Here is a 55,462-nt window from a genome sequence, read left to right as displayed (position 1 = left end):
TTTGGCCAAACGCCACGGAATCTTCAAACACCAGTCGCAAAAAGACGGCGTTGTTTTTCAGGGCACCGATGCAAGGGAGTTCTGGCAGAGAGCCGAAGACAGAAACCGAGAAACGGCAGCTTTATACCAGCAAATGGGACTTGCAAGTTACGCAGCTATGGAGGCTTTTGTAAAGTGGGAATATTAGTCTCAGTTTTCAGTCTCAGTTTTTAGTGAACAGGTTTTAGACATCTAAAAAAAAAGTATTTAGGTTGTAAACTTTGATCAATACTGTTAACTGAAAACCGCGACTGAAAACTTAAAAATAACAATAAATAAAATGGCATTAATAAAATCAATTTCAGGAATACGAGGTACAATTGGCGGGATTGTCAATGAAAATTTAACTCCGGTAAATGCAGTCAAATTTGCAGCAGCATACGGAATGTGGCTTAAAAGTGAGAATTCAAACGAATCTTTGACAGTAATTATAGGCAGAGACGCCCGAATTTCCGGAGAAATGATCAGCAATCTGGTTTCAAATACACTTACAGGTTTAGGAATTAATGTTGTCGATATAGGTTTATCGACAACGCCAACTGTTGAAATTGCCGTAACATTAGATCATGCAGATGGCGGAATCATAATTACGGCAAGTCATAATCCGAAACAATGGAACGCTTTAAAATTACTAAACCATAAAGGCGAGTTTTTAAATGCTGAAGCAGGTGAAAAAATCCTGAAAATCGCAGAAAACGAGAATTTTATTTTTGCGGAAGTGGACTATTTAGGAAAATACGAAAAGAAAGAAGGTTATATCGAAAGACATATCGACGAAGTTTTAAAATTAGATTTAGTTGATGTTGAAGCAATTAAAAGCGCCAACTTCAAAGTAGTTGTGGATGCAGTTAATTCTACGGGCGGAATTGCGATTCCAAGTTTATTGGAAAAATTAGGAGTGGAATACATCAAATTGTATTGTGAGCCAAACGGACATTTTCCACATAACCCAGAACCTTTAAAAGAACATTTGACTGATATTTCGGAGTTGGTCGTAAAAGAAAAAGCTGATTTCGGAATTGTCGTTGATCCTGATGTAGACCGTCTGGCAATTATTTGCGAAGACGGTTCGATGTTTGGCGAAGAATACACTTTGGTCGCTTGCGCTGATTATGTTTTGAGTAAAACAAAAGGCGATACAGTTTCTAATTTATCATCTTCAAGAGCATTACGCGATATTACTTTAAAGCACGGCGGAAAATATCAGGCAAGTGCTGTTGGCGAAGTAAATGTTGTCGAATTAATGAAAAGTACAAATGCTATTATTGGTGGAGAAGGCAACGGAGGAATCATTTATCCGGCATCACATTACGGACGAGATTCGTTAGTTGGAACGGCATTGTTTTTATCGCATCTGGCAAATGAAAAAGTTTCTTGCAAAACGCTCCGCGAAAGTTATCCGGAATATTATATGAGTAAAAGCAAAATTGAACTTACACCAGAAATTAATGTTGATGAAGTTTTAGAAAAAATCATTCAAAAGTTCGAAAACGAAAAGCCGAATTGTATCGATGGAGTTAAAATTGATTTTGAAAAAGAATGGGTGCATTTGAGAAAATCAAATACAGAACCCATCATTAGAATTTATACTGAAAGTAATACGCAGAAAACTGCTGATGAACTTGCAGAAAAATTCATCTCAATAATTGAAAATGTATTGTAATAATAAACTATAAATCAGAATGAGAATTTTATTGTAATTCTAATAAAGTGCTGATTTTAAAATAATAAAATATTCATTTGGCTTTATATTTTAATTAAATGAATATCCAATTAAATGATATATTTTTTAAACGATAATAATTTTTTTTTGACAATTTTTTAAATTCTTACAACTCAAATAATTAAAAATGATAAGAATTTAATAATACTTTTTCTAAAAAATGTGCTCGAAAACACTTTTTTTATGTGCACGAACACATTTTTTTGGTTTTACCATTGTTTATTAAAAAATATTATTTAGTTTAGCCATAAGTAAGTTGAAAAACAGTCTTTTTTAGTTCAATTTTTTAAGTAGAAAAACCAATTTTAAAACTGAAAAAAAGCCTTCTGAAAAAAAATATACAGCTGATTATTAAAAGAAAAGAAAATATCAATTAAGAAAAATAACCAAACAAAACAAAAAACAAAAAACAGACAAAAATTATGAAATCAAAAAAAACATAACCGACCCATTTCTCTTTGCGTTTGAAAAAGCCTTAACCAATTTTTACTCACGCAAAGAATGCTTTTTACATTAACCATTAAACTAACCAGAATAATATGAAAAAAAGTAACAAGTTACTATACAGTAACTATCAGGAAATAAAATTTAATTTGAAGACATTACTCACGGTCTTATTTCTGATAGTTTCTGTTTTTAAAGTAAGCGCGGTTTCTTCAGAAGAAAACAGGAAGAAATCAGAAATTATAAATAAAGAGCCGGAAGCAGATATTACAATCAAAGGTATTGTTTTAGATGAACTGGGACAGCCTATGATTGGTGTTACCATTTTGCCGAAAGGATCATCAAGAGGAACAACAACAGATTTTGACGGAAGTTATACAATTGTAGTTCCTGCTGCTACAGAAGCCCTTTTATTTTCTTACGTAGGCTACGAAACAAAAGAAGTTGCAATTGCCGGACAAACCACAATTAAAGTCTCATTAGTACCATCATCAAAAAGCTTAAATGAGGTTATTATTGTAGGTTACGGAACGCAGAAAAAGAAAAATGTATTAGGAGCAATGTCTTCTGTAAAAGGCGAAACACTTACTTTATCTTCAGCACCTTCGGTTTTAACAGCACTTCAGGGAAAAGTTGCCGGTTTGCAGATTACTCAAAACAGTGCCCAGCCGGGAGGAGGATTTGATATCCAGATTCGTGGGGCGGGTTCTATTAATGCAAGCAATGATCCTTTGGTTGTTATTGATGGATTTCCGGTTACCAATTTACAGCAGCCCGGAACAGGAAACCGTTACGATGGCGGTACGCAGAGTATTTTAAACTCATTTAACCCAAATGATATTGAATCTATTGAGGTTTTAAAAGATGCCAGTGCATCTGCAATTTATGGTGCAAGAGCTGCAAATGGTGTGATTATGATTACCACCAAAAAAGGAAAAGAAGGAGATGTAAGAGTGGATTATTCCGGTTCTTATTCGTATCAAAAATACAATGATAGTTATGAGGTGCTGAATTTGCAGGAATGGATGCAGCTGCGAAATGACGCTGCCAGAGAAAACTGGGAATTTATTAATAAAGTATATCCCTATTCTCCAAAAACATTAGAAGAAGCAAATGCTGCTCCGGTTAACGGAATTCCGTTTAAAAGATTCTACTCTGACGAGCAGATTAGAAATGCAGGAAAAGGAACCGACTGGCTGGGATTAGTGACCAGAGACGGAATGGTTCAGCAAAATAACCTTTCTATACGAGGCGGGACAAAATCGACTAAATATTTTTTATCAGGAAACTTATTCAATCAGGAAGGAATTGTTAAAAATTCAGGATTAAAAAGAAGTACGGTTCATTTTAGTATTGATCAAAAAATTACAGATTATGTCACTTTTGGAATGAACATGACTAAAAGCCGAATCAAAAATCAAAACTCACAATTAGGCGGTGATCAATTTGAAAATTCAGGAATTATAAGATCAGCTATCCAGCAAAGTCCAAATATTGAAGCAATTGATGAATTTGGTAATTACCCTATTAACCCGGATAATGCTTTAGAACCAAATCCGTACTCATTGTTAACCATTACAGACGAAGGAGTAATAGACAGAACACTGACAAATTTTTATGCAGAAATAAAACCATTAAGCGGTCTTACTGCAAGAGTTCAGGCAGGTTTTGATCAGGGCGAGACAAGCAGAGGGAATTATCTGCCAAGAACTACACTATATGGGCAATTAGAAAATGGTAAAGCAACTTTTAATACACAAAAAAAGAATGATGATTTATTAGATGTTATATTAACGTATAATACAAAAATTGGAGACGATAACTCTTTTACTTTTATGGCAGGTTATTCTCAGTCAACCTACAGAAATGAAAGAGCATCATTAGGAAACAGTAATTTTATTACAGATGCTTTTTTATGGCATAATATGAATGCAGGAGCAGGAACAAAATTAACTACATCATCAAAAAATGAAGATAGTTATCGTTCCTATTTTTCAAGAGTAAACTATGCTTATAAAGACAAATACCTGTTAACTTCTACTATACGTCGTGATGGGGTAAGTTTCTTTGCAAAAAATAAAAAATATGCTTTGTTCCCATCTATTTCAGTAGGTTGGGATGTATCGCAGGAATCATTTATGAAAGGTATTACAGATTATGTATCACAACTTAAAATACGATTTGGTTATGGTTCTGTAGGTAATTCAGCCGGACTTTCTAAAGGCGCATTTTATGCACAGCCAGCATATTTAAACTCAGATGAATCAATTTGGACAGGGGTTTTTGCCAGCAGATTGGAAAATCCTGATTTGAAATGGGAAACAACGACAGAAAAGAATTTTGGTGTTGATTTTGAATTATTAAACAGAAGAATTTCAGGTTCGGTAGAGGTATACGAAAGAGTAGTTTCAGATTTATTAATGGAAAAACCTATCAATAGTTACCATGAAATAAATACCGTGTGGGCAAATATTGGCAGTACACAAACTAAAGGTGTTGAGGTTACTTTAACTACTAAAAATATCGATACTCAGGATTTAAAATGGAACACAACTTTTACGTACTCAAAATATAAAACCAATTGGAAAGAAAGAGCCCCAGACTGGAAACCTTCCGTATATATGAGCTACAATGATCCGGTACGTGCACAATACAGCCAGATTGCAGATGGTGTTATGCAGATTGGAGAAGTAGTTCCGGCACAGCCAGATTTATATCCGGGACAAATTAAAATAAAAGATCTTAACGGTTTCGTTAGAGATGCAGCAGGAAATCCGATTACGGATGAAAAAGGAGTGTTTTTAAGAACCGGAGCACCAGACGGAAAAATTGATGAAGCTGATACTGTTTTACTTGGCTCGGCAGATCCTGATTTTTCTGCAGGTTTAAGTAATACAATTATCTGGAAAAACTTCCAATTGAATTTTGTTTTTAATGGAATGTTTGGACGAAAAATTGTAGATCAGACAGACTTTACTTATGGCGTAACTGCAGTAGGTGTTGCACAAAACGGAAGAAATGCATTAAGAAGTGTTTACGACAGATGGACACCGGATAACCCAACAAATACGCGTCCAGGCTCACACTTTGGATATACACAATATGGTTCAGGCGATTTCTTTATGCAGGATGCTTCGTTTGTACGTTTACAAAGCGTATCGCTAAGCTATAATTTTCCAAAAAGATGGTTTGGTAAATATATACAGGGAGCAGCCGTTAGACTTGATGGACAAAACCTTTTTACTATTACAAAATATGATGGTATAGATCCTGAAACAGATGGTTATGCAGCAGCATATCCAAATGTAAAAACATACACAGTAGGAATTGATCTTAAGTTTTAATCAAAAAGACATGAAAAATTTAAAAAATTATACAATAGTTTTACTATTACTAGTTTTCTCAGGATGTAATGAAGATATTGAATCTGTCAATTACGATGAGATTAATCCGAGCATATTTCCTAAATCGGAGGCTGATGTTCAGGCAATAGTAGCTTCTGCCTATTATCCGTTAAGAGGATCTTACGGAAACGGAATTCATTCTACTTCAGAAAACGGATTAATGTTTATGCTTGATGCTACTACAGAAATTCTTCAGGGACCTTACGGAGTACAGCAGGAAGCATCATTGCACAGCTACAAAGCCAGTTCTACATCTTTTACAAGATTTTATGATGTGTTCTACAACAAAATAAGCAGTATGACTCTGAGTATCGACAGAATACAAAATGCCAATGTAAACGAGCTGGTTAAGAAAAATGCTATTGCGGAAATTAAATGTGCAAGGGGATTATTGGCCTATGAGCTTTTTGATCTTTACGGGCCGCTTGTTGTAGCTCCTCTTGAGATTCTTAAAAGTCCTTTGAACGAAGTGCCTTTGGCCAGACTTTCAAATGCAGAAATGGTAAGTTTTATTGAAAATGACCTTAAAGATGCTGCGGCAGATTTAAAAGCTCCGGGTGACACTCCATACGGAAGATTCAGCAGCGGAATGGCAAGAATGGTCCTGATAAGATTATATCTGCATGAAAAAAGATGGGCAGAAGTTGAAGAACAAGCTAATGCCATCATGGCAATGAACTACTATGGATTAGACGCAGATTATGTTGGATTATGGGATGTTAAACCTCCTGTTAACAGCAAAGAAGTAATTTGGGCAGTTCCGGCAGATTATGCAGGCACGAGTGAAAACCAATGGCAGTTAATGGTATTGCCGGCTAATTTTCCTGAGCGCGGTGGTTACGGAACTATTCAGAGTTCCTGGACATTTTATGATTCTTTTGAAGCAACTGATATTCGTAAAACGGCACTTATTGCCGAGTTTACAGGAACAGATGGTGTAACGTATAACAGGGCAAATCCTGCTAATTATATGCAGTTAGGGCCAATTCCGTTAAAAATTCATCCCGATGCCGCCAGAACAACAGCTTTAACAACAGTAGATATTGTGGTATATCGTTATGCAGATGTAATATTATCAAAAGCAGAAGCATTGGTTAATAAAACCGGAACACCAACAAAGGAAGCAATTGATTTGGTAAACATCGTGAGAAAGAGAGCTCAAATCAGCGAAATTCAATTAGCTAATTACAATACACTGGCGAAATTCAATGATATGATTCTTTTAGAAAGATCGCACGAATACTGGTGTGAAAACGGACAATACCGTTCGGATTTGATCAGACACGGAAAATTTACAGAACATGCTCTTGCCTTAAATGGTGCGGCAAGCCAAAGTGCTCCATACAAAGCGTTGTTCCCGTTTTCATTAGACAGAATTAGTGAAGGAAAAGGTAAATTTATTCAGAATCCTGGATATAATTAATTAGAAGACAAATATCACAATTTGTGAAAAATAAAATGAAACAGATAATTTAATTATACAAAATATGAAAAATTTACTAATGCTATTTTGCCTTTTCTTAAATATTGCCTCTAGCTGTCAAAGCGATGGAGGTGATAAAAATGAAGGGGGCGAACAAGTAAACGGAGTTGAAAAAGTAACTTACACAGCTTCTAACGAAGTTTTTACCAATCCGGAGCGTGGGTTTATGCATACCTGGCAGGTAAATTCTGAAGGAGCTGCGATGACAGCAGTTTCTTTAAACAATTTGAAAAAAGAAAATGTAAGCCTTATTCTGCGTTTGTATTATTTAGAGAAGTTTAAAACTTCGGCTTTAAGCCAGACTCAATTAGATCTTATCAAAACCGACTTTACCCGTTTAAGACAGGCAGGTTTAAAATGTGTTTTGCGTTTTGCTTATACGGATGCACAGGATGGTTCAGATGCTTCTGCGGCCGTAATTTCAGGACATTTAGATCAGCTGAAACCAATTCTGGAAGAAAACAAAGATGTGATTGCTTTTGTTCAGGCAGGTTTTGTTGGAGCGTGGGGAGAATGGTATTACACAACCAACCAGCTTACAACGCCGGCAAACAAAAAACTGATTTTAGACAAACTTCTGGAAACTTTCCCGAAAGAAGTAAAAATTCAGGTGAGAACTCCAAAAATCAAACAAGATTATGTTGCGACTACAACAGCAATGGATGCGACAGTTGGTTACGGAACTTCAAATACAGCCCGTTTAGGTTTTCATAATGACTGCTTTATGGCAAGTGTAGACGATTACGGTACTTATATCAACGTAACGGCCGAAAAAACATACATAAGCAATGAAGCTCTTTATGTGCCGACAGGGGGAGAAACTTGTCCGCCAACAGACGTGCCAATCGCGAGCTGCAGTATAGCAGAAAAAGAAATGACAATGCTGAAATGGACTTATTTAAATCTTGATTATTATGGTCCGGTTTTGCAGGAATGGAGAAACAATAACTGTTTTACAGATTTTGAAAGAAAACTGGGTTACAGACTTTCATTAGTTTCTTCAAGCCTAAAAAAAGAGGCAGCAGTAAATGGCAGTTTAGAGTTTCAGGCATTGCTGAACAATGGTGGTTTTGCACCGGTTTATAATCCGAAAAATGCTTATTTAATATTCAGATCCACTTCAGGAGGAACTATTTATAAGAAAAAATTAAGCTTCGATGTTCGAAAAGCGGTTCCAAGGGTTACTTACGATTTAAAAGAATCTGTAAGCTTATCCGGAATTCCTGCAGGCACTTACGAATTATTATTAAAGATAGAAGACAGCTCTGCTAAACTGGCTGAAAGACCAGATTATTGTATTCGTTTTGCTAATACAGGATTATGGGAAGCCTCAACAGGATTCAATAAATTATCACAAACGGTTATCATTAAATAGTTATTAAAACATTTAAATTAAAAACCATGAAAAAAATAAAACTAACCCAATACCTAACATTGCTTGCCGCTTTGTTATTGCTGACAGCTTGTTCCAGTGATGGTGCGTCATCAGAAGATTCAGCGACGAAACCAACTGCAGATTTCTCATTTACGAATGACGGAAGCACGTTTACATTTACTAATCTTTCTACAAATGGTACAAAGTACAGATGGGATTTTGGAGATTTATATTATACATCTGGAGAAAAAGATCCGGTTTATACCTATAAAATTGGAGGAGAAATCAGAGTTTCATTAACTGTAACCAACGATAAAGGAGAAGAAGCTTTTATCACCAAAACCATAACTGCCCCAAGAATTATAATTATTGACATTAAAATAGACGGAAAATTTACAGATTGGGATGACGTTGCCGTAACAGATCAGAATACATCAGGAAATGGTTCAATCCAGAAAATTAAAATCTGGGCGGGAGGTCCAAATGTAAATGTGTATTTAGAAGGAAACAAAAAAATGATGATGGAATTGGTAGACATGTACATCAATACAGATGGAAATACGCAGACAGGATTCCTGCACAGCAATTGGTCACAAGGTTCCGGAGCCGAATTTTTATTTGAAGGTCCGGTAGTAACCAACGGCTGGGGACAATTTTATAACCATACCGATCCGAATGGAGGCTGGGGATGGGCTGGAATTGCAGGCTCTGGGGCAAACTTAAAAGCATCATCGATTGTGAGTTTAAATGACACCACAAATGCGATCGAGTTCAGCATTCCTAAAACACAGTTAGGAACATTAACAGGTTCAATTGGTATTGCCATTACCGAAATGAATGGAGGATGGGGATTAGTTGCAAATTTCCCTGAAGCACCTAAGTTTTCTACATTACAATTGTAGTTTGTCATCGATAGCCGGTCAAAAATATGCCATTTGATGAAGTTTTTTGAAGATTAATTTTTAAGTCAAATGGCATAAGCTATCGAGTTTAGATAATTAAAATAATCCCAGTTGATTAAATATAAAACTGGGATTGTTTTTAAAAAAGAAATAGAAAATAATATGACTAAAACAATTGTCAATAACCGATTAATGTCTGTAGACGTACTGCGAGGATTTGATCTTTTGATGATTATAGTAGCAGACCGATTTTTCTATAATTTGAATACAGCGGCAGACACCCGTTTTACAAAAATGCTGGCAGATCAGTTTGAACATCCGGAATGGATTGGTTTTCATTTATATGATGTCATAATGCCATTATTCTTATTTGTTGTAGGTGTTGTTATTCCGTTTTCGTTAGGAAAAAGAAGTGAAGAAACTTCAGATTTTAAATTATACAGACACATTTTAAAGCGATTTGTAGTCCTCTTTATATTAGGATGGATCGTACAGGGAAATCTTCTTGCATTAGATATTTCAAAGTTTCATATCTTTAGTAATACACTTCAGGCTATTGCAGTTGGCTATTTATTTTCGTGCATTGCTTATTTGAATTTGTCAAGAAAGGGAAGGTACATTTTCTTTGCAGTTTGCCTTGTTCTGTATGCTGTCTTATTATCAATTCCGGGTTACTTTGGTCATACTTTTGAGTTATTGCCGGAAAAAAATCTGCCTATATTTATAGATCAGCAGGTTTTCGGAATGTTTTATGATCAGACACAGTATTCCTGGCTGTTGACTGGTTTAGGATTTACCGCTACAACATTGTCGGGATTGTTTGCAGGAGAATTGCTTTTATCTTCTTTTTCAAGAAAAAAAATCATACTTTACCTTTTCCTAATCGGGATAACCGCAATTATCCTGTCATTAATAATTGGTATCTGGCATCCTATCATTAAAAAAATATGGACAAGTTCATTTGTAATTTTCTCATCAGGAATCAGCTTTGTATTATTAGCTTTATTCTATTGGCTTGTTGATGTTCAGGGTTATACAAAATGGGCTTATCCGTTTAGAGTAATTGGGTTAAACGCCATTGCAGCTTATGTTGGTTCGCATGTTTTTAATTTCTCATTAATCGCTAAGCAAATTTTCTTTGGTTTTGAGCAATTTACAGGAGGTTATTATGATGCATTTTGCGATTTGGCCGGATTCGGAATTCTTTATTTCATACTTTGGTACATGCATAAAAACAAAACCTATATAAAAGTTTAATAACAGATTGTTACAAATAAAAAAGTTCAAACAAAATACCACTAAAATAAAAAAAATGAAAAGTTTAAGATTTTTACTAGTAGCATTTTTGCTATTCAAAGTCTGCGATACATCGGCGCAGCTTATTAAAACAAAAGCCCCGAAAAGAGACAAAGGACAAACAGATGTCCTGCGTTTGGCAGCTCCTGCAATTCCGCACGTTCGTGTAGCAGTTATTGGTCTTGGAATGCGCGGTACGGGCGCTGTAGAGCGTATTCCGCATATTCCCGGAGTAGAAATTGTGGCATTATGCGACATGATGCAAGAAAGAACAAAAGCAGCAAATGATACCTTAGTAAAACTTGGAGCACCAAAAGCGCAGGAATTCTTTGGTGAAGATGCCTGGAAGAAAGTAACAAAATTAGATAATGTTGATCTGATTTATATTGTTACCGATTGGAAACATCACGCTAACATTGCAGTTCAGGCCATGAAAGATGGAAAGCACGTTGCTGTAGAAGTTCCGGGTGCTTTAACCATGAAAGAAATCTGGGATATTATCGATACCTCAGAAAAAACACGTAAACATTGTATGATGCTGGAAAACTGCGTTTACGATTTTTTCGAATTAACCACATTAAATATGGCTCAGCAAGGTTTGTTTGGAGAAATTCTTCATGCAGAAGGTTCGTATATTCATGGGCTTCAGCCGTACTGGCAAAACTATTGGAACAACTGGAGAATGGATTACAACCGTAAGCACAGGGGAGATGTATATCCAACGCACGGAATGGGGCCGGCTTGTCTGGCATTAAATATTCACAGAGGCGATAAAATGAATTTTCTGGTTTCAATGGATACCAAAGCTGTTGGCAATCCGGCATTTATAAAAGAAAAAACAGGTGAAGTGGTAACCGATTTCAGAAACGGAGACCATACCATGACGATGATTCGTACCGAAATGGGAAAAACAATTCAAATTCAGCATGATGTAACGAGTCCAAGACCTTACAGCAGAATGTACCAATTGTCAGGCACAAAAGGATTTGCTAATAAATATCCGGTAGAAGGTTATGCTATTGACGCAAAAGAAGCCGGAGCAGAAATTTCTAAAAACTATCAAAATCTAAATGCTGAAGAATTTGTATCTGAAGATGTAAAAAAGATTTTAATGGAAAAGTATAAAAATCCAATTGTAAAAGATATTGAAGAAATGGCTAAAAAAGTAGGCGGCCACGGCGGTATGGATTTTATTATGGACTACAGAATGTTTTACTGCCTGCAGAAAGGACTTCCTTTGGATATGGATGTTTACGATTTGGCCGAATGGTCCTGTCTGAGTCCTCTTACTGAAATTTCTTTAGATCATAATTCAGCGCCGGTTGAAATACCTGATTTTACAAGAGGAAGCTGGCAAAAATTAAATACAGTTGAGTTTTCAAAATAAGAAAGAATGTTTTTATATTGATTAGTTTATTTTGTTGTTAGATAAAAGCTTCTGTTTTTTTATTAAAACAGAAGCTTTATAGTTTTATGTATTTCTTGTTTAATATTTTCTTTTCTGATTTTAGTTTGTTTTTAATTAATTAAAGTGAAATGTAACTATTCAATCAAAGATTTAATTTTCAGGAGTTTTTAAATATTAAATGTATATATTTAGATTGTATAGCAGTATGTTTTGTACTTCAATTTATTTAAAGCGATGAAAAATTTCAGCAGTTATAAAAAACTTGATATTTTAGACGGAACAGAAATATTGTTCGCCAGAAATCATACAGTAGATTTTCCAAAACATACACATGATACATTTAATATTGCTTTAGTTATAAATCAGACATTTTATTCCCGTTTGGACTCTAAATTTCTGCAGGCACCCATAGGAACTTTATGCATAACTAATCCTGATGAGGTGCATAAAACGCCTTGTGATAAAAATACAGGGAATACTTTTATTACCTTTTATATTGCGCCGGATATTTTAACCCGATTAAATAGAGGTATTAGTGTTTTCTTTAAGGATAAAGTTATTTATAATCCAATACTTTTTTCTTCATTTTATTCAATAGCTCAAAATATAGAAAATGAAACTTATGATGCAGAGACTGCTTTATTGCATGCCCTGAAGCAGTTAGTAGCGAATTATGCTGTAGAGATAGACTTTAAAAACAGCAGTTTAAATCTTTTTCAGGAATTTATAAATGGAGAGTCGTTTGATAAATTTTCGTTGGAAAAAACTGCCAGGAATTTTGGAATGGATAAGTTTAAGTTTTTAAGACTTTTTAAACAGGAAACAGGTTTAACTCCAAATACTTTTGTTACCCTTAAAAGAATTGCTTCTGCCAAAAAAGAACTATTAAAAAATGAAAACTTATTGGATGTAGCTGTTTCTTCTGGTTTTTATGATGCTTCTCATCTTACAAGAGAGTTTAAAAAATACACAGGCGTTACACCGGGCATATATAGAGAAGCATAATGCAATATTATACAATGGAGTATGCGATGCATTGATTAGCTTTGAAGAAAAAAAGATGTATAAAATAGTTATAATTTTTTTCGCTCTTTTTCTTGGACCAGTCGGGCGTGCACAGACTGGAAACATAAAATTAAAATTAAATGCTAAACAAGAATTTAATCTTACTAAAAACGAAGAGCATACATTTGAAATTAGTTTGAAAGAGCATGTCCAATATACTATTTCTTTAGATCAAAACGGAATAGATATTATTTTAATTCTTAAAGATCAAAACTTAAAAGTTATACAAGAAGCAGACTCGCCAACCGGCAGGTTCGGCTTAGAAAAAATAGCATTTTCTCCACCGCATACGGCTAAGTATGTAGTTGTTGTAAAGCCATTGGAAGAAAACGGAAATGCTGATCAAGGCAGTTATACGATAATATTTTCCAAAGTTTCAAAAAAAGTAAAAAGATTTACCAAGTCACAGCTTGAGCATGATTTTGATTTGCTGAAGAATGCCTATATTGAAACAAAAGTAGGGTTGTGGTACAATAATTATTTCGAATTTGACAGTATTTGCAATGTTCAGAGAAGTAAGATTGAAGAAAAAATGACAGCCTGGGATTTTTACAAACTTACTGCACCTATCGCTGCATATACCAAAGAAGGACATTCTTCAATTCGAATTTCAGAAGAAACGAGTAATCATTTGAAAAAGTTCGGAACTTATTTTCCTTTTTTTATTAAGATTATAAACAAGCAGATTTATGTACTGAATAACTATAAAAATCTGGATTCAAAAGGAAAGATTATCTCAAAAATAAACGGAATTCCTGCAGAAAAAATCCTCAATGATTTTACTCAGATTGAACCTTCAGACGGATATAATTTTACCAGTAAATATAAATGGATTGAGTCTTCCTTTTCGCGTTACCTTCTTCGGTTTTATGGTATTTCAGATATTTATACGGTAGAATTTACAGATCCGAAAAATGGTGAAAAATCAATTCAAAATGTGGCTGCAGTTAATGCTGAGCAATACCAGATCCTGCAGACTGCTCATAAAAATGAGTTTCCTGAGTTATATTTCAAAAAACCAATGGATTTTAAAACTGAAGAAAAGGATAACTATTGTTTATTAACAATTAACGACTTTAATTCTAATTTGTACAAGGATAAAAAGGAAGGCTTTAGAAGGAAGTTAGACAGTATTTTTAGAGAAGTCGATAAAAAACAAATAGGTAATTTAATTATTGATCTTCGTAAAAATGAAGGTGGCTCTCAGGGTATGGAAGATATTTTGTTATCCTATTTTACTTTAAACACTTACAAGAAATATAGTTATGTAGAAATTCCTTCTTTTGAATATTCTTTTTTGGAGCTTACAGATTATAAAAATCAAAAAGAGATTTTAAAAAAAGAACTGGCTGAGGAATTTTATCTTAGCCATGATGGCAGATATTTAAACAAAGAGAGTTTTTATGATGGACTGCCTCCAAATCCGATTCATTTCAGCGGTAAAATTTATATACTAATAAGCGGATTGACTTTCTCCGGAGGATCTGAATTTGCCGCTTTAGCAAAAAATCATACCAATGCTGTATTTATAGGCGAAGAAACGGGAGGAGGCTATTATGGAAATACGAGCGGTATTTTTCTAAAATTTACACTTCCCAACAGCAGACTTACAGGAAGAATACCGCTTTGTAAATTTGTTTTAAATAACCAGAATAACAGCATTTCTTATGGCCATGGACTCACTCCTGATTATGAAGCAGCTCCATCAATGGAAGATATTCTAAATCATTATGATTCTGAGTTAAATTATGCCGTCAGGCTGATCAAAAAATAATATAATTAAAACTTAAAAGCGTTTTCCGGATTCGTTATGACATACCGGAAAAAGAATTAAACAATATTAATAAGAAACGGACACTGGTTTACTGCTCTTCCAGATTTTTTATTATTTCTTCAATACTGCAGCTGAGTATTTCTATACTGTCTGCGGTTTCGGCTGTGAATTTTTTTTGGTGTGCTTCACGCTCAATGTTTGATAAATGCATGCTCAAACCATCCAGCATAAAAAGATGCATCCAGAGCTGGAGCTGCTCTGCACTTTGCAGTACAGTGGGAAAGTCTGCGCGTTTAACGGCCTGTTTGAATTCCTCCAGTTCCAGAGGGGCTTTTTCTATAAACTGGGAAGTGACTTCTTTTTTCCAGCCCGGTTTCAAACGGTCAGTTTCTTCAATGCCTGAAAGATTTGCTTTGTGGCGTCTTCCCGAACGCGGTTCCTTTCTTAAGGCAGTTTTAATCGCTTCCAGAAGTTCATACTGCTTAAAAGGTTTGGGAACGTAACCGTCCATACCTGCATCGTAACAGCGATCCTGCTCCCCCGCAAGAGAGTGCGCTGTCATAGCAATAATTGGGATGGAGCTTTTTAACTCACTGCGGATGTAGCTAGTAGTCTGGTAGCCATCCCGAAGCGGCATTTGCAGGTCCATTAGCACCAAGTCATAGGAATTTTCAGAGAGTAATTCGATACCATGGTCGCCATTGTCGGCAATGTCGATTTCAAAACCAAATCCTTCAATTACATTCTGTGCAAGTTTCTGGTTTAAAAGATTGTCTTCGCAGAGCAGTATTCGGAGTCTGCCCAGATCGTTGACCTGTTTGGGCTGACGGCGTTCTGTCTGCTGGAATGTTTTCTGGTAAGTAAGGGTAAAGAAGAATTCTGATCCCATTCCCTCACGACTTCTAACATGTATATCAGAACCATGCAGTCCCACCAGCTGTTTTACAATACTGAGCCCCAGTCCTGTACCTCCAAATTTTCTGGTAGTGCTTTCCTCAGCCTGAGTAAAACGTTCGAAAACAGTATCAATGCGGTCCTTCGGTATGCCGATGCCAGTATCTTTTACCGAGAAACGAATCACGTAATTATCATCTGTTTCCCCAATTTTTTTCACCGCTATAGTCACTTCGCCTTCACTGGTAAATTTGAGCGCATTTCCGGCCAGGTTCATTAATATTTGATTGAGTCTTCCCTGATCGCCGGATATCATTTCAGGAAGTTCTGCATCAAGATAAAGGTTAAATTCTACAGCTTCCGGAGCTTTTACTTTCAGCAGGTCATAAACATGCCGAAGTGCTTTTTTAAGCTCGAAAGGCTGTAGTTCAAGGGTAAGTCCGCCCGACTCAATTTTTGAAAGGTCGAGTATGTCATTGACAATCAAGAGCAGGTTATCTCCGGCAGTTTGTACGTCCTTTACAAAGCTGCGTTGCTGTTTATCAAGTTTTGTTCCTGCCAGGAGTTCAGTAAAACCTATAATCGCATTGAGAGGCGTTCTTATTTCGTGACTCATGTTCGCTAGGAAACTGTCTTTGGCTGCTACTGCTCGTTCTGCTATTTTTTTTTGGCCGGCGAGTTCACTGTTTTTTATGCCGAGTTCCAACGTATTGATTACGTGGCGCGCGACTATTAAAAGTGCCATGCGCTGACCTTCATTGAGTTTTCGCGGCACATGATCAGCAGCACACAAAACCCCAATATTATATCCGTCAGGAGTTGTGAGAGGAACCCCGGCATAGAATCTGATTTTGAGTCCGCCTTGTACATCAGGATCATCCTTGAAGCGTTCATTAAGCATCGTATCAGGAATTTCGACCAGTTCAGAATCCATAATGGTATATCGAGAAAAGGTAATCTGCCGTGGTTTATCAGAAGCACCCAAGCCGATTTCTGATCTGAAGAGCTGCCTGTTATGGTCAACAAATGAAATATAAGCAATAGGAACTTCACATATATATGATACAAGGGCTGTAGCATCATCAAAGGCACGATCGGGCAGAGTCTCCACTATATTGTAGCGTTTTAAGGCATGAAGACGTTTAGATTCATTGTCGGAAAGAGATGACTTCATAAGCAGAAATTAAACATCAAGTTAAGCAAAATAAAATTTATTCTTCTTATATTTTAAATAAAGCTCTTTACATAATTTTCAGTTTAATACTTTTCTTAATCATTTGCTAAATAATAATTATCGGCTGTCAAACGTCCCAGAAGACGATATTATCTGTTTTTTTATAAAAATTAAAATATAAGTTGCTGTTTTTCAATTCTGTATTATAAATTAGATTACCTTTAGCAAAATTAAATTTATTAAAAATGCAGGAAGGCACAGTAAAATTCTTCAACGAAGAAAAAGGTTTTGGATTCATAACTCCAGCGGACGGAGGAAGCGAAATATTTGTTCATGTTTCAGGTTTATCTGAAAACATTAGTCAAAATGATCAGGTAAGATATGATGTAGCAGAAGGACGTAAAGGTCCTAATGCAGTAAATGTAGTGATAGCTTAATACACTATAAATTATTATTAAAGCACCTGCCAATGCAGGTGCTTTTTTTTTGAATATTGCACTTTTTTTAAGTTACAGACTGTATGCATTTTTGTATTTGCAGGTTCAAAAATCACATTTCACTTAGCTGTTGAGATGAAAAAGAGCTTTACAATTCAGCTGTTTTCTTCCGTATTGATATTAATATCAGCTGATCTTGGGAATTTTTTAATGATTAAGGCTTTTAGTTTTTCCTGATGCTCATCTCCCCATTGACCTAAAACACTAATAACAGGGATTAGGCTCAGGCCGAATTCCGTGAGACTGTATTCTACTTTTGGCGGTACTACCGGATAAATTTTCCTGACAATCAGCTCGTGTTCTTCAAGTTCATTTAGCTGGATATTCAGGACTCTGCGGGAAGCATCGGGTATTTTACGCTGTAATTCGCTCGGTCTTTTATGGCCCTGATGAATAAACCAAAGCAGGCGTATTTTCCATTTGCCGTATAAGACTTCACCTATAAGATCAAGTCCGCAGTTTAAGCTGGGTATTGTTTTTCTTTCATACATAATGTAAAAGTAAAGGTATGTCCTGATTTGTGCAATAGGGGAAAAATTTATCCCTATATAAATCGTAAGTCCGTACTTGTGAGAAAGTTTCGTACTTCTGAAATTTGTACAAAAGAAATTATTAAGTGTAATGAATGCATTGGGCGAAATACCGTACAGCAGACCTGAAAAGCTGCAAGAAGTGGCTGAACTTGTTGGATTCTTGTTTCACCAAGAGCAGATTATCTTACAGCCACAGAGTATGTAATTGACGGCGGAACGATTCCAACCATTTAATTGAGTTTAAAATAAAAAACTTACAGAGATCAATCAAAATCAATTTTATGTGGGAATTATGTAATTTTATCACTAAAATATGTAAGCACAACCTTAAGTTATTTTTAATATTTGGATTACTATCCCTCTCCTACGAACGAGCTGAATTTAGTACTTGTGCTGTTGAATAATATGTAAGGATTAGTTTTGGAAGATTGGGATCTTTAAGTATGTCAGCAGCTGCAGACCAGGGTATAGAAATATCAAGCTGCTCGTAAGGGCAGCTTACTTTTTTTGACAAAGAGTTATATATTTGTACTTCTGATTTAATTAAAAATCCGTTTAGAAGTATACAGTAATAAAGTGCGAAAATACGATAGACTAGGGCACAGGTCTAATACATAATGTTTAAAATTCATTAAATGCCATTAAAAAAAATACTATTGATTGATGATGACAGCGAAGATACTGAGATATTCACAGAGGCCTTGCAGGCAGTAAATAAAGATGCTTCACTTCGCACCGAATTAAATCCTTCCAGAGCATTGGAACAATTAGCTGTATCCGAGGACCTTCCAGATATTATATTTTTGGATTATAACATGCCTTCGGTCAATGGTTTGGAATTTATTCAGCGTATGGATCGTATCGAGAAGTTAAAGCACATTGAGGTTGTTGTGATTTCAACTCCTCCTGAGCAGGTAATGTCGCAGTGGTTCGAGAGAAACAATATAAAAGTAAAATATATCTCCAAACCCAACAGCATGGATGAGCTTAAAGGGATGCTTCAGGAATTACTCTGATCTATTATTTTAGTTATTATCATTTAATATTAGTGACGGCTTTTTTAATTTTAGCAGTTAATTACGTCTTATTATATTTCTTTTTTAATCTTTGATTTCCAAATCATCGATGGAACTGACTCCGGAACCGGATGACTTTTTAACAACTGTCATGCTTCCGTTTAATTCCATTATTACGGCTTTCACATCATTTATCTGGTCAGTTCCTGAAGATCTTATTGCCGCATAAATTTCTTCCTTGGTAATCGCTTCCCGTGCCATTGTTTTTTCTAGAAATCTGTTGTCATAAAAAACAATCTTCGGAACTGTATTAATTAGTTTTTCCATTTTAGAAGATGATCTGGCCAGCCATGCAAATGTATACTGAAGCAGAATAATAAGGAACAATACAGCAGCGCCTTCTGCTGCAGGTACAACTGCCAGCATCATATCTGAAAGTGTTGAACCAAGTGCAATAGAAACAACAAAATCAAAAGCATTCAGTTTAGAAAGGGTTCTTTTGCCCGAAATCCTCACAAAAAGAAAAAGCGTCACAAATGCTGTAATAGTGGTCAGGGCTACTTTGCCTATAGTTTGCCAGTCTTGAAAAAAAACTTTTTCCATAATATTATTTTTTAGAATTAGCTGTCTGCAATCTCTAAATTACAATATTCTCTACACCTCTCTAAATATATTTGAACAAAATCGTTTTTATTTTCAAACTATAATTAACTATTTTGAGTAAATTTTAAATTTTCCCATTGCTTTTCCCACTGTTTTTCATTTACTCTTTGCTGAAAAACAATTACATCAAAATTTGGGGTAGGCTTAACTATTAAATTAAATAAATCATTTAAACCATAAGGTGCTAAAATTTCGATTTTATTATCTACATTCAGTCTCGCAGCAACGGCTGTTGCAGTTTCAGGCCAATGCGAAATGGCATCTTCAGTGTTACTATATTTTAGATGATTATTACGAAAATGCATTCTTGCCTGATTTTTAACAGACCATTTAATCCCAGGTTTTATATCAATAAGTTTCTGTTCGATTTCTTTTTCCAGCTTTTCAGAAATATTTGTTTCATCAAAAAAAACTACGTCTACATCATTAAACTGTATTGTATTTTTCTCATGTAAAAAATCCCAGACTTTATTTCTTATAACTCCGGCTCCAGCCCAGCAGTCATTTAATTTTAAATTTTTAACGATTGCAAGAATTTCAATAATGAGTTTATCTTTTTCCAGTATGTTTATTAATTCATTTTTATATTTCATTTGGTGCTTTTGTTTTCATAAAAATCAAATACAATGTTAAGCATCTTTCTGCTTAGTAGAATTTATTTCTTAATTTTAATATCAACTAATTAATTATTCTCATCTTAAGAATTAAATCTTTTAAATATAATACGATGCTTAAATTGATTTTATTTACAAAAATAAAGGCTGACAATTTTGAAAACTATTTTTCAAAATTCAATTTTTTGTATTTTATCCTTGCTGTATTATTTGCTCCTTCTAATGTTTTTGCCCAAAAAAAGGACATGATGGTTCGTATTGCAGAAATAGAGATCTATCCGCAATATGTAACGGAATACAACTCAATATTAAAAGAAGAGTCTTCAGCTTCAGTAAAATTAGAACCTGGCGTTTTGGCAATTTTTCCAATGTATGAGAAAAAAGATTCTGTTCAGGTAAAAATAGTAGAAATTTATGCAGATAACGAAGCGTATCAAAATCATCTAAAAACACCACATTTTCAAAAATACAAATACACTACACTCAAAATGGTTAAATCGTTAAAATTAATTGATATGACGGCAATAGATCCTGAATCAATGAAACTGCTATTTAGCAAAATACGTCAATAATATCGGTGACTCTAAAAATAAATATTCACATAAAGGACATAAAAAATAATAAAAACATTGTGTTGGGTTTTTATCTAAGAAGAGCATATAAATAACAGAAATGTATAAATTGATACAATTATAACTTTGACAATTGCAAAATCATATCTTGCTTAAAGACCGGTTATGCTTATTTTTAATAATTATTTCTCGTCTTTTGATACTTTCTGCATTAAATTTTTTATTTATTTCTGTATTTTATTGAAAAATAAATTAATTTTGTAAGATTAAGTTCATTATTTAATATTCGTTTATTATTACATTATAGTTGCTTTTTTCTTTGTATATAATTTTTGGATTTCGATTTTAAGTGTTTAACTGGTAAAAAATTAAAAGTTATGTGTGCAGAAAAATCCCGCAAAATTATTTATCTGGCGGACGATGACGAAGATGACAGGCAGCTGTTTCTTGATGCAGTAGAAGAACTGGGAGCAGCGGTAAGTGTAGAGGCTGCAGCAGATGGCAAGGAGCTTTTAAATAATCTCAACAAACCAATGAAAACCCTTCCTGAAATGATTTTCCTAGATATCAATATGCCGGGGAAAAATGGTTTTGAGTGTCTTAAAGAAATACGTTCGGAGGAAAAAGCTTTTAAAGATGTTAAGATCATCATGTTTTCTACCAGCAGCAGTATGTCTAATATTGAATTGTCTTATAATCTGGGTGCAGATTTATACGCCGTGAAACCAAGTACTTTTCAGGGACTGAAAAATCTGCTGTCTGAAATAATGGACGCAGACTGGAATCTGCTCATAAAAAATAAGAAATCATTTTTGCTGACCTGATTATTAAAAAAATCTTCGAAATAAAATTAAATTATAGAGCCATTATCGTTAAGACAAATTACATTTTAAAGACAAAATTCAAATAAATGTTATGAAGAAATCAAAAAGTTTTTACATAACATATCAGAAATTCTCTGCCATTATAGGAAGGGGATAAAAAAGATGTGGATTTTTCGGGTTTACTGCCAAATAACCTTTTGGTAATGTAAGGATTCATCCAATATGCAACTTTGGTGCTTAAAATTCCTATACCTGCGCCTGCTGCAACATCAGTAAGCCAGTGCCTGTTATTATACATTCTGAAAATACCTGTTCCCAGTGCCACGGTATATCCTGCAACGCCATACCACACTGATTTGTCTTTATATTCCTGATAAAGGAATTCAGCGCCCGCAAATGCAATTGCCGTATGGCCAGAAGGAAAAGAGTTATTTGAAGTGCCATCCGGTCTTTCTACATTTGTAGCAGATTTTAATGCGAAAACGGTTCCAACTGTTAAAATTGTGGAAGTTGCCAGTATAACAGAACGGTCCCGCATTGTATTTTTACCTTCAATACCAAATGCATTTAGTGCATAAACAGATACTGCCGGGACATATCTGGAAAAATCGTCAATTGATATTTTGCGGTCAATGTCTTCTGTAAACTCATCCCGAATCTGGGAATTAAAGCTTTTGATCTGTCCGCTTTCATTTCCCCAAAAACCATAACCAATCAGGACTGCGGGAATAATAAGCTGCTTGTAACTGAATTTTATATTTTTAGCAGGCTCAGTTAAAATATAGATACTGTCTCCAGGCGCAGGAGTCTGCGTAAACGCCTCTACGCTTAAAGACAAAAAAAGAATTAAAATAATTTTTTTCATAGGACATCAGTAAAAGCTTTTCGATTAAATCCCCGCAGGTAATTAAACCTGAAGTACCAAGATAATAAAATTTTGTATTATAAACAGCCTTCTTTTGAACTGCACCCATTTTCCTTGTGCACAGCACACCAAATTATTGTAATATTTTTAGCAGAACTAAAGTCCTGTGTTTGAATGTATGCTGTGATTTTTATTTTAAAGTCTTTTTTAATTTTTAACTAAAAATCAGATTCCGGCATAGCTGCAGGCCGTTATTTTTTTTATCTCACTTCCTTGTCAATTAGTTTATTGAAATGCAGGTTTAATTTGTGTACATTTATCCAAATTTTGAAACAAAACCATATAATCTTATAAACCGCAAGTATAGCGGCATTTTTAATTTAGCAGCCAAAATCAGCATCCTTATGGAAAATAAAATACTTCTCCTTACTGACATGGTAAACCATGCGCCGTATCCTATGGCGGTGTATATAGGGGATGAACTTATAATTGAATATGCGAATCCGGCTATGATCAGAGCATGGGGAAAAGGAGAGGATGTAATAGGTAAAAAATACCTCGATGTCGTTCCTGAAATCCAGAAGCAGAACATTTATGATCAGGCGCTGAATGCCTATAAAACCGCTATCCCTTTTCATGCTAAGGATAAGAGAGTTGATCTGGTAAATGATGGTGTTATGACCGAATACTATTTCAATTACAGTTTTATTCCGCTGTATGATAAACAAGGCAGGGTTTATGGATTAATGAATACCGGACTCGACGTTACAGATCTGCACCAGGCGCATCACCAGCTGAGGCTTTCCAACGAAAGACTTCGTATGGCTGTAGACGCATCGGGAATGGGAACATATGAAATTAATCTTGACACTAAGAGTATAAAAACATCTGAAAACTTTAATAAAATCTGGGAAGTAGGAGAGCAAGATCCGCTGACGAATGAAATGCTCACCGCAAAAATGCATCCCGATGATCTGATTATACGTGAACATGCCTTTGCTGAAGGAGAAAAGACCGGATTGATTAACTACGAAATAAGGATTAAAAACGGCACAGGTTACAGATGGATTAAGGTCAATGCCAAAATCATTACTGATGACTTCAATAAACCCAGCACTATTATAGGCATTACACAGGACATTCATCAGCAGAAAGAATTTGCCGAAGAATTGCAGAAACAGGTTACCGCCAGTACACGGGAGCTTACCCGTTCAAACGAAGACCTGCTACATTTTGCCCATGTGGTGAGTCATGATTTAAAAGAACCGGTGCGCAAAGTTAAAATTTTCAATGGATTTCTTCTCGACCATACCGATGTTCCGTTAAGTGAAAAACAGCAGAAATATGCTCATAAAATACATCAGTCAGCAGACAGGATGCAGAATATTATAGAAGGAATATTACAGTACTCAACCCTGAATAGTTCCAGCCAGACCGTCAGCAGGATCTCCCTGTATGATGTCATGAGCCGGATCAAAATGGATCTGGAGCTTATTATTGAAGAAAAAAAAGCGGAAATAAATATCGGACCACTTCCTGAAATAGAAGGTGCTCCGATACTAATTCACCAGCTTTTTTATAATCTGGTTCAGAATTCACTAAAATTCTCAAAAGCGAATCTGCCGCCCCAAATTGATATTACCTCAGTTGAGAGTGATAAAGAAGGTTTTGTAAAAATTCTTGTCAGAGACAACGGCATAGGCCTTGATCCCAAGTATGTAGGGAAAATATTCAATGCCTTTGAACGCCTTCATTCAAAAGACAGCTATGAAGGAAATGGATTGGGGCTGTCATTATGCAGAAAAATTGTGATTCGCCACCAGGGTTCCATAAATGCAGGAGGAGAGCCAGGAGTTGGTGCAGATTTTACTATTATGCTTCCTATAAACCAGCCTGGTGCTACTCTATAACGTGATCAGTTAATGATATAATAGAACTGAAAAATTCATGGAATTGTAGGTGGAGCCGGATTTTTGTGTAATCGAATTCATTAAAACTTTCGAATATATTTAAAGATCGGTTGTATTAAGCGTGCTGGGTGAGTAGCCAAAATGCTTTTTAAATGCAAAGGAAAAATGTGAAAAATTCTCAAAACCGGTTTCATAAAATACCTCCACTGGTTTTTTATTTTTTTGCGCCAGCAGGTAATGTGCTGCTTCCAGTCTTTTCTTCGTAAGCCATCTCTGCGGTGTAGAACTGAAAGCTTTGAAAAAATCACGTTTGAAAGTGGTCATACTGCGGCCAGTCAAATATCCGAACTTTTCCAAAGGCAGGTTAAACATAAAGTTTTTTTCCATAAAAGGGATTAAATCAATTTTTCCGGGTTCTTCAAAGTTTGATAAAATACCGTCTATATCTTTTTCAATAGTTTGGAGTATAAAAACAGCTTCATTGATTTTTAGTGAAGCAATATGCTCAGGAAAATTCTCCTGCATTTCAAAGTAAGGAATAAGCGAAGCCAGACAGCTTTCTAAAAGCGGATGTTTATGAAAACTAAATATTTTTGACTGCACAGTTTTAGGCATGGTGTTACCCTGACCATACATTTCCCTTAATCTTTCTGTTTTTAGATGCATTGCAACAGCTTTATGCGGCAGTCCGTCTTTAGGTTTGTTAATAATAGTCGCCAGCTGGTTTCTTGGAATTAAAAAAGTACTTCCTGCACCAAATTCAAAAGTTTCATCGGCCTGAATAATTTTAGTTTCGCCCGAGATCAGCCACACCAGCAGATGATCATCAAATGCCGCTTCTGTCTTAAACAATTTACCATTATAATGGGAAAGTTTAATGTCCTTGTTTATATAATTTACGTGATAATCCATAGTGCTGATGTGGTATAAAGATACAAATATTAGTGAATATCAAATTTTGTTCCTGTGAGTTCCTCGCTTAATTTCCATAACTTTTCTGCATTAGCCTGATCCAGGGAATAGGGTTTAACCCCGCCAATAACTGAGACATCAGAACGTAATGAGGCGATATCTGAATGTTCACAATACACTCCGCCAATAGTATGCAATAATGGACTTGTAGCAGCCCACACTGTAGTCGCAGCACCCTGTTCAATGTTTTTTAAGGTAGCCGCAACTTCAGGAAGTATATTGCCTTCTGCATCACAGAAACCCAGTTTTTGAAATAATTCAACAGGTGCTTCTCTTCCTAATTCTGTTCCTCCAACAGCACCCGGACACAGTGAGTAGCTGCGCACATCATGCGATTTTGCGCGGTTATCCAATTCTAATGAAAAAAGATTAACAGCTGTTTTAGATTGTCCGTATGCCTGAAGGGTTTCGTATTCGCGTGTAAGGAAATTGGGATCCTCAAAATTAAAATCAGAAAACTGATGACCGCCGGAAGATACATTTACAACTCTTGCCCCTCCAGCTATTTTTAATAAAGGCCATAGCTTGGCAGTTAGTTGAAATGTAGCCAAATAATTAGTAGCCAGTTGTGATTCATAGCCACGGCTTTCTCTGCGAAGCGGCACCCACATAATGCCCGCATTGTTGATGAGTAAATGAATTGGCCTGCTAGAATCCACATACTTTTGAGCAAAACTATTTATAGAATCAGGATTCATTAAATCCATTTCATCAATAATCACATTTGAAATTCCTTCTAAATTTCTTTTTGCTTTTTCTACATCTCTTGCAGGAACGATTACTGAAGCTCCTGCAGCCGAAAGTATTTTAACGGTTTCCAAACCAATGCCGGTATTTCCACCTGTTACGATTGCCGTTTTTCCTTTAAGATCAATTCCTTTTATTACTTCTGCAGCTGTAGATGACGCATTAAATCCAGATTGAATAGGCTTTTGTAAAGCGCCCTGATAATTATTCTGTTCCATTTTTTAAATTTTAATTATTATAATGAACAAAGGTAAAAGGTATCTTCAGCGGTCATTTTGTTTAAACGTCGTAATATGTTTTGTTTAAACGTCCATTAAAATTGGTAATATGTATTGATTGTGGAAATGAAACTCAGATCATAGATAATGCTGAATGGTGGAGAGAATATTAAGATTAGCGGAGTATTAGAACTGAAGCTTTTGGTATTTCATTGAAATAGAGACTTGATTTATTAGAAAAGAATTTGGTGTACAAAGTGTCTCCAAAAAATATTTTGAAAAAATTAATCCTAATACAAAGAGAAACTTAATACATCAACTCGCTTTTAGAATTTTTGTTTTAGTGCAGTCTCGAGAACAGGGTCATTATCATTTATTAAATCTTCTTTTGTGTTTTTTATTAGAATGTCTACAGGCGTACCGGTACCTTCATAACATACCATTTTTGCATTGTAATATCTTTGATTAGATAATGAGACCAGCCATTTATTTGGTAATTCAAAACCATACATGTCAGAATAAATACCTCGTGTGTTTTGTCCTATAATTGTTACACGGGGCAGACTTTTCATGATCATTGCAAAAACATCGCCTGCACTTACTGTTTTATCATTTGTTAGTACGATTACAGAATAGGTCTGGCTGTTCTTTCCTTTAGGTTCGATGTACCAGGTTTCTGGCTTATCAAAATCTTCATAACCACCATTACGGGTCTTTTTATACATGCCTATAACTCTTTTGTCGGTAAATCTGCCTGCTGCTTCAAATGCAAATTCATCATTTCCTCCGATATTATCCCGAACATCAATTATAATATTTTTTACATTTTTAAAACTGCTAAAGATGGTATCTAAAAATTTTCCTGCTGCCACAGCATCAGGGATGTTGTCTGAATCTTGTGAAACAAAACACCTGTTAAATCTTAAATAACCAAAACGCTTTGAGACCGAATATGTAAATAGTTTTCTTTTATTAAAGACCGGACCGATGCTTTTTAAAGGTTCAAAATCATTTTTTAATAAAGTATGGTTAACCATATTCCAAAAAGAGTTTATCAAACTATCATTTGGAAATTGTTTTTGGAATTCGGAAGGTTTTACAGATTTAAATTGTTTAACCGATGGTATGATGACGTTAATGTGATTATCTTCAAAAGGCGCCAGCATTTTAGTAAATACACTAAAAAGAGTATCTTCAGAAGTAGAAGATGTAATTTGTGGTCTGTATATTTGGTAAGTTTTTTTCCAGTCGATGTGGCGTAAGGTAAAAAAAGCATAATGATCCTCAAAAGTCTGCCATAATGTTTCAAAATTCTTTTCAGGAAAGGAAAGGTTTTTATTTTTAGGTTCTGATGCAGGATTTTGTGATTGGGCAGAAAATGTAGTTATAATAATAAATGCAATGATAATTTTTCTCATACTATTTTAGAATTTATTTAAAGCTCAATTTTTTTTCTTTACTATAAAGCGGATTGCTGTAAAATTATTTTTTTGTCTAAATAACCGGTTTTTTTTAAAGACTATGAAGTATTGCATATTCAAATAAAATATCATAATGTTGCAAATAATATTTATGATGAAAAATATTAAAAAAACATAAAAAATAATTCTCCATCTTATATATCAACCGGACAAAAAATGTTTATTGTTTAGTATTTGAACAACGATCCAAATAAATAATAACTTGAAGTTAAAGGTATGATTAATTTTCAAGGAGTAAAAATGTATGACAGGCTGGTCAGATTTGTATTTAAATAATCAACTTAATAACACTTAAAGAAGTAAAAAACATATTGATGAGAACATTTCAAAATGGAGTGTGAATTAGGATAAATGAGTGTTAAATTACAGAAAGTGCAAAAATTGAATCTCTCTAAATATGATTAAGTAATCAGAGGAAATTAGGGCATACAAAAGAAAATAAATCCTGTAAAGCTTTATTGTCAAGGCTTTATAAATAAAAATAAACTAAAAGACAAAAAATAATCATGAAAAAAATAATACTTTTTTTAACAACTATTTTAGCAACATCATTGAGTATTGGTCAATCAGTTACGGGGACCGGAACTTTAAATAAAGTAACTAAATTTATAAGTAGTGGTGTAATTGGTGATAGTAATATTGCTGATAGTAACACAGCTGTTGGAATTGCCGCACCATCATTAATTGCAAATACTTTAAATGTAAATAATACATCTTATTCTTCGTTAGATCTTAACGGGACTGTATCAGTAGGATTAGGGTTTGCCAACCATATTGGTGCAAAGATTGAAGGATTTAAACAAACTGTTAATACCACTGGGTTAAAATTATATACTGAATTTGGTTTTAACAATCCATCTTTGGCTATGACTATTTTAGCAAACGGAAATATTGGTATTGGTGGTCAAACTTCAATCTCAAATAAATTTGAGGTTAAAATTCCAACCAGTACAGGGTTGTCAGGTGTGGATGGTATAGCAGTACACGATGGAGCAGTTAACAGAATGAATATAAATTTAGGTATTAATACAGTGGGTGAATATTCATGGATTCAATCATCAAAAGGTGGTGTTGGTCCTAAAAACTTATCAATTAATCCTAATGATGGTAATGTAGGCATTGGAACAACTATACCCGATTCTAAACTTACTGTAAATGGGACAATACATGCTACAGAAGTCAAAGTTACAGCAACCGTTCCTGCTGATTATGTTTTTGAGAAATACTATTTGGGACAATCTTCTCTAAAACCAGATTACACGCTACTTACACTTTCTGAGGTAGAAAAGTTTACTAAAGAAAAATATCATTTACCTAATGTCCCTTCAGCTAAAGAGATTAAGGATAACGGTCTTCATCTTGGAGAAATGTCGAATATCTTGCTTCAAAAAATTGAAGAGTTAACACTTTATACTATTGATCAGCAAAAAACAATCGAAAAACAAGCTATGGCAATTGAAAAACTGGAAAAAGAAAATCAAACTTTTAAAAACATAGTGGAGCGAGTTTCAAAAATCGAAAAAGAATTAGAAACTAAAAAATAAGTAATTTGAAACTTTAAAAGTGAAAAGAATTAAACAAGATAGTGCCTTATATCATTGATCACAATTAATTCTAAAAATTAAATGTTCATTTTTTAAAATACAATTTCTATTGGATGTGTTAACTTGGCACATCCGGTAAAATTATAAATTCAAAAAACAAGTATTAAACTTTCTACCCCTTCATTCTTATAAGGGATTTACTCAAATTTTTATTACGGCAATAAAAAAATATATGAAAGAACTAAGCCAGTCAGATAAAGTTAAAACAAATTAATCGACTAATTAAAAACCATTCACAGCGTTAAATTTTTCAGCAGCGTTATGCAGGATATTTTCCTTTTCATAAACGGCATTATAAAGTAATTTTTTTTGCCGTCCGAGTTTAATAAGTTCATTATTAGCATTATTTAGTGCCTTATCTTTTAGTGTTTGCAAAAGTGCCTGCTGTTCTATTTCTTTTCGATCGAATCCATGAAGTTCTTTAAGGGATTTATAATATTCAAGGGAGGCAGTTTTAAGCGGTTTCGCTTCGGGAATGCCTTCAACAGGATGTTTCTTGATATCGGCAATCAGCATATCAAACTCTTCAGCTTGTTGATCAACAGCCGTAATAGCACCTTTATAATCATCTTTTTCGAGACAGTTTAGCTTTTTCTGTCCTGATCCTTCTTTTCCAAGAATAATCTCAAATGCTTTACGTTCCGATCGATCGAGCAATTTCTTAAAATCAGCCGCCTTCGATGATTCGCACGAATTCATTGTTATAAATAGAAATGCTGCTAAAAAAATACTAAACCTACTCATATTATAGTTTTTGATGTTAAATACAATAGCAAAGATATTCCTTAAAAAAATTATCAAATTTTAAATAACGAAAATACTTTATGCGATGATATCCGGACAATTATGTTAATAAAATGATTTATATTGTTTTATTTTCTAATTAAAAGATTTTCTAAACTCCAAAGGAGATTGTTTTGTTTTAGTTTTAAATAAGGTACTGAATGACTGTGAATGTTCAAAACCTAATTTATAAGCCACTTCGCCAACAGAAAGACCGGTTGTAGAAAGTATTTCTTTTGCTTCATAAATAAGCCTCTCATGAATATGCTGCTGGGTACTTTGTCCGGTTAAGGAACGTAACATGTCGCTTAAATAACTTGCAGAAAGATTTAAATGATCTGCAAAATAACTGACAGTCGGTATTCCGTTTTGTAGAGCCAGTTCATCCTTAAAATAAGTATCCAAAAGACTTTCAAATTTTTGCAAAAGATCATTATTAACGGCTTGTCGGGTAATGAATTGGCGTTTGTAAAAGCGATCTGCGTATGTCAGAAGAAGTTCCATTTGAGAGATTATTACATTATGACTGAAATCATCGATACGGTTGTTGAGCTCAGATTCCATGAAACTAAAAATAGAAATAACAATGTTTTTCTCTTCTTCAGACAAATGAAGCGTCTCTTTAATAGAGTAGGAGAAAAATCCGTAATTCCTGATCTTTTTTGCTAAAGGATAACCTAAAAAGAAATCAGGATGAACAAGTAGGGAATATTCTGAACAGGCACTATCATCTGTATTTCCTCCTATAATCTGACCTGGAGCTGCAAACAGCAGTCCGCCTTCATCAAAATCATAATGTCCTTGTCCATATTCTATTTGGCCGTTTAATTTGGGTTTATAGGATATTTTATAAAAGCTTAGTACATGCCTTGTTGAAAGTTTCTCAGAATTTGCAAATTGATTTCGTCCTTTCATGATGCTGATAAGAGGATGCTTAGGTTTGGGCATTTCAAAGTATCTGTGTGCATCTGAAAGCGATTCAAATCGATGTGGGGATTGATTTTCCTTTTTCATAATAGTTTTAAAGATAGTGAAAAACCGATTATAAAATTATAACCGGTTTTTCTTATTTGAAAATTAACCTTGTGCTGATACAGAAATTTCATCCCATTTTTCCCATTCGGCAATTCTTTCGCTGTAAACTGATTTTGTCGAGGTAAGATTGTTGCTTCCTAAATTGAATCTTAATGGCGGGTTTTCAGAATCAATTACTTTAAAAAGTGCCTGCGAAGTGGCTTGAGGATTACCTCTTTCCATTGTTTGCAGTCCTTTAATAAATTCTGCTTTGAAATTGTCATAAACATCTAAAGTTGATGCAAATTTTAAAGACTCCTGACTGCCGAACTCTGTCGCATAAGCACCTGGCTCAATTATGGTTACTTTAATGCCAAATTGTTTAATTTCTGCAGCAAGACTCTCATGTATAGCTTCAAAAGCCCATTTTGATGAACAGTAATACCCGATTACTGGAAATGTAATATGACCAACATTGCTTGAGGTGCCCAAAATATGTCCAAAGCCCTGTCTCCTAAGAAGTGGGAGAGCGGCCTGAATAACGGTTACAGGGCCAAGAATATTGGTTTCATATTGCGCACGGATTTCATCCGTACTGGCTTCTTCAATTGTGCCGACTAACGAGTACCCTGCATTGTTCAAAACTATGTCAAGTTTCCCGAAATGTTCATGTGCTTTCTGTATAACATCTTTAACCTGTTCCGGTTTAGTCACGTCCAGTTCCAATGGCAAAACACTATCGCCATATTTGTCTTTTAGATGAATAATGCTTTCCAGTTTTCTTGCGGTTGCGGCAACTTTATCGCCTCTTTCTAATGCTGCTTCAGTCCAAATTTTTCCAAAACCCCTTGAAGCTCCGGTAATGAACCATACTTTGTTTTTTTCTTTCATAATAATAAATGTTAAATACAGAACAAAAGTATTTCGCTTTATCAAATGCTTTGTAAGCAGATTACGGTTGTTTGTAGGCGTATCGCAGAAATCTACATTTTAAAAATTGTTAAGTATGAAATTTTTTTAGGATTATCATAGTATTAGTCACTTTCATGCCATTTTTTATAATTGTAAAGTATTGCGATTGTTGTAATTATACAATTTCTATAAATAATGATATAAAATCAATTGTAAAATAATTGCAAGCTTTATAGTGTTAAAAAAAACCGCTGTTAATTCGGCCTTCCTGCAGCATGTACGTGATTTTTAAGAAGGAGCTGCAGGCAGACCAGCGGTTTAAAATTAAGATTATGATAAAACTTCTACACTACAGAAAATTGCTTGGGATGGCTGTGTGCTGTTTTATGTTTTTTTTGCAGGGCTGTACTACCTGGAAAACAGGCAGTGCCGGACAAAAGAAAATAGCGGGAAAGACATACGTGATCATTGGGGCTTCAAGCGGGATGGGTCGTGGAGTTGCACAAGAACTAGGAAAATATAAAGCTAATGTGGTGCTTGCTGCCAGAAGGACAGAACTGCTGGAAGAAATTGCAGATTCGATCAGAAAGTCAGGAGGAAATGCTTTAGCCATGACTGCCGATATCAGCAAGCCGGAAGAGGTAAAAAAAGTGGCAGAGGCTGCTGTAAGTCAGTATGGAAAGATTGACGTCTGGATAAATATGGCCGGAGTTACCGCTGTCGGACGTTTTTGGGAAGTACCAATGGAAGATCAGATGCGGGTTATAGACGTAAATTTAAAAGGGTTTTTCTATTCGAGCAGAATTGCAGTTGAGCAGTTTATGAAACAGGGTGAAGGCGTTCTTATTAATACAGCGTCCGCTATGGCTGAAATTCCCCTTGCTTATCAGACTGGTTATTCAGCAACAAAATCAGGAATAAGAAGTCTGGACTTGGCACTCTGTCAGGAATTGCGTCTTAATGGATATCATAAAATTAAAGTTGTCACTATCGAACCATGGGCTATAGACACACCCATATGGAAACACGCCGCAAATTATACCGGGGTAGAACCTAAAATGTCTATGATGGACAAACCTGATAAAGTAGTTAATGCCATTTTAAGAAAATCACTCAGACCCAGAAAAATTGTTGCAGTAGGATGGAAGGCAAAGACAGCTTCTTTCAGTGCAAATGTTTTTCCAAGATTGAGTGAACATATTGGAGGTAACATGGCAGAAAAGTACATGATAGAAACAGGACCCGAAGTACCGGATACTCAGGGTTCACTTTATAAGCCGATGCAGGAAGGCAGAGGTATTGAGGATGGTGCTAAAAAAAGAATGAAAGACTTTAAAAGAAGCAAAAAACAAAAACAGTAAATAAAGACAACAATCTGATAACGCTTAGATACAATTGCTATGAAAACTAAACTATTACTGCTCCTAATATTTGCCTTAAGCGCAATAAGCCCTAAAATGTTTGGGCAGAAAGGGATTCCGCCAAGGGAAAATACGATGAAAACCACTATTACCAATTTCCCAGCCCACATGGAATATAGCAGCAAACTGGCATCAGGGCTCAAGACCGCTCCCGGCTGGACAGTAACTCCTGCTGCTGTTGGACTTGGTAAACCGCGAATGCTTTATCTGGGAAAACAAGGGCAGCTGTACGTTACCCGTCGTGATGCCGGTGATGTATTAATGCTGACCGATGCCGACAAGGATGGTAAATTTGAAAATATGATTCGTGTAGCTGACTTCCCTGGGGTGCACGGCATTACTTCTAAGGATAATTTTATGTACCTCTGTAATAATAATAAAGTACTGAGATATGCTTTGAATGAAGATGGTACTTTGGCAAAAGCTGCAGATACACTTATTAAAGATCTGCCAAGCGGCGGACAGCATGCAAACCGTACTATGGATTTTGGTCCTGATGGAAAACTATATATTTCAGTTGGAAGCGTGTGCAACGACTGTAAGGAAAGCGATAAGGAAACTGCCGCAATGCTTCAGGTAGATCCAAAGACCTTGAAAAGAACTTTATATGCCTCAGGACTTCGAAATACTATTGGTTTTGACTGGCATCCGGGCTCTGGAGAAATGTGGGGTCTGGATAATGGAGGTGATACCAAAGGGGATGAATGGCCTCCTGAAGAACTCAATCATATTGTGATGGGTGGAAATTATGGTTTTCCATTTGCCTACGGAAAAAAAGAAGTAGATAAAAGCCGGGAAGATCCGATAGGAAATACGAAGGAAGGATGGGCTAAGCTTACACAGCCTTCTGTTCTGGAATTTCCGGCACACAGCGCGCCAATTGCCTTTGCCTTTTTTGATAAAGGTCCTAATAAAGGTGATGCATTGATCTGCTGGCATGGCTCATGGAACAGAGAAAATCCAAGTGGATATAAAGTACAGCGTATCAACTTTGACAATAAGGGAAATGCAGTGGGTTCTGAAGATTTTTTAAATGGATTTTTAATTGGCAATGAACGTTTTGGAAGACCTGCAGAGTTGTAATCGGAGAGAATACAGTATATATATCCGATGATGCAAACGGTATTATTTATGCCCTTAAACAAAAATAAAAGATCATGAAAAAATTAATTATATCATTATTATTTATCCAGATAATCTGGGCACAGCAGCCTACAAAACGTATTGAATTTGAAGCTCCTGAATCTTATCCTGAGGGTGTAGCTTTCGACAAGGCTGCCAATGTATTTTATGTTTCTTCTGCACGTCTGGGAACGATCGGAAAAGTAACTAAAGAAGGAAAATATACTGAATTATATAGAGATAAATCTTTAAAATCTACATATGGTTTGAAAGTCCATCCAGACGGTAAAAAATTATATATATGTGCCGGAGATGCTAATTACAGTAAATTTAGTACTCCGGATACTAAAAAGAAAATGGCCAGACTTATTATTATTGACCTGAAGTCGGGTAAAAAAACATCTGATATCGACCTGTCAGGTCTTGTGCCAGGAGAGCATTTTCCAAACGATCTGGCTTTTGATAGTAACGGCAACGCATACATAACAGACAGTTATGCTGATGTTATTTATAAGGTAGATACTTCCGGAAATGCAGTTGTTTTCAGTAAAAGTGAACTGCTTAAATCTGCCGGTGTCGGACCCAACGGTATTGTATTTCATCCACAGGGATTTCTTCTTGTAGCCAATAACGGAACGGGTGCATTGGTAAAAATTGAAGTAGCAAATCCTGAAAAAGCTTCAAAAGTAAAAATAGAACAGTTTTTCCCCAGTGCAGACGGACTGCTTTTAAATGATAATAGCACCATTACTTTAGTGCAGAACGGAGGCGCGAACAAAATTTTTAAAATAAAAACTGCTGACGGCTGGGTTTCTGCGCAAGTAGCAGAATCAACTTCTGTAGAAGACCGTTTTGCTTTTCCATCTACAGCAGCCATAGCAGGAGATGAAATCTGGGTTATGAATGCTAATTTCAGCGAACTGACAGAAGGAAATAATGTTCCTTCTAAAAAATTCTCACTGCAGCAGGCTGTGTTTACTCCGATAAAGAAATAAAATGCTAAACATATATAATATTGCCGATTAGTGTTTTATTAATTTTCTTTAATCGTAACCATATGTTCAAAACGTCCGTGGTGGCTTATTGAAATATCTTTTAATGTATTGTTAGAAAAAACAGCGAGATAAGGAACCCCGTTTTCGTTTTTTACAATTCCTTTTTTTTCAATTTCAATTATACGGTTTAAATTTTCAGGATTAAGTACTGCTGTTGTATGAATTTTTTCTGTATCGATGAGCGTTTTGGTGTAATATTTATTTTCGCTGCAGATCACTATTCCTTTAGCAATACCTTTATCAAGGGTGATTATAGAGCATGAAAGTTTTTTAGGGATATATGCCCTTATCTGAATCTGTCTATGATAGATTTTATAGGCAGCTTCTTTCATACTCCATAAAATCCATAGCATGATTTCGGGGTCATGATAATTATTTATCAGCCTTTGTTCTGCATCTGTAAAAAGTTTTTCAATAAAACCTCTGCGTCTCCAATTACTTTCAATCAGTGACTGACGAAGATCTATTACATCATTGCCAATCATTTAGCAGCTAGTTTTGTTTCTATAATCTCTACAGCGGTTTTTACATCCAGCATGCGTTCCATATCCGTATTATCAATTACCACATCAAATTGCTCTTCGATGTCGAGAACAATATCTACAAGATTAGCAGAATTAATTTTTAAATCGTTGATAAAATCTGTTTCCTCCGTAAGATTTTCGTATGCTTCTGTATTTGTGGTATAAGGTTTTATAATGTTTTTTAATTTCTCTGTAAGTTCTTTTCTTTCCATTTTAGTTTTCAAATTTTTTAAATATTACACATGCGTTGACATCACCAAAACCAAAACTGGCTTTGGCAATTATATTAGGATTAGTATTGACAGTTTTTAAAAGCACTTTTGAAGCATCAATAAACGTCGTAATTTCCGGGTGAATATCGGCACAATTGCTGTTTCCAAATAAAAAACCTTCATGAAGCTGTAAAATTGCGGCAACGCTTTCGATACTTCCCGAAGCACTTAAACAGTGTCCTGTCAGACTTTTTAAGGAATTAATATAAGGAAAATCTATACCGCTTCGGCCTAATGCCTTTGTCCAGTTTTCAATTTCCAGACTGTCTTTTGTTGTTGCAGTAAGATGTCCGTTTATGGCATCAATGTCATTTGCAGAAATTCCGGAATTGATTACTGCATTTTCTATGCATTTTTGAACAGCAGTACTGTTTGGCGCTGTCATACTGCCGCCTTCCCGCTGTCCGCCTGAATTGATACTCCCGCCCAATATTTCAGCATAAATTGTGGCATTACGTGCCAGAGCGCTTTCCAAATCTTCAATAACCATTGCACCGGCACCGCTTCCGGGAACAAATCCTGCAGCCGAAATGCTCATAGGTCGTGAACCCTCCTGGGGATTTTCGTTGTATTTTGAAGGACAAACCCTTAGCGCATCAAATCCGGCCCAAATATACGGTCCGCTGTCTGAGGTGCTTCCGGCAAGTATTCGTTTTGCTTGTCCGGATTGGATTCTGTCATACGCCATTAAAATTGCTTCGGTACCCGTTGCACAGGCAGAGGAATTGGTCGTAACCTGATTTCCCAGTCCGATTTTACCGCCAAGATATGCACTTACCCCGCTGTTCATCGTTTGTGCAACAACGGTGCTGCCGAGCCTGCGGGTCTGCAATTCATCAATTTTATATATACTTTCACGAAATTTATCAATTCCGGAAGTGCCCGATCCAAAAATGGCACCACTGTCCCAATCAGGAGTTTCATTTACAGGAAGTCCGGCGTTTGTCCAGGCTTCCAGACCAGCAATTACACCGTATAAAATGCCTGTGCTGTTAAAGCCGCGAAGTTCAAGTTCGGTAAAATACTGCGATTTTAATTCTTCTGCTATTTCAGGCTCACCGCTGATTTGACACGAAAACTGCAATTCTTCCAGCTGAGAATTGTGACGAATGCCCGAAACTCCGTTTTTAATCGCTTCGGTAAATGCCGGAATTCCCACACCATTTGGTGCCGCCACACCGAGACCTGTTACTACAATTCGTTTTTTCATAATTTTGAAGTTATCATCCCTGCCAAAATACCCCTGCAGACTTCTTGTCCGGCTTCATTTTTCATCACGGCACTGCATTTTAGTTTTCCAAAACGAAAGAAAATTTTCTTTGAAGTCACTGTTACTTTTTCGTTTGGATAAACCGGTTTTAAAAATTCCATATCTGCAGAAGTAAAAGCAACTACGGTATCATTTTTAAGGTAATTTCCAAGTAAATATATTCCCAGACAAACCATTCCGATTTGTGCCATCGTTTCGGTCAGAATAACACCCGGCGTAACAGGATTATCCTTAAAATGGCCTTTGTAAAAATCAAGTTCTTTTTTGAATGTAAAAGTTCCCGTTGCGCCATTTTCGTCTGCATGCAGCAGTTCATCCACAAACAAGAAAGGTTCATTGTAAGGAAGCTGTTTTATAATATCAGTTAATTCCATAATCTCTAAATATTACCATTGCAATAAAATTCGCTGTGCCGAAAATCCGGGACCAAAACTCAGCATTAATCCTTTTTCACCTTTCTCGGGATTACGGTTCATGATGCTTTCTAAAACATACAAAACAGTTGCACTCGACATATTGCCGTATTGTCTCAGAATTTCTTTTGTATCATCGATATTTTTGCCCAATCCGGAGAAAAGTACCTCGACTGTATTCACGATTTTTTTACCGCCCGGATGAAAGATTAAATGATCAATATCTTTAATATCAAGATTATTTTGTTTTAAAAACGGATGAATAATATCGCCAAAATGATTCGCAATGGTGTCCGGCACTTCAATATCCAAAACCATTTGCAGACCGCTGTTGGTGAGTTTAAAACCCATCATATGTTCGGCATCATAAAAATGATACATTTGTTCATCCAGAATTTCGGCTCCTTTATCGTCTTCATGAGAAGAAAGTAAGCAGCAGGCCGCACCATCGCCAAAAATAGCGGCACTGACAATATTGGGCATCGAAAAATCATTGAGCTGAAATGTTGCAGTAGGAGATTCTACAGCAATCACCGCAGCCCGTTTTCCGGGATTTGATTTCAGGAAATTCTTAGCGTATATAATTCCTGATATTCCGGCCGCGCAGCCCATTTCGGTTACAGGCAGGCGCACAATATCCTGGCGCAGTTTCATTTTATTGATGAGGTAAGCATCTAAAGAGGGAATCATAATTCCTGTACAGCTCACTGTAATAATATAATCCAGACTCTGTGGATCCCATCCTGTTTTTTCCAGGGCTTTTTCTAATACCTGCTGCCCGAGAACAATCATTTCACGGCTGTAAATATCATTTTTTTCTTCAAATGATGAAGCAGTAAAAACTTCTGATGGTTCCATGATAGAGTAGCGTTTATCTACTGCGGCACCTTCAAATATTTTTTTTACCTTTTTTATAAAACGCTCTTCCTGACCTTCGAGCCATAGATCCAGAAAAGGCAGGATATCTTTCGTTTCGCGTGAATATTGCGGAAGCTGTTTAACGGCTGTAATTATCTTTACACTCATATTTTTGTAATTATCCACTGGTAGCGAAATGCCCACTTCCAGTTTATGGTATAGTTTTTAAAACTTAGTTTTTTGGAAAAATTTTCCAGTTCTATTTTCTTAAATCCCCTTAAAATAGAAATTAGTCCGTCGTTTCGGGACATTTTATTCAGGTTAAAAATGCTGCAGATTATTTCAAAAAGTCTGTATGCTGTTTTGCTTCTGTGCAGATCATTTACCACAATTCCTGTTGACGTGTTGTTGTAAACTCTTTTGAGTACGTCCTGGATTTGTGCATTTGTAAAATGATGCAGGGTTAAGGTGCATAAGGCTATATCGTATTTCAGTTCATTAAAATCCGGACTGAATATATCCAGACATTTATATTCAATATTTTCAAATTCTTTAGATAAATTTTCGGCATAACGTATTGTAAAAGCATTAGCATCAATTCCTATTAGCTTAAAGACCAAGTTGTTTTTTTTAGCGTACCGCGCCAGCATTCGCATCATATCGCCGTTGCCGCATCCAATATCTGCAATTATGAGAGGTTTGGTTGTGTCCGTTTTTACCAGCAGTTTTTTTAATCCGTGAAGTGTTAATTTATTGCCTCCCAATAGTTGGTTGATTTTAGCGATTTGATCTAATGCGTCGATTAATTCTGTTCCCGTAAGGGAAAAATCGTCCATTATTTCAGTTTCTTCGGTTCTATATTTGGTACTTAGGCTCATTTATTTGATTGTTATGGGACTGCCGTGCGTTTGCCTGATTATTTTTGAAAGCAAAAATGGCATCCATGCTGTCATGGAAGTCACAATATTTGTAAAATTTTTATGTGTTAAAGCCCTGGCTAAAATTCTGCCCATAAAAAGCCTTTTGCTGAATTTTTTTTTCCATTCGTCTTCATATTTTTTTTCTAATAAAAAGCGGTCTGCTATTTTACCGCTGTAAAAATCAATAACCAGTTCTGAAGCAATTTTTGCGCTGTGTATCGCCATCGCCATTCCGTTGCCGCACATAGGATGTATAAGCCCTGCGGTATCTCCAATCATTAAAATATGATTTTCTACGGGCTTTTTTTTATCAAATGAAATCTGGCTGATGGTAATTGGTTTGTCAAAAACAGGGGTGGAGTTTTCAAATACAGCTTTCAGTTTTGGGTTTTTACATAAAACTTCTTTTTGGTAATCGTCTATGTTTTTATATTTTTTAAAAGTTTCGAAGTCGGCCAGATAGCAAATGTTTATGTTTTTTTTCTCAACGACAGATACCCCGCAGTAACCGCCTTTAAAATTGTGAAGCGCCACAAGACTATTATCAAACTCTCCTGTATAATGCCCTTTTACAGCCAACCAGGGAGATTTTTTTGAGATAAAACTTCGTGAAAGAACCTGATCAATATTAGATCTTTTTCCGTAAGCACCAAGCGCAATTCTGGATATAAAAATCTGCTCAGGAGTTTTGACCGTGAAAACATCATCTTCAAAAGAAATATCGGTTACGGTTTCTGTAATCACGTTACAGCCCTGCTGAAGTGCTTTTTCATATAAAAATTGATCAAGAGCAAAACGACTGATTCCGAATCCGCCTAAAGGTAATTTGGTTCGGGCTGCTTTTCCATTCTGTGCAGAAAATTCAAAATTAGAAATCTGAGTCGGCTGCAGTTCTGAAACATCTGCACCAAGCCATTGGAGATAAGGTAAAATTTCGTTCGAGATGTATTCGCCGCAGACTTTGTGTCTCGGATAAGCAGATTTTTCTATGAGTGTCACGCTCAGTCCTTTCTTAGAGAGATGCAGCGCACCTGCCAGACCAGCAAGACCCCCGCCAATAATCAATACATCCGGATTTATTCTCATATTACTAATTTACTTATAAAATATCAAATACTTTAATGATTTTGGATAAAAAAATGACTCAGGAAGCTCCTTTTTTTATGTCTTCTTCAAACTCTTGACCTAGATCAAGTTTTTACTTATTTCTAATCAATGTAAAGGTTTGGCATTCGTCGCAATTTTGTAATGTTCAAAAGAACAAACATTATAAACATTTAAATATTAGAAATCATGTCAAAAACAATTTTTATTACAGGAACAAGTACAGGCTTTGGAAAATTAACAGCTATAACATTAGCAAATGCAGGTCATTCAGTAATTGCAGGAATGCGAAATACCAATGATAAGAATGCCGCTGCCGCAAAAGAATTAGGGGCAATTGAAAACATTGAAGTTGTAGATATTGATATTACAGAAGATTTATCCGTTACTGCAGCTATCGAAAAAGTAATCATTAAATACGGAAAAATAGATGTACTGATCAATAATGCGGCAGTGAGCGGTTTTGGTCTTCTTGAAGGATATTCTATTGATCAGGTGCGTAAAATGTTCGATGTAAATGTTTACAGCGTACTTCGTATGTATCAGGCTGTACTTCCTTCTATGAGAAAAGAAAAAAATGGACTTGTAATTAATATTACAACCGGAGCGAGCGGCCACACACTTCCTTTTATGGTGCCATACATCGCTTCAAAACTTGTGGTAGAAAGTTTTACAGAAGGATTACAGGATGAATTGGCAGATTACGGAATTGAAAATGTAAGTATCCAGCCGGGAGTTTATCCAACGGAAATGAATAATGGCTCTAAAGCCGGTATTCATGCAGATAAAACAGAAATTATCGAGGAATACGGAGAACGCGCAGCAGAAAAATTTAATGCGCTTGGTACTGCATTATTTGGTAAAATGGCTCAGTTTGATATGAATCCGCAGACCATCGCTGATGGTATTCTGGAATTAGTAAACATGAAAAAAGGAGAGAGACCGCTTCGTTTTCCACTTGATGCTATAGCACAAGGAACTGATAAAGAATTCATCGAAGCCCGTGCCAGTATTAAAGCAAAATGGGTAGCAGCTTACACTAATTAATTTTTCATTTAAGGAAATTTAAGTAATTATAATCGTTCAAATAATCATGAAAACAACTCATAAAAAAATACAGACTTCAGCAGCAGCAATGCTTAATCTATTAATACTATTTTCAGCTTCAGAAAAGACAGCAGCACAAGAAACTGCAGGAATTGTTGGAATAGATCATGTCGGAATCAATGTTCCTGAACTCAATAAAGCAATTCCATTTTTTAGCGATATACTTGGTTTTACTCCAGTGACACAGCTAGGGCCAATTCCGCTTGATACTGAATGGAAAAAATTAAATCACATCAATCCCTCTACAGGTGCTGTCACCATAAAAATGATCAATGCAGGAAGCGGAGCAAGTATTGAAGTGTTTGAATACGCAGATAACAAAGGAAGTAAAACGCATCCTAATACAGATGATATTGGTGCATCTCACATTGCTTTTTATGTAAATGATATTAATGCATCTGTACAATATTTAAAAAGTAAAGGCGTAAAAATTTTAGGAGAACCTTTTACAATGCCTTCTGGTGATACCGCTGGAGAAACCTGGGTTTATTTTGAAACGCCGTGGGGTTCAAAAATGGAACTGGTTTCGTATCCAAACGGAAAAGGATATGAAAAAAATAAACCGGCAAAAATTCTTTGGTCTCCAAAAAATGCAGTCAAAAGTTATGATAATAAACAAAACTCAATTGGGCTTTCCGAATCTGAAATCAAATCTTTAGTAGAACTCCATCTGGCAATATGGAATGAAAAAGATGGTATAAAACGAGATGGATTAATGAAAAAAGTCTATGCAGAGCACATCGAAATGATAGACAGTCATTTTGTTGCTGTGGGTCACAAAGAAATCGACGGATTTGTAGAGGGTCTTCAAAAGAAAAGTGTGAATTCCAAATTTACACATGTTCAAGCAATCGATGTCAATCATAATACAGCGAGACTGTACTGGCAGCATGGAACTCCGGAAAAACCCGATGCCGTTACCGGAATGGATCTTTTTGTTTTCGAAAACGGAAAAGTTATCAAACTGTATGTTTTTGTTGACAATAAAAAATAATTCAAAATTCATGGAATTATCGGTGAGTTTTAGTACAGCGATTTAACCATCTTATAGCATAATCTCAAATTAGATTTAAATTTTAACTTAAAAAATAAAAATTATGAAAGCTTCAGTAATCAACTCAAATTCAGAAAACGAAAAATTAATCCGAAAACTATATGCGGTGGCAGAAAGTCAGGATGCAAAAGCATTTACGGCACTTTTTACAGAAGACGGTTATTTTTGGGATATCTCAGCCGGAACTAAATATTTTGGTGAAGATATTGGAAAAACAGTAGATGTATATGCAGCGGCTTTTCCTGATATGCACAGAGAACTATATGAACTGTATGTTTTGGATGATGAAAATACTGTAGTTGTAGAATTATCCCTAAACGGAACCCATAAAGGACCTCTCCAATTTTCATCGGGAACAATTGAAGCTACTGGAAAAACAATAGAAGTGCCGTGTTGTGATGTTTTCAAAATTGAAAACGGAAAAATAAAGTCATTTCACTGTTATAGTGCAGGAACAATACTTTTGGGACAATTAGGAATTTTTTAATCAAGCAAAATAATCAAAACAGTTTGATTTTTAACTGCAGTGTTTCTGGCATTCAGATTTCGACTGTTTGTAAAGTGTAAAGATATTTTGAATAAAAGCCTGAGAATCGAAAATATTCTCAGGCTTTTTATAATATATGGTCGTTTGACCTTCGAACCTTAATTTGGAAAACAAAATATTTTTAAAGTTTCATTTAATTAGTTTACTGAGCATCCCATTAAAAATGAAGCCATGAAAGGGGAGGACAGAATACCAGTACAGTTTTCCCAAAAAACCTTTTGGTCTGAAAGTTGCGGCCTGATATAAGGTATTATTTATAATTTTAAATTCAAGCCATGCTTCTCCAGGCAGTTTCATTTCGGCATACAAAACTAGTTTACCTTGTTTTTTATCGGCATATAAAACACGCCAGAAATCTAAAGCATCTCCCGGGAAAATTGCATTTTTGTGCGTTCTTCCCCTTCTGGTGCCCACACCGCCAAAAACCTTATCAATAAAGCCACGCAGATTCCACATCCAGTCTCCATAGTACCATCCGGTTTCACCGCCAATTGACCAGATTTTTTCAATGGTATATTCACGGTTGATAATTTCCTTTTTTCTTCTGTCAATGTAGCAGTTCTTTTTTGGAACCTTTAAATATTGATTCAGGTTTCCTGTAAACCTGCCGCTGGCTAGTGAATCTTTCCAGCTCGATATAATATCATTTTCCTGTATTTTCTGCAATGCCCTGTCTAATGACTGATTGTATGTTATAGGTTTAATATTTAAAAGAGTGTTTATGCGATTATCTTGGCAGATCACTTCCACTTTCATACTGCTGACAAGAGCCGCGGCCAGTTTATATGATGTAGATGTGACAAAATAAAGCCAGTATGATGACAATTTGGGTGTCATGACCGGAATAGTAAAAATATACCGGGTTAGTTTCTTTGCTTTTGCAAACTGAAGCAGCATTTCTTTATAGGTAAGTATATCCGGCCCGCCTATATCAAAACTCTGATTATAAGTTTGCGGATTTAAAAGTGACTTTAATAAAAATTCTAAAACGTCGGAAACAGCTATAGGCTGGCATTTGGTATTGAGCCACTTTGGTGTGATCATAACGGGCAGCTTGTCTACCAGATCCCGTATTATTTCAAAAGAAGCGCTGCCGGAGCCCACTATTATTCCTGCTCTCAGGGTTGTTGCCGGGATGTTAGAACTTTTTAAAATATCTTCTACAGCTTTTCGGGATGATAAGTGTTTAGATAAAGATTTATCATTTACGATGCCGCTGAGGTAGATAATCTGTTTAGCTTTTGTATCACTGAGTCTGTTTATGAAATTATAAGCCGAGGTACTTTCCATTTTATCGTAACTGCCTGATGTGTCAGACATGGAGTGAATTAAATAGTAAGCAGCATCAATGTCTTCGGGAATATCTGTGAGACTGTCAGCATCAAGAAAATCTGCTTCAATTACTTTAACTTTGCCTAAAGCTGTTTCAGGATAATTAAATCTGCTTTTATCCCTTACACAGCAGATCACTTCATGGTTATTTTTTAAAAGAAGCGGTAAAAGCCGTTTTCCTATATATCCTGTAGCACCGGTTAAGAGAATTTTCATAGTTAGTTATTATTATATTTTAAAGCTTACCAGCCCGTAATCCATAACAAAAACCTGTCCTGAAATAGAAGATGCACTATCAGAAATCAGATAATCTGCCATTTGTGCCACTTCCTGAGACTGCAGGTAATTTTTCATAGGATGACGTTCTTTGATGGTTTCCCTCATTTTGTCATTTCTTAAAATGGATGCTGAAAGAGGTGTTTCGATAATAGTTGGTGCCACAGCATTAATTCGGACCTGACCGGCGAGCTCTGCCCCAAGAGATTTAACAATTCCTTCGACTGCTGATTTCGATGCTGCAATGCTGGCATGAAACGGCATCCCCAGTTTTGCCGCTACAGTGCTGAATAATACTATGGAAGGATTTTTGCCTTTCTTTAATATGGGAAGATACTTCTGTATTACTTTAACAGCACCAATTACATTTATTTCAAAATCATTTCTAAAATCATCAATGTGCAGACTTTGAATAGGCTTAAGGTTTATTGATCCCGGACAATAGATCAGGGCATCAATATTCTCTATTTCAGGCAGCGCATCCTTCAGAATATCTACGGAATAATGATTAAGATTACTATGTGAAATATCAGGCGGGTTACGGCTTATGTTATATACTATGCTGTTTTTTAATTTTTCTTGCAGCAGTGCCTTACCAATCCCACTGCTTCCTCCTACAATTAGAATTCTTTTCATATATAAATCGTTTAAAATCTTTAAATTAAATAATGGCCAGCCAATTAAGATAAAAGCTTTATACTGCCATTTGAATTTATTAGACGTTTATCTTGTAAAAGTTATCACCATTAAAGGTACTAATTTGTTTAATCTTTTCTAAAATATGTTAAACATTTTTTTATTTTTATATGCAAATATTTTAAATGAAAGAAAAAATGAAATTTATTATTGAGAAAACAGATCCAACTATGCTTAATGAGATACAGATAGACAGGATTATAGAAATGGCCTGGGAGGACAGAACCCCTTTTGATGCGATTCAATATCAATTTAATCTCTCTGAAGCCGACGTAAAAGCCTTGATGAAAAAAGAATTGAAATTCAGCAGTTATAAATTATGGAGGAAACGTGTCGAAAACTGTAAGACAAAACATGCCGCCAAGAGGGTTAATGGAATTGAAAGATTTAAATGCAGCAGACAGAGGAATGTTTCAAATAATAAAATTTCGAAGCGCTGAAAAATTATAATCAGCCTTTGAAATACTTAATTCTACTAACTTTTATGTGATAAACAGTATCAAGTCTAATTTGAATTTTCTTACTTTTTCGATTGTTATACTCTTAAAATTATGAATAAATATCAGTATAAAAACTAAATGTGTAAACAAAATTTAATAATAAGTTTGCATTTTGTTTTTTAATTCAATTTTTTTTCTACTTTTATATTCAATAAATAATCCTATTTTGATTGCAGGAAAAGCAAATACGATAACAAAATCAAAATCTCTTACTTTAAGAGGTCTTCAGCCTATCTTTAATTGTTGAAGAATACAGCTTTAAACACCAATCTGTCGTGTTTACTGCCTTATTGTATTTTATTTTCTCAACCAAAACAAACCAAATGAATTTTACCAATTTATCAAATCGTTGTATTGATTGCAAATCACTTTATTTGAAAGGTTTGCAGCCAATATTCAATTGTTAAAAAGTTTCTATTCTCAGTTTACAGATTTTAATGCCCAAAAACGCTTCATTTTCATGAATCGTTAAGGCGTTTCTATTGTCAATTTTATCAAATTTTAAACTAAGAAAATGAAACTAAACAAAAAACAAAAACTCATAGTTGTGTTGTTATCATGCATTTCAACATACGCACAAAAAACTATAAAAGGAACTGTAATAGACAAACAATCTAATATACCCATGGTAGGGGTGAATGTTATTGTTCCTAATTCAAAAGCAGGTACAGTTACAGATTTTGACGGAAAATTTCAACTTCAGGCACCTGAAAACACAACCGTAATAGAACTTTCTTATATCGGATTCCAAACTCAAAAAGTGAGTATAGATGAAAAATCGAACTATACTATATATATGACATCAGGCCAAGGCCAAAGTCTCGATGAAGTGGTGATCATAGGTTATGGAACGCAATCTAAAAAAGATGTGAGTTCCAGCATACAATCCATAAAAACCAAAGATTTACCTCAGGGAACTTCTTCAAGTTTTGAAAACAGTCTGCAGGGACAGACTCCCGGAGTAAACATAAGTTCATCATCTGCAACACCCGGAAGTGCCGTAAGTGTTAATATTCGTGGGGTTTCTTCAATTTCAGCCAGCAGTCAGCCTTTGTATATCATAGATGGAATTCCGATAGTATCCAGAAATAATTCAGCATTGAATGCAAATATACAGCCGGTTAATCCTTTAGCAGATTTGAGTCCAAATGATATCGAGTCTTTTACAATTTTAAAGGATGCTGCCGCTGCGGCTATATATGGATCAAGAGGTGCTAACGGAGTAATTTTAATTACCACAAAAAGAGGTAAAACAGGTAAAAGTAATATAGATGTTAATTACTATACTTCTTTTGCTCAAATTTCAAAATATCCAAAAATGGTGGACAGTGAAAAGTTTAAAAGCTTTTTTAACACTGCTGCTGAATTTGACGGACTGGGTTCTAATTATTTTGACTGGATCGATACTTCAAAAGGAATCAATACAAATATTTATGATGAAATCTTCAGAGTTGGCGTAACACAAAATTTAGATCTTAGTGTTAAAGGAGGAAGTGAAAAAACAAGTTATTATTTAAGCGGAAATTATTATAATCAGGAAGGAATTCAATTAGGTCAAGGCTTTAAGAGATTAAGCGGCCGAATGAATCTGGATCATACAGTTAATGAAAAATTCAAAATAGGAAACACTTTTTTTATAACACGAAGTAACCATCAGCGAACAATTGGTGAAAACGATGAATATGGAGTTGTAATCAATGCACAAGGCTGGGATCCTACACAACCAATTTATGATGACAAGGGTAATTATACCAATCCGTTTAAATACAATACATGGTGGCCGCTTGAGAATCCTGTTCAAATTGCCAAAGAATATAAAAACACTTCTCAATCTACACGTGTGCAGGGTACGGCGTATGTGGAATGGAAAATTATTCCGGATTTAAAATTCAAGTCTGCTTTTTCATTAGAGTATTCTAACTTAGTCGAGGATTCTTATGTTCCATCTGGCACAAATAAATCTAAAACAGGCGAAGGTATTTATGCAACTTATGAAGAAACCAACTGGCTTGTTGAAAATACTTTAAACTACAATAAACAATTTGGCGAAAAGCATAATTTCGGCGCTATTTTAGGGTGGACCATTCAAGAAAATGAAACTCGTTTTTCTGATCAGTCAGGTGTAGGTTATGCGACTAACACAACCTCTAGTATTTCGGCGGCAAGTACAATTATTGCAAGTACTTCGGGAAGAAATCAATACGGTTTGCAGTCATTTTTTGCAAGATCAAATTATGTTTATGACGATAAATATATCGCATCATTTACAGTGAGAGCTGATGGTTCTTCCCGTTTTGGAAAGAATAATCAATATGGTTATTTTCCTTCAGGATCACTGGCATGGAGAGTCAATAAAGAGAAATTCTTTAAAATTGAAAGTGTTTCTGATTTTAAAATCAGAGCCAGTTACGGACTTACAGGAAATCAGGAAATTGGTTCAAACTGGAGAGGAACTTATACTTTGAATGCCAATTATAATGGAGTTCCGGGAATAGCGCCTAACCGATTGGAAAATCCGGACCTGGGCTGGGAAAAAACAAAACAGCTGGATCTTGGGTTAGATTTTGGATTGTTTAAAAACCGAATCAATTTTACGGCTGATTATTTCAACAAACAAACAGATGATCTTTTACTTCAGGCTAAAGTTTCTGGACTTACAGGTTTTAATTCTGTTTATCAAAATGTTGGAGCTATAGAAAATAAAGGATTTGAATTTGGAATCAATGCTGCTGTCTTTGATGGAAATGATTTTAAATGGAATACAGGTATTAATCTGACACTGCTTGATAATAAGATTAAAAAATTAATCAACGATGGAGAAGAAGTAGGAAGAAACCACATTCTTAAAGAAGGTCAGGAGGTAAGTACATTATATTTAATTAAATTTTTGGGTGTTGATCCGCAAACCGGAGACGCAAAATTTGATGACGTTAATAAGGATGGAATTATTGATTTCTCTGACAGGCAGATGGTTGGAGGCGCATTGCCAACTTATTTTGGAGGATGGAGCAATAATTTTACCTACAAAGGATTTTCATTAACAGCAAACTTCATATTCTCCGGAGGAAATAAAATATTCAATCAAAGCCGACATGTTTATGATAATTATGGTTACACAAAAAGCGGTATCCCATATTCTAATATAAGTGAAAGAGTATATGATAATTACTGGAGAACTCCGGGCCAGATTACCGATGTGCCAAGGCCTTCTACAAAAGATGGACAAATGCAGCGTTTCAGTACGCAATATTTGGAAGATGGAGATTACATCAGACTGAAAACGTTAAGTCTTGCTTATAAACTGCCTTCTGATGTTATCCATAAAATTGGCTTGAATAGTCTTTCTCTTTACATACAAGCTCAGAATTTATTTACCATAACAGATTATTTAGGTTTCGACCCGGAGGTTTCGACCAATACTTCAAGTCAGGAAGATTTAAATATCCTGCAAGGAGAAGATTTTGGAACTTTAGGTCAGGCACGCACCATTACTTTAGGATTAAGTACAACATTTTAAAATTTGAAATCATGAAAAATAAAAAGATATATTTATTCTTGTCTATGTTACTTGCCTTTACAGTTTTTGGATGTGATGATGTACTGGACACTAAATTAGATGATGAAATTCCAGCGGCAACTGCCATAACAGATAATATTTCACTAAAGGCTGCTGCTGTTGGATTATATGATGTAATGCAAAGCGGAACTTACTACGGAGGTGAATTTATTTTGGCTCAGGAATTAACAAGCGGCAATGCTGATGCAACAGGTTTTCAGGAACGTTTTTCGCAGTTGGATAATGCTGTTGTTCCTCCATCAAATGCCTATATTCAAAGCAATTGGGTCAATGTTTATTCACTTGTTAATGCCAGCAATTTGATTTTGCAGAAAATGGATGAACTTCAGCTAAAAGATGATAATTCTAAAGGAACTGCACTTTTTTGCAGAGCACTAGGACACTTCGATGCTTTGCGCCAGTTTGGACAGTTTACAGATCCAAACTCAAAATATGGTATTCCTGTTTCAACTAAATATCTGGATGCAAAATCGGCTGTAGAAGTTTCCAGGTCTACTGTAGCGCAATCTTATCAGCAAATTATTTCAGATCTAAAAGAAGCTGTCGCAATTTTAAAATACGACAGCAATAGATTTTTTATTACAAAGTCAGCGGCAGAAGCTCTTCTTGCCAGGGTTTATTTGTATCAGGGTGATTATGATAATGCGATACTATATGCCAGTAAAGTAATTAGCAATGATACTTATAAATTAAATACCAAATTTAATGATATTTATGATTTTGAAGGTTCACCGGAAGCTATATTGGAGTTACAATTTTTAGGTATCGACGGCAATAGTTTAACGGAGTTTTTATCAGTTTCACCTCCCGAAGTTTCTGCTGATTATACTGGTTTTTTCAAACCTATGGACGATGACAATGACCCAAGAAGTTATAAATATTATGATTCAGGAAAAGAAGTTTACTGCGATAAATATGGAACACGCGACAGCGAAATAGATGGTAACGCGATTATCATCAAACTTTCAGAAATCTACCTGATTCGTGCAGAGGCATTGGTAAAAAAAGATCCTCAAAATTTAACTTTGGCTTTGGCCGATTTAAATGTAGTGCGTCAAAGATCTTTACCGGGCCAGCCTTATACTTTGGCAGAAATTCCAAATGTAGATGCTTTTACTAGTGCCTTGATTGAAGAAAATAAAAGAGAATTAGGCTTTGAAGGGCATCAATGGTTTACTATTGTTCGATTAGGAAGAGCATCTTCAATTTTAAATATTCCTGCTTTTAGAACAACTTATCCGATACCGCAAAATGAAATTACCATTTCACGAGGCAAATTAGAACAAAATCCGGGATATTAAAAATCCTATTGGAAGCTGCTAAGGAGGAGTTCATCAATAGAAAATGTATTCCGCTTAGTAGTCTTCTTCATAATCAAAAAAAGAAAAAAAATGATAAATAAAATGCCATTTGCACTTTGTATACATGGAGGTGCTGGTGTAATAACTCCCGAGAATCTATCACAAAAAGATAAAAAAATAATAAAAAACGATTTAATACTCGCTCTTAATGCAGGAGAAAAAATTTTAGCAGAAGGCGGCAGTGCTGTTGATGCAGTCGCAGCTGCCGTAGTAGCTCTGGAGAACAGCATTCATTTTAATGCAGGAAAAGGAGCGGTTTATTCCCGGGAAGGGAAACATTTGCTGGAAGCGTCAATAATGAATGGCGCTACATTAGAGGCCGGAGCGGTAGCAAACAGTATGAAAATTAAAAATCCTGTTTTGTTCGCTAAAAGCCTATTAGAAAATAAAGATCTTATAATGATTTCGGGTGAAGCTGCTGATAACTTGGCTGAACAAACTAATCATGAATTAGTAGAAAACGATTACTTTGACACTGATTTTAGAAAAGAACAATTTTTAGAAGCGAAAAAGATTTCTGAAACAACAAGTTTTTTGGATCACACTAATTTAAAGATGGGAACAGTTGGTGCTGTTGCCCTTGACAGAAATGGCAATATTGCGGCAGCAACTTCAACGGGAGGAATGACTAATAAATTGGATGGCCGCATTGGCGATTCTGCCATTATTGGAGCCGGGACTTATGCCAATAATAAAACTTGTGGTGTATCCTGTACAGGCGTTGGAGAATATTTTATAAGAGCAACAGTCTCTTCTATGGTGTCTAACTTAATGGAATTTGGAAAAATGTCGCTTGCGCAGGCAGCTGAAATAACAATCAAAGGACATTTAACACAGCTGGGAGGAGAAGGAGGACTTATAGCAATTGATAAGCATGGAAATATTAATTTTTCATATAATTCACAAGGAATGTATCGCGGTTTTATAAATGAAAAAAAGAATGAGAAGAAGGTATTTATCTGGGATGATGAAGAACTTTAATCTGGCTTTTCAGTTATCATTTGGATTCATCATGAAATGGTTTCAGATAGTGTAAAATAAATATAAACATCGTAGAATGTCAGTAGAGTAACAAGAGATGAGGTTGTTATCTTAAGTTATACTCCTGAATAAAAATTAAATATATAGAGAATGAAATTAATCCAAAAATTTCCAGACACGATCACCATTATTTTAGTGATAACGGTTCTTTTTATTGGCTTAACATGGGTAATTCCTGCAGGAGAGTTTGATAGGACTATTACAAACAATACCGAGAAAATAATTGCAGGCTCGTACAAACATGTAGCATCTTCACCGCAAGGAATTAAAGCTTTTTTAGAAGCTCCAATAAAGGGTTTCATTTCGGCATCGCAGATTATTGCTTTTGTGTTTTTGGTCGGAGGCGCTTTTTCAATTATAAACCTGACTGGTGCTATAAATGCCGGACTTTATAATGTAATTCAGTTTAGTCAAAAAAGGCCAAAACATAAAATCTTTATTGTTCCGTTTTTGGTTGTATTATTTTCTTTTGCCGGCGCTACGTTTGGTATGAGCGAAGAAATTTTAATCTTTATTTTGATTACTGTACCAATGGCAAAAGTCATGGGTTATGATGCAATTGTAGGTGCTGCAATACCTATTGTAGGAACTGGTGTTGGTTTTGGAGGTGCTTTCAGTAACCCGTTTACTATTGGGATTGCACAGGGTATTGCACAAATTCCAATTTTTAGCGGAATGGAATACAGGATTTTTGTCTGGTTTGTTTTAACAACATGTGCCTGCGCCGTAATTACACATTATGCTATAAAAATTGAAAAAAATCCTCAGAAAAGTTTATTGTTCGGCATTACTGATGAAAAAGAAAGTAATCAAGAGGTGCCGGATTTTAAATTGGATGGGCGGAGAAAAATAATATTATATGCACTTTTTGCTTCCATTTTCATATTAATTTACGGGGTAAGTAATTATGATTGGTACATAAACGAAATCGCCGCTTTATTTTTGGCCTTGGCTATTTTTGTAGCTATTATTTATAGAATGTCCATGTCAACAGCTATAGATGCTTTTGTATTAGGAGCTAAAGACATGATGACAGCAGCTTTGGTGATTGGGCTGGCTAAAGGGCTCTTGATTATTGCACAGGAAGGCAAAATTATTGACACAATACTCAATTCAATAGTGGCGATAACACAAAACACACCAACCGCTGTATCTGCTGAATGTATCTTTTTTTTCCAATCGTTTTTAAACTTTTTTATTCCGTCAGGATCAGGACAAGCTTCTTTGACCATGCCTATAATTATTCCAATTTGCGATGCATCTGAAATAAGCAGGCAAATGGCAGTACTTACTTTTCAATTGGGTGACGGTTTTACTAATCTTATTATTCCAACAAGCGGTGTTACAATGGGAGCTCTCTCTTTGGCTAAAATACCGTATAGTAAATGGTTTAAATGGATGCTGCCCAGAATGTTGGTGTTTTTAATAGCATCCATGCTGCTGATTCTTCCTCCATTATATCTGTTTAATTGGTAAATCATACGAAAATGAAAATATTAGCGATAACATTTCTGTTTATTTTAAGTGCATGCTCGTCTGAAAATAATATGGATAATCCCGTTCCACAAGCGCCAGGAGCAAAAAACTACCTGTCTTATTTTACAGGAAATAAAGTAGATAAAATTACTGCTCCAAAAGGCGGAATTTGCCTCATGGGAGGAGCCTCAGAAAATGACGGGGCAATGAAATGGTTTTTAGAAAGGGCCGATGGCGGCGATATTTTAATTTTACGAACTTCTGGAACTGATGGCTATAATAATTATTTATACAATTCTTTGAGTGTTACTGTTAATTCTGTTGAAACTATTGTTTTTAAAAATGCAGCAGCGAATTCGGATAAATATATAGTGGAAAAAATAAATAATGCAGAGGCGATTTGGTTTGCAGGCGGAGACCAGTGGGAATATATTTCGTATTGGAGAAACACGCCAGTTTCTGAAGCAATCAATAACGCTGTTACAAAGAAAAAAGTAGTTATAGGAGGAACCAGTGCCGGTATGGCCATTCAGGGAGGTTTTTATTTTTCGGCTCAAAACGGAACCATTACTTCTCAGGAAGCATTATTGAATCCATTCGATACCAAAATCACAGTATCAAAAGATCCTTTTTTATACAATGAAGTATTAAAAGATGTAATTACCGATACGCACTATGATAACCCCGACAGAAAGGGAAGGCATGTGACTTTTTTAGCCCGGATTATAAATGATTATAAAATTCAGGCCAAAGGAATTGCTTGTGAAGAATATACAGCGGTATGTATAGACGAAAAAGGAATTGCAAGAGTCTTTGGGAGTTATCCTTCAAAGGAAGATACTGCCTATTTTATAATGCCAAATACTGAAATTGCTGATAACAAACCGGAAGTTTGTAAACCAAACAATCCACTGGAGTGGAATCAGAATCAGGCTGCAATTAATGTTTACGAAATTAAAGGTACTAGTACGGGAAGCAACACCTTCAATTTAAATAACTGGAGTGAAGGTAATGGAGTCATATGGAAAAAATGGTTTGTGGAAAATGGTAAACTGAAAGAGTAAAAATCTTAAGGGAATGTATTTTAATTAAGTTCTAAAAAGAAAATATCAATAAAATAAACATGTATTACTATCATCCAGAACACAATAAATTCATGCTGCCATTAAATGTAAAGAACGAAACGTCAAGACTGCGTGCAGTAGTTTTGGGTTCGGCCGTTCATAATGGACCAACTCCATCAATAGATGAAGCCTATGATCCTAAATCGCTGGAACATATTAAAGCAGGTACATACCCTGTAGAAAAAGACATGGTTGCTGAAATGAAC

48 protein-coding genes and 1 pseudogene are annotated in these 55,462 nt (G+C 35.4%); 29 read left to right on the top strand and 20 right to left on the bottom strand.

Going from position 1 to position 55,462, the window contains the following annotated elements; genetic code table 11:
- From ASE21_RS21510 to ASE21_RS21465, 10 genes are all read left to right on the top strand, one after another.
- Positions 1–187 (top strand): hypothetical protein (locus ASE21_RS21510; protein WP_131726453.1); only part of this gene is annotated, 187 nt, incomplete at its 5' end.
- 132 nt (positions 188–319) lie between these two features.
- Positions 320–1,702: a phosphoglucosamine mutase gene (gene glmM, locus ASE21_RS21505; RefSeq protein WP_057124775.1), complete on the top strand. Its 1,383-nt coding sequence runs from the start codon at positions 320–322 to the stop codon at positions 1,700–1,702.
- A 599-nt stretch (positions 1,703–2,301) separates the two neighbouring features.
- The gene (locus ASE21_RS21500; RefSeq protein ID WP_057124774.1) at positions 2,302–5,550 is read left to right on the top strand and encodes a SusC/RagA family TonB-linked outer membrane protein; all 3,249 of its coding nucleotides are present in this window, start codon (positions 2,302–2,304) and stop codon (positions 5,548–5,550) included.
- Between the two features lie 10 nt (positions 5,551–5,560).
- Positions 5,561–7,033 carry a RagB/SusD family nutrient uptake outer membrane protein gene (locus tag ASE21_RS21495; protein ID WP_057124773.1) on the top strand — a complete coding sequence of 491 codons (1,473 nt, stop codon included), beginning with the start codon at positions 5,561–5,563 and terminating at the stop codon, positions 7,031–7,033.
- 64 nt (positions 7,034–7,097) lie between these two features.
- Entirely contained in the window at positions 7,098–8,468 is a 1,371-nt protein-coding gene (locus ASE21_RS21490; protein WP_082603529.1) for a DUF4832 domain-containing protein, read from the top strand.
- Between the two features lie 26 nt (positions 8,469–8,494).
- Positions 8,495–9,370, top strand: coding sequence for a PKD domain-containing protein (locus ASE21_RS21485; RefSeq protein WP_057124771.1), 876 nt, complete (start codon positions 8,495–8,497; stop codon positions 9,368–9,370).
- Positions 9,371–9,481: 111 nt separating this feature from the next.
- Complete coding sequence (locus tag ASE21_RS21480) at positions 9,482–10,627, top strand: acyltransferase family protein (RefSeq protein WP_057124770.1); 1,146 nt, start codon at positions 9,482–9,484, stop codon at positions 10,625–10,627.
- 55 nt (positions 10,628–10,682) lie between these two features.
- On the top strand, positions 10,683–12,053 hold the full coding sequence (locus tag ASE21_RS21475; protein ID WP_057124769.1) for a Gfo/Idh/MocA family protein: 1,371 nt from the start codon (positions 10,683–10,685) through the stop codon (positions 12,051–12,053).
- 255 nt (positions 12,054–12,308) lie between these two features.
- Positions 12,309–13,079 carry a helix-turn-helix domain-containing protein gene (locus ASE21_RS21470; RefSeq protein ID WP_057124768.1) on the top strand — a complete coding sequence of 257 codons (771 nt, stop codon included), beginning with the start codon at positions 12,309–12,311 and terminating at the stop codon, positions 13,077–13,079.
- 55 nt (positions 13,080–13,134) lie between these two features.
- Entirely contained in the window at positions 13,135–14,913 is a 1,779-nt protein-coding gene (locus tag ASE21_RS21465) for a S41 family peptidase (RefSeq protein ID WP_057124767.1), read from the top strand.
- Between the two features lie 88 nt (positions 14,914–15,001).
- Here the strand turns inward: ASE21_RS21465 and ASE21_RS21460 are convergent, their stop codons facing one another.
- Positions 15,002–16,981, bottom strand: coding sequence for a GAF domain-containing hybrid sensor histidine kinase/response regulator (locus tag ASE21_RS21460; RefSeq protein ID WP_057124766.1), 1,980 nt, complete (start codon positions 16,979–16,981; stop codon positions 15,002–15,004).
- A gap of 245 nt (positions 16,982–17,226) precedes the next feature.
- Between ASE21_RS21460 and ASE21_RS21455 the strand changes: the two genes are divergently transcribed.
- Positions 17,227–17,418 (top strand): cold-shock protein, encoded by a 192-nt coding sequence (locus ASE21_RS21455; RefSeq protein ID WP_057124765.1) that lies wholly within the window; start codon positions 17,227–17,229, stop codon positions 17,416–17,418.
- A gap of 155 nt (positions 17,419–17,573) precedes the next feature.
- Here ASE21_RS21455 and ASE21_RS21450 read toward each other — a convergent pair whose 3' ends face one another.
- On the bottom strand, positions 17,574–17,969 hold the full coding sequence (locus ASE21_RS21450) for a winged helix-turn-helix transcriptional regulator (RefSeq protein ID WP_057124764.1): 396 nt from the start codon (positions 17,967–17,969) through the stop codon (positions 17,574–17,576).
- Between the two features lie 677 nt (positions 17,970–18,646).
- Between ASE21_RS21450 and ASE21_RS21445 the strand changes: the two genes are divergently transcribed.
- On the top strand, positions 18,647–19,027 hold the full coding sequence (locus ASE21_RS21445; protein WP_057124763.1) for a response regulator: 381 nt from the start codon (positions 18,647–18,649) through the stop codon (positions 19,025–19,027).
- 84 nt (positions 19,028–19,111) lie between these two features.
- On the opposite strand, the gene ASE21_RS21440 is transcribed toward ASE21_RS21445, so the two are convergent.
- Positions 19,112–19,630 (bottom strand): DUF421 domain-containing protein, encoded by a 519-nt coding sequence (locus ASE21_RS21440; RefSeq protein ID WP_057124762.1) that lies wholly within the window; start codon positions 19,628–19,630, stop codon positions 19,112–19,114.
- A 104-nt stretch (positions 19,631–19,734) separates the two neighbouring features.
- Entirely contained in the window at positions 19,735–20,283 is a 549-nt protein-coding gene (locus ASE21_RS21435) for a nucleotidyltransferase family protein (RefSeq protein ID WP_057124761.1), read from the bottom strand.
- Between the two features lie 206 nt (positions 20,284–20,489).
- Here ASE21_RS21435 and ASE21_RS21430 point away from each other — a divergent pair, with 206 nt between their 5' ends.
- Both ASE21_RS21430 and ASE21_RS21425 read left to right on the top strand, forming a co-directional pair.
- Positions 20,490–20,876, top strand: a complete 387-nt coding sequence (locus tag ASE21_RS21430; protein WP_242410324.1) for a putative quinol monooxygenase — start codon at positions 20,490–20,492, stop codon at positions 20,874–20,876.
- Positions 20,877–21,253: 377 nt separating this feature from the next.
- The gene (locus tag ASE21_RS21425; protein WP_057124778.1) at positions 21,254–21,700 is read left to right on the top strand and encodes a response regulator; all 447 of its coding nucleotides are present in this window, start codon (positions 21,254–21,256) and stop codon (positions 21,698–21,700) included.
- A gap of 100 nt (positions 21,701–21,800) precedes the next feature.
- On the opposite strand, the gene ASE21_RS21420 is transcribed toward ASE21_RS21425, so the two are convergent.
- A complete protein-coding gene (locus ASE21_RS21420) occupies positions 21,801–22,565 on the bottom strand; it encodes a phosphatase PAP2 family protein (protein WP_057124760.1) in 765 nt (254 codons plus the stop codon).
- 434 nt (positions 22,566–22,999) lie between these two features.
- On the opposite strand from ASE21_RS21420, the gene ASE21_RS21415 reads away from it, so the two are divergent.
- Positions 23,000–24,475, top strand: a complete 1,476-nt coding sequence (locus tag ASE21_RS21415) for a PAS domain-containing sensor histidine kinase (protein WP_242410323.1) — start codon at positions 23,000–23,002, stop codon at positions 24,473–24,475.
- A gap of 99 nt (positions 24,476–24,574) precedes the next feature.
- On the opposite strand, the gene ASE21_RS21410 is transcribed toward ASE21_RS21415, so the two are convergent.
- The 3 genes from ASE21_RS21410 to ASE21_RS21400 all read right to left on the bottom strand — a co-directional run bounded on the left by ASE21_RS21410 (position 24,575) and on the right by ASE21_RS21400 (position 27,830).
- Positions 24,575–25,387, bottom strand: coding sequence for a helix-turn-helix domain-containing protein (locus ASE21_RS21410; protein WP_057124758.1), 813 nt, complete (start codon positions 25,385–25,387; stop codon positions 24,575–24,577).
- Positions 25,388–25,416: 29 nt separating this feature from the next.
- Positions 25,417–26,412 (bottom strand): SDR family NAD(P)-dependent oxidoreductase, encoded by a 996-nt coding sequence (locus tag ASE21_RS21405; RefSeq protein ID WP_057124757.1) that lies wholly within the window; start codon positions 26,410–26,412, stop codon positions 25,417–25,419.
- A 326-nt stretch (positions 26,413–26,738) separates the two neighbouring features.
- The gene (locus ASE21_RS21400) at positions 26,739–27,830 is read right to left on the bottom strand and encodes a S41 family peptidase (RefSeq protein WP_057124756.1); all 1,092 of its coding nucleotides are present in this window, start codon (positions 27,828–27,830) and stop codon (positions 26,739–26,741) included.
- 569 nt (positions 27,831–28,399) lie between these two features.
- Between ASE21_RS21400 and ASE21_RS21395 the strand changes: the two genes are divergently transcribed.
- The gene (locus tag ASE21_RS21395) at positions 28,400–29,437 is read left to right on the top strand and encodes a hypothetical protein (RefSeq protein ID WP_057124755.1); all 1,038 of its coding nucleotides are present in this window, start codon (positions 28,400–28,402) and stop codon (positions 29,435–29,437) included.
- Between the two features lie 282 nt (positions 29,438–29,719).
- Here the strand turns inward: ASE21_RS21395 and ASE21_RS21390 are convergent, their stop codons facing one another.
- The 3 genes from ASE21_RS21390 to ASE21_RS21380 form a co-directional block, all read right to left on the bottom strand.
- Positions 29,720–30,241, bottom strand: coding sequence for a hypothetical protein (locus ASE21_RS21390; RefSeq protein ID WP_057124754.1), 522 nt, complete (start codon positions 30,239–30,241; stop codon positions 29,720–29,722).
- Positions 30,242–30,376: 135 nt separating this feature from the next.
- Positions 30,377–31,294, bottom strand: a complete 918-nt coding sequence (locus ASE21_RS21385) for a helix-turn-helix domain-containing protein (protein WP_057124753.1) — start codon at positions 31,292–31,294, stop codon at positions 30,377–30,379.
- A gap of 63 nt (positions 31,295–31,357) precedes the next feature.
- Positions 31,358–32,185 (bottom strand): SDR family NAD(P)-dependent oxidoreductase, encoded by an 828-nt coding sequence (locus ASE21_RS21380; protein WP_057124752.1) that lies wholly within the window; start codon positions 32,183–32,185, stop codon positions 31,358–31,360.
- Between the two features lie 353 nt (positions 32,186–32,538).
- On the opposite strand from ASE21_RS21380, the gene ASE21_RS21375 reads away from it, so the two are divergent.
- From ASE21_RS21375 to ASE21_RS21365, 3 genes are all read left to right on the top strand, one after another.
- Positions 32,539–33,567, top strand: coding sequence for an SDR family NAD(P)-dependent oxidoreductase (locus tag ASE21_RS21375; protein ID WP_157848793.1), 1,029 nt, complete (start codon positions 32,539–32,541; stop codon positions 33,565–33,567).
- 39 nt (positions 33,568–33,606) lie between these two features.
- Positions 33,607–34,710, top strand: a complete 1,104-nt coding sequence (locus ASE21_RS21370) for a PQQ-dependent sugar dehydrogenase (protein WP_242410322.1) — start codon at positions 33,607–33,609, stop codon at positions 34,708–34,710.
- A gap of 74 nt (positions 34,711–34,784) precedes the next feature.
- Positions 34,785–35,744 carry an SMP-30/gluconolactonase/LRE family protein gene (locus tag ASE21_RS21365; protein WP_057124750.1) on the top strand — a complete coding sequence of 320 codons (960 nt, stop codon included), beginning with the start codon at positions 34,785–34,787 and terminating at the stop codon, positions 35,742–35,744.
- A 38-nt stretch (positions 35,745–35,782) separates the two neighbouring features.
- Here ASE21_RS21365 and ASE21_RS21360 read toward each other — a convergent pair whose 3' ends face one another.
- From ASE21_RS21360 to ASE21_RS21330, 7 genes are read right to left on the bottom strand one after another with little or no spacing between them, the layout of a single operon-like run.
- The gene (locus tag ASE21_RS21360) at positions 35,783–36,289 is read right to left on the bottom strand and encodes a 4'-phosphopantetheinyl transferase superfamily protein (protein ID WP_057124749.1); all 507 of its coding nucleotides are present in this window, start codon (positions 36,287–36,289) and stop codon (positions 35,783–35,785) included.
- Positions 36,286–36,540: an acyl carrier protein gene (locus ASE21_RS21355; RefSeq protein WP_057124748.1), complete on the bottom strand. Its 255-nt coding sequence runs from the start codon at positions 36,538–36,540 to the stop codon at positions 36,286–36,288. Before ASE21_RS21355 ends, ASE21_RS21360 begins: the two co-directional genes overlap by 4 nt.
- Before the next feature lies 1 nt (position 36,541).
- Positions 36,542–37,810, bottom strand: a complete 1,269-nt coding sequence (locus ASE21_RS21350; RefSeq protein ID WP_057124747.1) for a beta-ketoacyl-[acyl-carrier-protein] synthase family protein — start codon at positions 37,808–37,810, stop codon at positions 36,542–36,544.
- Complete coding sequence (locus ASE21_RS21345; RefSeq protein WP_057124746.1) at positions 37,807–38,244, bottom strand: 3-hydroxyacyl-ACP dehydratase FabZ family protein; 438 nt, start codon at positions 38,242–38,244, stop codon at positions 37,807–37,809. Before ASE21_RS21345 ends, ASE21_RS21350 begins: the two co-directional genes overlap by 4 nt.
- Before the next feature lie 12 nt (positions 38,245–38,256).
- Positions 38,257–39,309 (bottom strand): type III polyketide synthase, encoded by a 1,053-nt coding sequence (locus ASE21_RS21340; RefSeq protein WP_057124745.1) that lies wholly within the window; start codon positions 39,307–39,309, stop codon positions 38,257–38,259.
- Complete coding sequence (locus ASE21_RS21335; protein ID WP_057124744.1) at positions 39,306–40,019, bottom strand: methyltransferase domain-containing protein; 714 nt, start codon at positions 40,017–40,019, stop codon at positions 39,306–39,308. The genes ASE21_RS21340 and ASE21_RS21335 overlap by 4 nt, the downstream gene beginning before the upstream one ends.
- Entirely contained in the window at positions 40,020–41,147 is a 1,128-nt protein-coding gene (locus tag ASE21_RS21330; RefSeq protein WP_057124743.1) for an NAD(P)/FAD-dependent oxidoreductase, read from the bottom strand.
- 207 nt (positions 41,148–41,354) lie between these two features.
- Between ASE21_RS21330 and ASE21_RS21325 the strand changes: the two genes are divergently transcribed.
- The 3 genes from ASE21_RS21325 (at position 41,355) to ASE21_RS21315 (ending at position 43,813) form a co-directional block, all read left to right on the top strand.
- On the top strand, positions 41,355–42,212 hold the full coding sequence (locus ASE21_RS21325; RefSeq protein WP_057124742.1) for an SDR family oxidoreductase: 858 nt from the start codon (positions 41,355–41,357) through the stop codon (positions 42,210–42,212).
- A gap of 46 nt (positions 42,213–42,258) precedes the next feature.
- Positions 42,259–43,266: a VOC family protein gene (locus ASE21_RS21320; RefSeq protein WP_057124741.1), complete on the top strand. Its 1,008-nt coding sequence runs from the start codon at positions 42,259–42,261 to the stop codon at positions 43,264–43,266.
- 103 nt (positions 43,267–43,369) lie between these two features.
- Positions 43,370–43,813, top strand: coding sequence for a nuclear transport factor 2 family protein (locus ASE21_RS21315; protein WP_057124740.1), 444 nt, complete (start codon positions 43,370–43,372; stop codon positions 43,811–43,813).
- Between the two features lie 189 nt (positions 43,814–44,002).
- On the opposite strand, the gene ASE21_RS21310 is transcribed toward ASE21_RS21315, so the two are convergent.
- Complete coding sequence (locus tag ASE21_RS21310; RefSeq protein ID WP_057124739.1) at positions 44,003–45,421, bottom strand: SDR family oxidoreductase; 1,419 nt, start codon at positions 45,419–45,421, stop codon at positions 44,003–44,005.
- A 12-nt stretch (positions 45,422–45,433) separates the two neighbouring features.
- On the bottom strand, positions 45,434–46,117 hold the full coding sequence (locus tag ASE21_RS21305) for an SDR family NAD(P)-dependent oxidoreductase (protein ID WP_057124738.1): 684 nt from the start codon (positions 46,115–46,117) through the stop codon (positions 45,434–45,436).
- Between the two features lie 197 nt (positions 46,118–46,314).
- Here ASE21_RS21305 and ASE21_RS21300 point away from each other — a divergent pair, with 197 nt between their 5' ends.
- The 7 genes and pseudogenes from ASE21_RS21300 to ASE21_RS21270 all read left to right on the top strand — a co-directional run.
- Complete coding sequence (locus tag ASE21_RS21300; protein ID WP_057124777.1) at positions 46,315–46,617, top strand: TIGR03643 family protein; 303 nt, start codon at positions 46,315–46,317, stop codon at positions 46,615–46,617.
- Between the two features lie 574 nt (positions 46,618–47,191).
- The gene (locus ASE21_RS21295) at positions 47,192–50,194 is read left to right on the top strand and encodes a SusC/RagA family TonB-linked outer membrane protein (RefSeq protein ID WP_082603526.1); all 3,003 of its coding nucleotides are present in this window, start codon (positions 47,192–47,194) and stop codon (positions 50,192–50,194) included.
- Positions 50,195–50,205: 11 nt separating this feature from the next.
- Positions 50,206–51,555 (top strand): RagB/SusD family nutrient uptake outer membrane protein, encoded by a 1,350-nt coding sequence (locus tag ASE21_RS21290; protein WP_057124736.1) that lies wholly within the window; start codon positions 50,206–50,208, stop codon positions 51,553–51,555.
- A 90-nt stretch (positions 51,556–51,645) separates the two neighbouring features.
- The gene (locus ASE21_RS21285; RefSeq protein WP_057124735.1) at positions 51,646–52,596 is read left to right on the top strand and encodes an isoaspartyl peptidase/L-asparaginase family protein; all 951 of its coding nucleotides are present in this window, start codon (positions 51,646–51,648) and stop codon (positions 52,594–52,596) included.
- Positions 52,597–52,746: 150 nt separating this feature from the next.
- On the top strand, positions 52,747–54,132 hold the full coding sequence (locus ASE21_RS21280; protein WP_057124734.1) for a YfcC family protein: 1,386 nt from the start codon (positions 52,747–52,749) through the stop codon (positions 54,130–54,132).
- A gap of 11 nt (positions 54,133–54,143) precedes the next feature.
- Positions 54,144–55,196: a cyanophycinase gene (locus tag ASE21_RS21275; RefSeq protein ID WP_057124733.1), complete on the top strand. Its 1,053-nt coding sequence runs from the start codon at positions 54,144–54,146 to the stop codon at positions 55,194–55,196.
- A gap of 92 nt (positions 55,197–55,288) precedes the next feature.
- A pseudogene (locus ASE21_RS21270) lies at positions 55,289–55,462 on the top strand (amidinotransferase); the annotation flags it as partial.

Origin of the sequence: Flavobacterium sp. Root901, assembly GCF_001429765.1 — a bacterium.
Classification (GTDB): domain Bacteria; phylum Bacteroidota; class Bacteroidia; order Flavobacteriales; family Flavobacteriaceae; genus Flavobacterium.
Note: the sequence above shows the minus strand (reverse complement) of the source record. Positions and strands in the feature narration are given on the sequence as shown.

Bases quoted from the DNA above. Each gene is read 5' to 3' on its own strand.
- ASE21_RS21390 (WP_057124754.1), bottom strand. From the start codon at position 30,241: ATGAGTAGGTTTAGTATTTTTTTAGCAGCATTTCTATTTATAACAATG.
- ASE21_RS21285 (WP_057124735.1), top strand. From the start codon at position 51,646: ATGATAAATAAAATGCCATTTGCACTTTGTATACATGGAGGTGCTGGT.
- ASE21_RS21335 (WP_057124744.1), bottom strand. From the start codon at position 40,019: ATGAGCCTAAGTACCAAATATAGAACCGAAGAAACTGAAATAATGGAC.
- ASE21_RS21295 (WP_082603526.1), top strand. From the start codon at position 47,192: ATGAAACTAAACAAAAAACAAAAACTCATAGTTGTGTTGTTATCATGC.
- ASE21_RS21490 (WP_082603529.1), top strand. From the start codon at position 7,098: ATGAAAAATTTACTAATGCTATTTTGCCTTTTCTTAAATATTGCCTCT.
- ASE21_RS21370 (WP_242410322.1), top strand. From the start codon at position 33,607: ATGAAAACTAAACTATTACTGCTCCTAATATTTGCCTTAAGCGCAATA.
- ASE21_RS21405 (WP_057124757.1), bottom strand. From the start codon at position 26,412: ATGGAACAGAATAATTATCAGGGCGCTTTACAAAAGCCTATTCAATCT.
- ASE21_RS21415 (WP_242410323.1), top strand. From the start codon at position 23,000: ATGGTAAACCATGCGCCGTATCCTATGGCGGTGTATATAGGGGATGAA.
- ASE21_RS21410 (WP_057124758.1), bottom strand. From the start codon at position 25,387: ATGGATTATCACGTAAATTATATAAACAAGGACATTAAACTTTCCCAT.
- ASE21_RS21465 (WP_057124767.1), top strand. From the start codon at position 13,135: ATGTATAAAATAGTTATAATTTTTTTCGCTCTTTTTCTTGGACCAGTC.
- ASE21_RS21320 (WP_057124741.1), top strand. From the start codon at position 42,259: ATGAAAACAACTCATAAAAAAATACAGACTTCAGCAGCAGCAATGCTT.
- ASE21_RS21380 (WP_057124752.1), bottom strand. From the start codon at position 32,185: ATGAAAGAAAAAAACAAAGTATGGTTCATTACCGGAGCTTCAAGGGGT.
- ASE21_RS21290 (WP_057124736.1), top strand. From the start codon at position 50,206: ATGAAAAATAAAAAGATATATTTATTCTTGTCTATGTTACTTGCCTTT.
- ASE21_RS21375 (WP_157848793.1), top strand. From the start codon at position 32,539: ATGATAAAACTTCTACACTACAGAAAATTGCTTGGGATGGCTGTGTGC.
- ASE21_RS21395 (WP_057124755.1), top strand. From the start codon at position 28,400: ATGAAAAAAATAATACTTTTTTTAACAACTATTTTAGCAACATCATTG.
- ASE21_RS21310 (WP_057124739.1), bottom strand. From the start codon at position 45,421: ATGAAAATTCTCTTAACCGGTGCTACAGGATATATAGGAAAACGGCTT.
- ASE21_RS21400 (WP_057124756.1), bottom strand. From the start codon at position 27,830: ATGAGAAAAATTATCATTGCATTTATTATTATAACTACATTTTCTGCC.
- ASE21_RS21420 (WP_057124760.1), bottom strand. From the start codon at position 22,565: ATGAAAAAAATTATTTTAATTCTTTTTTTGTCTTTAAGCGTAGAGGCG.
- ASE21_RS21385 (WP_057124753.1), bottom strand. From the start codon at position 31,294: ATGAAAAAGGAAAATCAATCCCCACATCGATTTGAATCGCTTTCAGAT.
- ASE21_RS21450 (WP_057124764.1), bottom strand. From the start codon at position 17,969: ATGTATGAAAGAAAAACAATACCCAGCTTAAACTGCGGACTTGATCTT.
- ASE21_RS21330 (WP_057124743.1), bottom strand. From the start codon at position 41,147: ATGAGAATAAATCCGGATGTATTGATTATTGGCGGGGGTCTTGCTGGT.
- ASE21_RS21500 (WP_057124774.1), top strand. From the start codon at position 2,302: ATGAAAAAAAGTAACAAGTTACTATACAGTAACTATCAGGAAATAAAA.
- ASE21_RS21495 (WP_057124773.1), top strand. From the start codon at position 5,561: ATGAAAAATTTAAAAAATTATACAATAGTTTTACTATTACTAGTTTTC.
- ASE21_RS21275 (WP_057124733.1), top strand. From the start codon at position 54,144: ATGAAAATATTAGCGATAACATTTCTGTTTATTTTAAGTGCATGCTCG.
- glmM (WP_057124775.1), top strand. From the start codon at position 320: ATGGCATTAATAAAATCAATTTCAGGAATACGAGGTACAATTGGCGGG.
- ASE21_RS21345 (WP_057124746.1), bottom strand. From the start codon at position 38,244: ATGGAATTAACTGATATTATAAAACAGCTTCCTTACAATGAACCTTTC.
- ASE21_RS21300 (WP_057124777.1), top strand. From the start codon at position 46,315: ATGAAATTTATTATTGAGAAAACAGATCCAACTATGCTTAATGAGATA.
- ASE21_RS21280 (WP_057124734.1), top strand. From the start codon at position 52,747: ATGAAATTAATCCAAAAATTTCCAGACACGATCACCATTATTTTAGTG.
- ASE21_RS21455 (WP_057124765.1), top strand. From the start codon at position 17,227: ATGCAGGAAGGCACAGTAAAATTCTTCAACGAAGAAAAAGGTTTTGGA.
- ASE21_RS21305 (WP_057124738.1), bottom strand. From the start codon at position 46,117: ATGAAAAGAATTCTAATTGTAGGAGGAAGCAGTGGGATTGGTAAGGCA.
- ASE21_RS21365 (WP_057124750.1), top strand. From the start codon at position 34,785: ATGAAAAAATTAATTATATCATTATTATTTATCCAGATAATCTGGGCA.
- ASE21_RS21440 (WP_057124762.1), bottom strand. From the start codon at position 19,630: ATGGAAAAAGTTTTTTTTCAAGACTGGCAAACTATAGGCAAAGTAGCC.
- ASE21_RS21445 (WP_057124763.1), top strand. From the start codon at position 18,647: ATGCCATTAAAAAAAATACTATTGATTGATGATGACAGCGAAGATACT.
- ASE21_RS21315 (WP_057124740.1), top strand. From the start codon at position 43,370: ATGAAAGCTTCAGTAATCAACTCAAATTCAGAAAACGAAAAATTAATC.
- ASE21_RS21470 (WP_057124768.1), top strand. From the start codon at position 12,309: ATGAAAAATTTCAGCAGTTATAAAAAACTTGATATTTTAGACGGAACA.
- ASE21_RS21350 (WP_057124747.1), bottom strand. From the start codon at position 37,810: ATGAAAAAACGAATTGTAGTAACAGGTCTCGGTGTGGCGGCACCAAAT.
- ASE21_RS21460 (WP_057124766.1), bottom strand. From the start codon at position 16,981: ATGAAGTCATCTCTTTCCGACAATGAATCTAAACGTCTTCATGCCTTA.
- ASE21_RS21355 (WP_057124748.1), bottom strand. From the start codon at position 36,540: ATGGAAAGAAAAGAACTTACAGAGAAATTAAAAAACATTATAAAACCT.
- ASE21_RS21325 (WP_057124742.1), top strand. From the start codon at position 41,355: ATGTCAAAAACAATTTTTATTACAGGAACAAGTACAGGCTTTGGAAAA.
- ASE21_RS21475 (WP_057124769.1), top strand. From the start codon at position 10,683: ATGAAAAGTTTAAGATTTTTACTAGTAGCATTTTTGCTATTCAAAGTC.
- ASE21_RS21360 (WP_057124749.1), bottom strand. From the start codon at position 36,289: ATGATTGGCAATGATGTAATAGATCTTCGTCAGTCACTGATTGAAAGT.
- ASE21_RS21340 (WP_057124745.1), bottom strand. From the start codon at position 39,309: ATGAGTGTAAAGATAATTACAGCCGTTAAACAGCTTCCGCAATATTCA.
- ASE21_RS21425 (WP_057124778.1), top strand. From the start codon at position 21,254: ATGTGTGCAGAAAAATCCCGCAAAATTATTTATCTGGCGGACGATGAC.
- ASE21_RS21435 (WP_057124761.1), bottom strand. From the start codon at position 20,283: ATGAAATATAAAAATGAATTAATAAACATACTGGAAAAAGATAAACTC.
- ASE21_RS21485 (WP_057124771.1), top strand. From the start codon at position 8,495: ATGAAAAAAATAAAACTAACCCAATACCTAACATTGCTTGCCGCTTTG.